The organism is Rhodoferax lacus (assembly GCF_003415675.1).
Lineage (GTDB): Bacteria > Pseudomonadota > Gammaproteobacteria > Burkholderiales > Burkholderiaceae_C > Allorhodoferax > Allorhodoferax lacus.
Map to the genome: position 1 here is coordinate 55,457 of NZ_QFZK01000002.1, position 57,671 is coordinate 113,127.

The following is a 57,671-nucleotide window of genomic DNA, read 5'->3' on the forward strand; positions in this document are numbered from 1 at the left end:
GCTGCCGCGCCTGGCCGGTACCCGTGAGCAACGCTGGGCGCACCTGCTATGCGGACCGGTGGATGTGAGCGAACTGGAGTCCGGGCGCGCTGCCCACACGCCGGGCGGCACGGCAGAGCGGGTGGAGCGGTTGGAACAGGAAGTAGCCGCCTTGCGCCTGGTGGTGAATCGGCTGTGTGCCGAGCTGGGCGTGTTGCCTGATTCGGATATTTCAAAAACGTCGCTGTAATTGCAGCCTGGAGAGGCTCTGCCTGGCGCATTTTTGGATAGTATTCATAAACGTGCCTGCACGCACTTAGTGTGCGCAGGACGCCACCTCCATAAAGGACGCCCCATGAAATTGCGTAGCCAAATACTCGGTTTGAGTCTTGTCGGGGTGCTGGCCTCGGTGGTGGTGGGGGGTATAGGCTTGTTCAGCACCTTCGATTTGGCGGCGAAGTTTGATGGCTCGGTCAGCATGGGTCTGGCACTGCAGAAAAGCCAGGAGGCCGACATGATGCATGACGCCATCCGTGGCGATGTGCTGTTGGCCTTGCTCAGCGCGCAGTCCAAGGACACAGAGGGCCTGGCTACATCGAAAAAAGACCTGGAAGACCATGCCCAGACCTTCAACGCGGCACTGGCTGAGATGCAAAAACTGCCGCTGTCCCCATTGGCGGTAGGCGAGGTCAACAAGACCGGGCCTGCGCTGCAGGCCTATGTGGATAGCGCCCACAACATCCAGAAACTCACCGCAAGCGATGCCACCGCGGCACTGGCCGCCATGCCGGAATTCCAAAAGGCCTTTACGGCACTCGAAGACGCCATGGAGCGGCAAAGTGCAGCCATAGCCACGGATGTGGAGGCCTACACCGCAGCCACCAGGGCCAGCGTGGCAAGCGCCAAGTTGCAGGTGGGTGGCCTGTTGCTGGTGGTGACGCTGGGCTTGGTGTTTTTGTCTGTGTGGCTGGGCAGAAGGCTTTCGCTCCCGCTGGTCAAAGCCGCAGAGGTGGCCGACAGCCTGGCCAAGGGCAATCTGAACACGTCCGTGCAGCCCAGCGGTTCGGATGAAACCGTGCAACTGCTGCAGTCCATGGCGCTGATGCAAACCGGCATCTCTGACATGGTGCGCAAGGTGCAGGCCAACGCGCAGGGTGTGGCCGGGTTCAGCGCCGAAATTGCCCAGGGCAACCAGGATTTATCCAACCGGACCGAGGGCCAGGCCAGTGCGCTGGAACAAGCCGCTGCCTCCATGGGCGAGCTTGGCTCGCGCGTACAACACAACGCCGAGAGCGCGGGCCAAGCCAACCAACTGGCCATGAATGCATCCCGCGTGGCCGTCCAGGGCGGCGAGGTGGTGGGCCAGGTGGTGGAGACTATGCGCGGCATCAACGACAGCTCGCGCAAGATTGGCGACATCATTGGCGTGATCGACGGCATTGCCTTTCAGACCAATATCCTGGCGCTGAACGCCGCCGTGGAAGCAGCCCGTGCGGGCGAGCAGGGCCGCGGCTTTGCGGTCGTGGCCTCTGAGGTGCGCAGCCTGGCCGGCAGGAGCGCCGATGCGGCCAAGGAAATCAAGGCCCTGATCAACGCCAGCGTCGAGCGGGTGGAGCAAGGCACCGCCCTGGCCGACCGTGCGGGGGCCACCATGGCCGAGGTGGTGGGCTCGATTCGCCGGGTGACCGACATCATGGGTGAGATCACCGCTGCCAGCAATGAGCAGGCCAATGGGGTGTCCCAAGTGGGTGCTGCCGTGGCACAGATTGACACCGCCACGCAGCAAAATGCCGCCCTGGTGGAGCAAATGGCCGCTGCCAGTGGCAGCCTGAAGGCGCAGGCCGAAGAGCTGGTGGATGCGGTGGCCGTGTTCACGCTGGAAGGACATCAGCAAGCTGGTCGACCCATGGCACGCGTGCAACAGGCCAGTGCTGCGCTGTCAGCGGCGCCGCGCCCGGCCCGCTTGGCGCCGCCTGCAGCGCGGCCACGCGTGATTGCGGCACCGCCGGTAAAAGCGCGCACCGCCTTGGCCGCCAAGCCCGCACCCGCAGGCATGCCTCCTCGTCTGGCCAAGCCGGCGCCTGCCGCGCCTGTGGCCAAGAGCGCGCCCGCTGCCAAGGATGAAGAATGGGAAACCTTTTAGGCCACGCAGCTGCGCAGCCGCGCAGCTGACCTGCTGCTCAGGACACCGGCCAGGTGTCTGACAGGCGGTAGCCCTGCGGATACGGGTCACTGGGGTCCAGCGTGTGCTGGTGCGTGCCGGTAATCCAGGCCGTGCCTGATATCACTGGCACGATGCCCGGCAAGGTGCCCACCTTCACCTCGGCCGCGATGTGGCAATCAAATTCACTGCCGATGATGGAGCGCGCCAGGTAGCGCTCGCCCACCTGTATCTGGCCTTTGGCATGCAGCACGGCCATGCGCGCCGAGCAACCCGTGCCCGTGGGGGAGCGGTCAATCTTGCCTGGGCGTATGGCCACCGCGTTGGCGCCGACCCAAGCACCATCCACGCGCTCCAGGGGACCTGCGAACTGGCAAAACGAGATGTGCTTCCAGTCCGGGTTCTCGGGGTGCACAAAGCCCAGTTGCTCGGTGGCGGCCTGGGTGATCTGCATGCCCAGCTGTGCCAGCTCGCGCGCCTCGTCCGGACGGATGGCAAAGCCCAGGGCTTGCGCATCCACGATCACAAAGCTGTCGCCGCCATAGGCTGTGTCCACCACCAGTGTGCCCAGGCCAGGTACTTCCAGATGGGCGCCCAGCTGGGCGGCAAAGGAGGGCACGTTGCGCACCGCAATGCGTTCGGCCTTGCCGTCCTTGCAGGTGGCGGTGACCTCGATCAGTCCGCCCGGCGGCTCCAGCACCATTTTGGTTACCGGCTCGGTCATGGGGATGATGCCGGTCTCCAGCAGCACGGTGGCCACGCAGATGGAGTTGGAGCCCGACATGGGTGGCGTGTCGCAGGGCTCCATGATGATCCACCCCATCTGCGCGGCCGGATTCTTCGGGGGCACCAGCAGATTGACATGGCGGAACACACCGCCGCGCGGCTCGTTGAGCATGAAGTTGCGAAGCGTCTGATCAGACGCAATAAAGCGCGACTGTTCCCAGATGCTGGCGCCCGGTGGTGGTGCAACACCACCCACAATCACATCGCCGACTTCACCGGCTGCGTGGCAGCTCACCACATGAATGACCTTGGTTGTTTTCATCGTGCGACCTTGTTTTGTATGCAGGCGATTGTGGCGGAGGACGTTGCCAAAAGCAGGCACCAAATAAATGCACGGCTTAAGGGTTTGTCCGCAACTTTGCTTTTCGGGAATGCGATATCTTGCTCCTATTCAGGCCCGCATCTTGCATAAGCAGGTCTGTGTGTTGTTCCCTTCTCAATAGAAAGTCAGTTTTATGAAATTCAAATCCAAGTTGTTGCCACTTTCCATTGCCGCTGCCGCCCTGTCCATGGCCGCGATGGGCTCTGCCCAAGCCGAAGACCTGGTGGTCAAGATCGGCCACACCGGGCCGCTGTCTGGCTCCAACGCCTTTGCCGGCAAGGACAATGAAAATGGTGTGCGCATGGGCGTGGAAGAAGTCAATGCCAAGAAGATGATGGTCGGCGGCAAGACACTCAAGTTTGAACTGGTGTCCGAGGATGACCAGTGCGACCCCAAAGCCGGTGTGGCCGTGGCGCAAAAATTCACCGATGCCGGCATCAAGTATGTGATGGGACCGTATTGCTCGGGTGTGGCAATCCCCGCGTCCAAGATTTACAACGACGGTGACGCCATCCTGTCCACCGTGGGCAGCAACCCCAAGGTCACCATGGGCGGCTACAAGAGCGTGTTCCGCGTGATTGCCGGCGACAACCTGATCGGCAGCAGCATGGCCCAGTACGCCTTTGGCACCCTCAAGGCCAAGACCGCCGCCGTGATCGATGACCGTACCGCCTTCGGTCAGGGTCTGGCCGAAGAGTTTGTGAAAGAAGCCAAGGTGCTGGGCCTGACCATCGTCGGCCAGGAATACACCACCGACAAGTCCACCGACTTCAACGCCATCCTGACTACCATCAAGTCCAAGGCGCCTGACGTGATCTTCTACGGCGGCTATGCCGGCCAGGCGGGCCCCATGGCCAAGCAAATGAAGGGTCTGGGCATCAAGGCCAAGATGCTGGGCGGCGATGCCATCTGCGTGGCTGAAACCGGCAAGCTCGCTGGCGACGCTGCCAACGACACCGTTTATTGCGCACAAGGTGGCGCCATTCTAGACAAGGTCGCTGCCGGCCCGGCCTTCAAGGAAGCCTACAAGAAGAAGTTCAACCAGGACCCCGATGCCTACGCCGCATCCTTCTTTGACCAGACCATGTTCATTGCAACCACCATGGCCAAACTGGGCACGGTGGACTCCACCAAGGTCAGCGCCGAACTGCACAAGGCCAGCTACAAAGGCATCGTGACCACCTACGCGTATGACGACAAGGGCAATCTGCAAAAGGCGCCCATCACCGTTTACACGTTCAAGGCTGGCATGCCCACGCCAGTGCAATAATGTGTTGACGCTCAGGCGTTAAGACTCAGGGCAGCAGTCATACAGGCTGCTGCCTTTTTTTTGGGGGGTGCTTGCCAGGCTGACCCATCGGTATCAATGGGCAAAGCCGCAACACCACGGGCACGAACGTACGATTGCGGGTACCATTCATCGACGCATATGGATCGAAGTGAAATATTGCGTCTATAGAATGAAGTGGGGGTTCAGCGGCTGAGGCCGCTTGCTTCAATTACATAAATCGATGCATTGGCACACATAACGTGAAATATGATCCAGCCTGATCAGGACATCCGCCACCGGCTTATGGTTGCGCGCTTGCCGACCATGCCTCAAATATTGCTCAAGTTGCTTGAGCTCTGCCAGGCTGACGGCGCCGGCATGGCGGAGATGGCAAAGCTCATTGCCAACGATCCGGGCATGACGATCAAGATCCTCAACGTAGCCAACAGTGCGGCCTACCAGCGCGGTGGCCAGAAGACGGGTCTGATGCAGGCGCTCAGCGCCATGGGCTCGGACATGATCAAGACCCTGGTCATCAATGAATCGGTGCTGCAGGCCTTCAATGGTTTTTCAGGCTCCGCCAGCAATGATTTGCGCAGGTTCTGGAAGCATGCCCTCAGCACGGCGGTCATGGCGCGTGAAATTGCCCGGGCCATGGATTACGCCCAGCCGGAAGAAGCCTATCTGGCGGGGCTCTTGCACGATGTTGGGCGATTGGCCCTGCTGGCTGCAGCGCCTGCCGAATATGCGGTGAATTTTCAGGCCGATGACAGTGATGGCTTGTGCGCCATCGAAATGCGGACCTTGCAGATATCGCACGTGGAGGCAGGCGCCTGGGTGGTGGAGCGCTGGAATCTGGATTCCTTCATGGCAGACGCCATCCTCTACCACCACGAACTGGCACTGCGCGTGGAAGGCGCGCACCCGCTGATACGCATGGTGAACCTGGCGCACCAACTCGCAAACCACGACCCGGCACTGCCGATAGCGGCCGAAGCGGGTGCACTGTGCAAGCTCTCGGGGGACAACCTGCTGGCCATCTCCCAGGGCGCTGCGGCGCAGGTTCTCAAGGCGGCAGGCTTTTTGGGCATTGATCTGGCGGGCGTGGATGATTTCGTGGCCCCGACGGCCGTTGCGCCGCCGGCTCCGAAGGTGGACCCGGCGCAGCAACGGCTGGGCGACGAGATCCGCAACATGACCTTGCTCAGCGAATTGGGGCAGGCCTTTGCCAGGCAAAAGGACGAGGTGCAGTTGCTCAAGGTGGTGCGTCAGAACGCACAGCTCCTGTTCGGGCTGACGGACCCGACGGTTTTCCTGATGGACAGCAACGGGCCTGCGCTCAGGGGCGCCTCGGTGTCCGAGCAGCATCAGCGCTTGGCGGGCTTCGCTATCCCCTTGGCGGTTGGGGGTGTAATCGCCGAAGCGGCCATACAGCAGCGTGTGGATTTTCTGGGACGCCAGGCGGGTTTGCAAAGCCTGGCCGACGAGCAACTGCTGCGCATTTTCAATGCCGACTTTGTGTTGTGTGTGCCGATGGTGGTGGGCTCACAGTGTGTGGGCGTTCTGGTGGGTGGTGTGGCTGCCTGGCAGGTGGCGGACCTGCAGGGTCGGCAGAAGTTTCTGCAGTCGTTTGCCGCGCAGGCAGCAACAGCCTGGCAAGCACTGACACGCGACCGCGGTGACATGGATCCGCGCCTGGATGCGGTCCGGCAGGAACATCGCGAGAGCTCGCGCCGGGTGGTACACGAGGTGAACAACCCGCTGGCCATCATCAAGAATTACCTGGAAGTGCTGGATGACAAGCTGACCCGCCAGGAGCCTGTTGGCGGCGAAATCAGCGTCCTGCACGAGGAGATAGACCGCATCGGCAACATCATGGGTGAGTTTGTGGGTGTGGCACCCAAAGCCCAGCGGGGCACAACCGACATCAATGAGGCCGTGAACAAACTGGTGCAGTTGTTTCGCGACAGCAAATTCCTGCCGCCATCGGTGGAGATTGCGGTGCGCCTGCCGCCTCAGGCGTGCGAGATCGAAGGTTCGGCCGACACGCTCAAGCAGATCCTGGTCAACCTGGTGAAGAACTCCGTCGAGGTGTTGCCAAAGGGTGGCCGCATCGACATCGTCAACAACGGGCAGGTGCAGCGCAATGGCCGCTTCTACTATGCGCTGTGCGTCAGTGACAACGGCCCCGGCATACCGTCCGAGCACCGCAGCAAGCTGTTTACCCCGGTGCAGAGCAGCAAGGCCGGTCCCAACCGGGGCATTGGCCTGAGCATTGTGCAGGGGCTGGTCAAAAAGCTGGGGGGCACGATTGCCTGCGTCAGCACCAGCACCAAGGGCACCATGTTTGAAATATGCCTGCCTCTTCCTGCGGCGCAGGCACAGGCGGCCATTGCGCCCTCGGTTCAAGACTTCGTTTGATGGGCCCGCGACACCATGTTCAACCTTGAAACATCCACACTGCACACCGCACCGCGGGTCCTGTTGGTGGATGATGATTTGCGCATGCTCACCAGCCTGCGCGATCTTCTCAAGGGACGCGGATACGACCTGGTGTGTGCACAGGGCGGCCGCGCTGCACTGGAGCTTCTGGACCAGGGCTCATTCGAACTGGTGATACTGGACCTGCATATGCCGGAAGTCAGCGGGCATGACGTCATGGACTTCATGAACATCCGCAACCTGGGCATGAATGTCATCGTCACCAGCGGCGCCAGCGAAATCGACGCGGCCATTGGCGCCATCCGACGTGGAGCCTTTGGCTACCTGCGCAAACCGTATACCCGTGAAGAGCTTCTCAAGACCGTTGGCAATGCGCTGCGGCAAAGTGAGTTGCAGGCGGAAAACAAACGCATCGCCTTGCGCCTGGAGAGCTCCGAGAAGATGTACCGCTCTCTGGTGGACAGCTCGCCCGACATCATCTACACGCTGGACCAGGAAGGCCGCTTCACCTTCGTCAATGACCGTGTTCAGCAACTCCTGGGCTTCACCCGCGACGAACTGATTGGCAAGCACTATTCGCTGCTGATTCATGACGCGGATATGGAGCGGGCCAACTATGTCTTCAACACGGGCCGAAAAGAATTCCGGCATTCCCGCAGCGTCGAGCTGCGCATGAACAGGAAGCGCGCCGAAGGCGATGCGCGTACCTTCAGCATCGAACTGGTCACGATCGATCTGGGAGTGGGTGAAAGCGCCGGTGCACAGGAAGCGGCAGCGCGCGGCCTGGTAGGAACCTATGGTGTGGCACGTGATATTACCGACCGCAAGCGGGCCGATGAACAGATTACCTACCAGGCCTATCACGACATCCTGACCGACCTGCCCAACCGTGCCCTGTTCCGCGACCGGCTTGGCTTGGCATTGTTGCAGGCCAAGCGCAACGAGAACTGCCTGGCAGTGATGTTCCTGGACCTGGACCGCTTCAAGGTGGTCAATGACACCTTTGGCCATGGGGTGGGCGACAGCCTGCTGCAACAGGTGTCGCTCAGGCTCAAGGCCTGCCTGCGCCGCTGCGACACGCTGTCGCGCATCGGTGGCGATGAATTCACGGCAGTCCTTCCCGAGCTCAATGACCGCCAGGATGCCGTGCTGATAGCCGAAAAGTTCGTCGAATGCCTGCGCCAGCCGTTTCAGCTTGCCGGGCAGGCGGTGCATGTTTCTGCAAGTATTGGCATTTCCCTCTATCCGCAGGACGGACGGGCACAGGAGGAGCTTGTGCGCCGCGCCGACATGGCGATGTACCACATGAAGTCCTCAGGCAAGAACGGCTATGCCTTCTTTGACCCGGCCCTGCTCGATACCTCCCTGCAGAAGATCACCCTGGAGCATGACCTGCATCTGGCACTGGAGCGCGGGGAGCTCGAGATGTTCTACCAGCCCCAGATCGATGTGGCCACCCACCGCATGGTGGGTGCCGAAGCCCTGATGCGCTGGAACCATCCCCAGCGCGGCTTCCTCGGGGCGGCCGAGTTTTTGCCCTTTGCCGAAGAGAGCGGGTTGATGATTCCCATCAGCGACTGGATGCTCGAGGCCATCTGTCGTGACCTGCTGGACTGGAACCTGGTGGGGGGTGAGCCCTTGCGGCTGTCACTCAATATTTCCCCGCAGTACCTGGACCGGGGCGACTTTTTTGACAAGCTCAAGGATGCGCTGCTGCGCCATCAGATTTCACCGCACCAGATCGAGGTGGAGGTGACGGAAAACATCTGCATCCGCAACCCGCAAAAGGCCATTGAACAGCTCGACAAACTCTGCCAGCTGGGCGTGAGCGTGGCCATTGACGACTTTGGCACCGGCTACTCTTCCCTGTCGTATCTGCACCGTTTTCCGATTCACACCATCAAGATCGACCGTTCATTTGTGATGGAAATCCGTGATCCGGGCATGCAGTTCCCCGTGGTGCTGGCCATTGTGGCCATTGCACAGGGGCTGGGGCTCAATCTGGTTGCGGAAGGGGTGGAAACGCCGTTGCAGGCGGGCTACCTGGCGGATGCCGGTTGCAGGGTCATGCAAGGGTTTCTGTACCACCAGCCCAAGTCGCAGGCCATGCTGTTGCGGCTGCTGCAAGACCAAATGGATGCGGCCACCAAATACCAGGAAGTGCATTCCCGCAGGGCCCGTCAGCCCAGTTTGTGGGACGTTTCCATGCACGGCGCACTGCGCTGAGTCGGGCATGCGCTAAGCTGGGTCCATGGCAAATGTTGCAGTTATTGGTGCGGGTTTTGTAGGCTTGTCTTCGGCCTGGTGGCTGGTGCGCGATGGCCACCAGGTCACGCTCTACGATCCGGCGGGGGCCGCGGGCGGTGCCTCGTTTGGCAATGCCGGCACCTTTGCCAACTACGCCTGCATTCCGGTCAACAACCCCACGGTGTTTCGGGACCTGCCGCACTATCTGCTGTCGGGCGATAGCCCGCTGCGCCTGCGCTGGGGCTATCTGCCACAGCTCATGCCCTGGCTGCTCGGGTTTTTGCGCAGCTCCACGACAGCGCGCTACACCCGCTCGGCCACTGCACTGGCCATGCTGCTGGGGCGGGCGCAACAGGGTTATGCCGAGATGTTGACACTGTCCTCACTGCAGGGCTTTGTGCGCCCGCGTGAGTGCCTGTACCTGTACTCCAGTGTCTCCACCTTTGAGGCCTCACTGCCCACACTGGAATTGCGTCGCTCACTGGGCGTGAAGACCCGCATCCTGGACCAGGAGGCCGTGCAAGCCCTGGAGCCATCGCTGCAGCCCCTGTTTGCGCGCGGTGCGCTGTTTGAGGGCTCGTGGCATCTGTCGGACCCATCCGCCTTTTTGCAAGCCCTGCAAAGCTGGCTGGTCGCACAGGGTATGCAGGTTCGGGCCACCGCGGCGCAGGCCCTGCAGCCGCAGGCCGAGGGTGTGGTCTTGCAGACGGCCGAAGGCTCAGCCCGCCATGACTACGTGGCCGTGTGCGCTGGCGCCCACTCCAAGGCATTGGCTGCGCAATGCGGCGACCACGTTCCCCTGGAAGCCGAGCGCGGCTATCACCTGATGTTCCCGGGGGCCTCGCACCTGGTCTCGCGCCCGGTGGGCTGGGCCGAGCGTGGCTTTTACATGACGCCCATGGCCGAGGGCCTGCGCGTGGCCGGCACGGTAGAGCTGGCCGGCATGGGCCCGCAGAAGCACCAGGGGCTGCTGGACCTGCTGCGTTTTTCTTCGCAGCGGGCCTTGCCGCAGTTGGGCCAACCCGTGGCTCCCTGGCTGGGCTTTCGGCCCACGCTGCCCGATGGACTGCCGGTGCTGGGGCGCTCCAGCGCCTCGGCGCGGGTGGTCTATGCCTTTGGGCACCAGCACATCGGTCTGACCCTGGGTGGCCTGAGCGGCATGGTGGTGGCGGACCAGGTGGCGGGGCGCGCCTGCGACCTGGACCTGAAGCCGTTTTCGGCCACGCGGTTTTAGCTGCGCACAGGCGCGCGAGCAGTCCGTATCCATCCCCAGCCACGGAAGGCCAGGCACCAGCAAGCCAGAAAGCCCAGGACGAGTGCTGCCGTGGTGAAGTGCGGATCTTTGCGGAACAGCCAGTACAACGCCAGGCCCTTGAGCACGGTCCACAGCAGGCGTGCCAGCAGGTCCAAAGCGGATTCACGTGGCACAGCCTCGTCGCATCCGGTCTTTGCCGCTGCACCATCCCCGCCGAAAGTGCGGTCCACGGCACCCATGCACAAGCCCGCCAGGCAGCCACAGGCCAGGCACACCCAAAGGGAATGTCCCCAGGTCCAGGCTACAAAAAACAGCAGCACGGCCAGCGCGGCGCACGCGGGGGCAACCCAGGCGCCCGGCTTTTTCGTGTGCTCCTCTTCTTGCCCGGCCTCCAGCACCGCTTCATGGGAGGACAGGAAGCTGTCGGCCGCTGCGGACAGCACCATGCCCGCCGCACCCAGCACCAGGCCCAGCTTGGCCAGATGGGCAGCAGCCGTGACCCACAGCAGCGGAAACCCGAAGGCCAGCAGGAAAAACAGCAGGTAGTAGGCCGATCGCATGGCGAAGTGTTCACGGTTGCCGGCAATGCCGCTCCATACCCAGGTGAAGATGGCACCCGCCACCAGGCCAATGACCAACTCCAGGATCAGGGCCGCCGATTCGGCCGGTTCATGGGGCGGGGCCAGCTCTGTGCCAGTCACCCAGGCATGCAGGGTCACCCCAAAGAGGGCGTCGGACTGGCCGCGCAGCCTGAACTGGTCATTGATACCCCACTTGCCGCCGATCACCACAATGCGGTCCGCCAGCCTGTCCGGTTGTGCCATGGCCTGGCTGAAGCTACTGGCGGCAACAGACACCGGGCGTATCAATTCCTTCTTTGTTTTCACGCCCGCCTGCAGGGCTGGGGCCTGGCATTTGGCGTGCCAGTCGATGGCGGCATGTTCAGGCGGCGTGTGCTCTTCCAGACTCTCGGCTGCTGCCTCGGCTGTGACCACGCCCAGGGTGGGCAGAGTTTGCGTCTTGTTGAAATACAGGCCGTCCACATGCAGGTCGGCCGAGGCAAACTGCACGCTGTTGTCAAAGCGCTGGACCCATGCCTTGTCCAAGGGGCCCGGCTCCGGTGTGGAGTAGCCCTGTGGGCACACCATCACCAGGCGGGTGACTTTGGCCAGTGACTGCAGACTTTGCAGCAAATGTTCGCGTGCGGGCCAGTCTTCGATGGACGCAGGGGAGAGGTCCAGGTCGACGGCCACCACGCGCGGAGGGGATTGCGTCATCGCCTCAAACAACTTGCGCAATGCATCCGGATTCAAGGGAGACTGTTGCTGGAACACACCGCGAAAATCGGCATCGTCAACGCCCACAACGGAAATGCAGTTGGCCAGCGCCCTGGGGTTGTCGTCTTTACAGGGCGGCGGCACAAAGTCCGGCTCAGACAGGCTGTTGAGCAAGGTGCTTTGCACATTCGTATCGACAAACTCACCGATGCTGTTTTGAAACAACTGCAGTGTCCAGGCCACCACGGCGGCCATGACCACCGTGTGAAATATGCGTCCACCCCACATGCCCCAGAAGGGTTCGCCCACCAGCCAGCGCGCTATGGCCTGGCGCTTTGATTCAGTCCAACGTATCACCACCGCTCCCCTTTTCATCCATTTGTTTTTTGCGCATGCCCACGGCTCCGCGTAAGCCATACTAAAGCACGGCGTGGGTTAATATATTCGCGGTATACAACAATTAATTTTTCAGGGAAACATGAATGGACCACTTTGAGCAGCCCCGCACTTGGGTACGCCGTGCGGGCAAATACGCCCTGGTATTGACGGGCATTGCGCTGCTATCGGGATGCCTGGCCGCAACGGTTACTTCGATCGGTCACTTCGTCTCGGACACGATGGCGCCCAATGTGACCTTCTTTGTGCCTGCCAAAAATGCGGAAGCCGGCGCCCTGAAATCGGTGCTGGTGGTCAGTGACAATTTCCCGGTTTCCCAGCAGGTCGCCATGGAGTTTGAGTCGCAGATGAGCAAGCTGCGCGTCAACGAACGCCCCGCCTACACGATCGCCAAGCTGGGCCCGCATTTCAACGGCCAGCCGGGTGATGCCCAATTGGCCGAGCTGGCCAAAAGCAATGGCGTCGAGGCCGTGTATGTGCTGACCGGTGGCGGCTCGGACGTCAAGACCGTCAACACCCAGGAAGACCGCATGGGCTGCTCGGCAGAAACCAAGCTCTTCGAGCCCTGCCCCAAGGGCCGGGAAACACACACCAAGGTGAACTGCACTACCACCACCGGATCGGTGGCAGTGCGGCTGCGGGTGTACCGTGCCGTCGATGGCCGCTATGTTTACGCCGACTCCATTGGCGGGGGCAGCAGCCTGGCCCGTTGTGACGACCAGAACACCGCGCGGCCCGACAACAACCAGTTGGCCTACAGCGCAATGCTCAACGCGTCGACCAATGCCATGCATATGGTGGCACCGAGCTATGAGCTGCGCCCTTTGGACATCATGAGCGCAGACGCTGCCGTGCCTGCCGCCCAGAAGAAGGACTTTGACGCCGCCTACGAGTTTGCCAAGGTCAAGCGCACCGACGAGGCCTGCCAACGCTTTGAGGAACTCTATCTGGACACCAAGGTGTCGCCGGCGCTGACTTTCAATGTGGCTTTCTGCAACGAGATGCGCGGCGACCTGTTGCGCGCTAACCAGGGTTACAAGCGCGCCTCGGAACTGGTCAATGCGCCCGAGTCACAAATTGACCGCCGCCTGGCCGTAACCGAAAAGGCGCTGCGCGAAAACCCCATGGCCTTTGTGCCCGTGGCGGCGGCGCCCGTTGGCGCCTTGCCAGTCGCGGGCCGTGGGCTGGGCGGTGGCAAACGTGTGGCACTGGTGATCGGCAACGGACGCTACCAGCGCAGCGCCCTGACCAACCCCACCGCCGATGCGCGGCTGGTGAGTGACCGCCTCAAACGCATTGGCTTCGATGTGTTGACCCTGGAGGATGTGCCTGCAGCCCGCTTTGAGGCAGCCACACGGGACTTTGCGGCCCGTGCCAAGGGCGCTGACATCGCCCTGTTCTATTACGCCGGCCACGCCCTGCAGGCCGATGGTGAAAACTACCTGATGCCGGTGGACAACGCCAAGATGCGCACCATGGAAGACGTGCGTGACGGTGGCGGTGTGCAATTGGCCAGCATCATAGCCAGGCTGGATGTGGCTGCACCCTTGGTCAAACTGGTGGTCATTGATGCCTGCCGTGACAACCCCTTGCCCGCCTCCAGCCGCAGCCTGGCCGGTGGTGGTCTGGCCGCCATACCCCGCGCGCCCCAGGGTGGGCTGATTGCCTTTGCCACCTCACCCGGCCGCACGGCCGAAGACGGCACCGGCAAGAACAGCGTGTTCAGCAAGAATTTTGCAGCCTTGGTGTCCACGCCCAATCTGGGCATTGAGCAGATGTTCAAGCGCGTGCGCGAAGCCGTGAAGAAGGAAACCAATGGCCGCCAGGAACCCATGGAAACCAGCAACCTCATTGGGGATGTGATGCTGGTCCAGGCCGCTGCCAAGTAAAAGGATTGCCATGTTTTCCCGCCTGAAGTCTGAGTGCCGCGCGATTCCCGCAGCGGGTGTGTTCGTGTTGCTGTCAACCCTGCAGCTCGCTGCTGCGGCTGCCACGCCCTGCCTGTACCGCGGTCTGGATGCCGACGCGCGTGTCATCAACCGTTCGGGTGAGATCAGCGCACCGTTTCCAGCATCCCTTTCGTCCAATGACTGCAGCCGCCTGCGTGTGGCCAACGGTGTTGTGGTGGTGTACGGCGTGGGCGCGGATGGGGCCCAGCTCACCTCCAGGCAGGTGAGCCGGGGCCCGCTGCTGCCCGCATCAGACGGTTCCAGTCCTGCAACGGCCGATACCGCGGGCATCCTCAAGCAGATCGTGGTCGTACTGGAAGGCGTAAGCCGCACCAAGACCGGATCCTCCCGCAGCGCGGAGGGGGACTACCTGGCCGCCAGTCTGCCCAGCGGAAGGTTGGCGCAACCGGTGGCAGACCTGAGCCTGCAACTGGGCCCAAGCCCGGATGCGAACCTGGGTTCCTTTGAAGTGCTGGTGGGAGGCAAGTCGGTGCAACGCCAGAATGGCCCGGCCCAGTGGATCAAGTTTCCCTTGTCTGTGCTCAAACCGGGTGCCAATGTGCGCTGGAAGCTGGAGTACTCCGGCACCAAATACGAGGGTACTTTTGCGGTGGAGCCTGCCGGCACGATGGAAGCGCTCAAGCAGCGTCTGCAAAATGACTCCCAGGGTGACACCGATGAAATTGTCACCCAGCTGCGTGTGGCCTCCGGACTCAGCGCCGAAGGCTATGCCTGGGATGCGCGTGAACTGATTCGCACGGCTCTGGTGCCCTGAGGCGCCGCTGCGCACCAAGCCGCAGGCCCGTCTGATCTAGCGCAAAGCCCGGCATTTCAGCCGGGCCACAATGCTTTGGCCCTGCCCGTGGCACACTCGCAGGCCCCGCGCACACGCCCGCGGGCAATGAATACCCTGAAAGATCTGAACCATGAAACGCGATCACGCCGCATCCCCCTCTAAAAACAGTGAAGTGCAAGCTATCAGCTTCGATGTGCTGAAAGAAAAATACCTCAAACCCGGCGAGACCGGCTTTGAAGATGTCTTCAAACGCGTCGCCCGCGCCCTGGCCAGCGTCGAAAAAGAAGAGCAGCGCGAACACTATGAAGCCGTGTTCCTGGAAAACCTGTACGCCGGTGCCATTGGCGCCGGGCGCATCATGAGCGCCGCGGGCACCGACATTCAGGCCACCCTGATCAACTGCTTTGTGCAGCCCGTGGGCGACTGCATCCAGGGCCTGGACGATGGCGGCTACCCCGGCATCTACGAAGCCCTGCGCGAGGCCGCCGAGACCATGCGCCGCGGCGGCGGAGTGGGCTATGACTTTTCGCGCATCCGCCCGCGTGGCGCCGAGGTCAAGGGCACGCACAGCATGGCGTCTGGCCCTTGCAGCTACATCAATGTGTTCGACCAGTCCTGCTCCACCGTGGAGAGCGCAGGCGCGCGCCGTGGCGCCCAGATGGGCGTGCTGCGCATCGACCACCCGGATGTGCTGGACTTTATTACCGCCAAGCGCACCCCCGGGCGCTGGAACAACTTCAATGTGTCGGTGGGCATGCCGGATGCCTTCATGCGCGCCCTGGACGAAAACCAGCCCTGGGAACTGGTGCACCGCGCCAAGCCCGGCGCTGAGTCAATAGCTAACGGCGCCTACCAGCGCGCCGACGGCCTGTGGGTCTACCAGACCCTGCAGGCGCGCGAGCTGTGGGACACGGTCATGAAGTCCACCTATGACTTTGCCGAGCCCGGCATCCTGTTCCTGGACCACATCAATGAGGACAACAACCTGTCCTACTGCGAAGACATTGCGGCTACGAATCCATGTGGCGAACAGCCACTTCCCCCTTATGGCTGCTGCGACCTCGGCCCCATCATCCTGACGCGCTTTGTGCGCCACGCCTTTGGCTTTGATGGTATTGCCGCCTTTGACTTCGAGGCCTTTGCCAAATCGGTGGCCACCCAGGTGCGCGCCCTGGACAACGTGCTGGATGTGACCTTCTGGCCCCTGCCCCAGCAGCGTGAAGAGTCGGCCGCCAAGCGCCGCATCGGCGTGGGCTTTACCGGCATGGGCAATGCGCTCACCATGCTGTGCCTGCGCTACGACTCGGCAGAAGGCCGCGAGATGGCCAAGAAAATTGCCACCTGCATGCGCGACGCCGCCTACAAGGCCTCGGTGGAGCTGGCGCAAGAAAAGGGCGCCTTCCCCAAGTTCGACGCCGCCGGTTACCTGGCCAAAGGCACCTTTGCCAGCCGCCTGCCGGCCGACATCCAGAAGTCCATCCGCAAGCACGGCATCCGCAACAGCCATTTGTTGTCGATTGCACCTACCGGCACCGTCAGCCTGGCCTTTGCCGACAACGCCTCCAACGGCATTGAGCCGGCCTTCTCCTGGATGTACCGCCGCAAGAAGCGTGAGTCCGATGGCAGCACCAGCGAATACCAGGTGGAAGACCATTCCTGGCGCCTGTACCGCGAGCTCGGTGGTGACGTCGCCAAACTGCCCGAGTACTTTGTCTCGGCCCTGGAAATGGCTGCCTCCGACCACATCGCCATGATGGAAGCCGTGCAACCCCTGGTGGACACTGCTATCTCCAAGACGGTGAATGTGCCCGCTGACTACCCTTATGACGACTTCAAGGGCCTATACCAGCAAGCCTGGCGCGCCCGCCTCAAGGGCCTGGCCACTTACCGTCCCAACGCCATTTTGGGCTCGGTGCTGGACACCGGCACGGCTGCTGCCAAGCCAGCTGCCCCGGTCGAGGCGCCCATCGACCCGATGCGCACCGTCATCGAAAAACGCCCCAAGGGCGCGCTCTCGGCCGTGGCCGAGAAGATCGAATACTGGACGCAGGAAGGCCACAAGACGTTGTACATCGTGGCCTCCTTCCTGCCGCTGCCCACCGCAGACGGCAAAGGCACGGTGCAGCGTGCCATCGAGTTCTTTATGCCCCTGGGTCAGAGCGGTGAGTCGCAGCAGTGGATCACCTCCACCATGCGCATGCTGTCGCTGGCCGCCCGTGGCGGTTTCCTGGAACGGGCCCTGCGCGACATGCGCAAAGTCGCCTGGGACCGTGGCCCGGTGCGCCTGGGCACGTATGAGAAGGCCGACGGCTCCCTGGTGCCGCTGTGGCACGACTCGGAAGTTGCAGCGATCGCCTATGCCCTCCAGCAAATCATCCAGCACCGCAACGAGGCGGCCGCCCACGTCGATGCAGCCGCCTCCGTGGCCCCGGCCCCGGTAGCGCAGAAACTGTCCGTGCCCGCATCGCCCCCGGCCATGGTCGGCAAAAAGTGCGGCGAATGCGGCGCCTATGCCGTGATCCGCAAGGACGGCTGCGACTACTGCACCCAGTGCGGTCATGTGGGAACGTGTGGATAGCATCCCCGATCTGCTGGCCGCGCTGATGCGCTCGCGGCAGACGATTCTGCCCAAGCGCCTGGCAGAACCGGGGCCGGATGCGGCGCAGCTGGAACACATTCTGGCAGCGGCCGCCTCGGCGCCTGACCACGGGCAGTTGCTGCCCTGGCGTTTTATCCGGGTGCCAGGCGAGGTGCGCGGCCTGCTGGCCGAGCAGTTTGCCGCAGCCCTGCTGGCGCGCGATGCCACAGCCCTGCCCGAACAGGTGGAGCAGGCGCGCGAAAAAGCCTTTCGCGCGCCCTGCCTGCTGTTGGTCGTGGTGGACGGCGTGCGGGGTGACCCGTCGATTGATCTGGGCGAGCGCCTGCTGTCGACCGGTTGCGCGGTGCAGAACCTCTTGCTCATGGCTACGGCCCTGGGCTTTGGCTCGGCGCTCACCAGCGGCAAGGCGCTCAAGGACGAGGGCCTGCGCCAGTTGTTTGCGCTGCAGGCGGGCGAACACGCCCTGTGCTTTGTCAGCCTGGGCACGGCCCAGGCCCGCAAGTCCGAGCGCCTGCGCCCGCAGGTGGCCGACTACGTCAGCCACCTCACGGCCGGGCAGGGCGTGGTGCGCGGCGTCTGAGGTCGGCTTTCTAGGCCCGTGTCTCTAATCTGCTGCAGCGCAGCAAAAAAGCCTTGCACGCCCGGCAAATCAACGTAAGATACGGTCCATGCTGCACTGCAACATCAATCAACCCGAGGCGGGTTTGTAGAGCAGAATTTTTTAAACCCTCTGGAGAAACCCATGACTGCTACTCTGACCGTTGAACAAATCCTCGCTGCCAACAAGACCGCTGCTGCTGAAGCCCAAGCCCTGGCTGCTACCGCTTTCGCTGGCTTTGAAAAGCTGGTTGCCCTGAACATTGCTGCTACCAAGTCTGCCCTGTTCGACACCACCGCTGACTTCACTTCCGCTTTCAGCGCCAAGAACCCCACCGACGCTCTGGCTGCCCAGGCTTCCCTGGTCAAGCCCCTGGCTGAGAAGACCCTGGCCTATGGCCGCTCGGTCTACGAAATCGCCAGCCAAACCAGTGCCGAACTGAGCGCTGCTGCCGAAGGCAAGTTCGCTGAAGCCCAAAAGACCCTGTCGTCCAACCTGGACAACATGGCCAAGAACGCACCCGCAGGTACCGAGTCCCTGGTGGCTGTGGTGAAGTCGGCTGTGGCCGCCAGCCAGAACGCTCTGGAGTCTGCCAAGGCTTCCGCCAAGCAAGCCGTGGCTACCGCTGAAAAGCAAGCCGCTGCCCTGGCTGACAACGCCCTGAGCGCTGTCAAGACCACCAGCAAGAAGAAGTAATTTCTTCCTGATGGACCCCGGGGCCTTGTGCCCAGGGGAACAAAAAAGCCGCCAGAGCAATCGGGCGGCTTTTTTTGTTTGGGGCGTTCAGGCTGCAGGCCGGGCCCGCAACTACAGCTTCAGGCTGGCGTCCACATCACGCTCAAACTGGGCGATGGCCGCGTCGGTGAGCGCGTCACCGGCCCAGGCAATCAGGCTGGCCGGGGGCAGGGTCACGGCGGCCGCGCCGCAGGCGATCAGCCGGGTCAGCACCTCGGGGGATTTGATGCTGGCAGCCAAGAGGTCTGGGCCACCATCCTGCAGGGCCACACAGGCTTGCATCAGCGGCCAGACATCGCGCCCGTCGGCTACCAGCCGGCCAATGTAGGGCGCCACATAGCGTGCGCCACAGGCCTTGGCCCACAGCAGCTGCACCGGGTTGGACAGGCCGGTGAGCAGAAAAGCCTGGCCCTGCGACTTCACGGCCTCTATGCAAGCCAGCCAGTCCGGGTGGCAGGGCAGCTTGATGGTGAGGGTGACACCTACATCGGCTGCGGTGCGCTGCAGCGGCTCCAGCCACTGCAGGGCTTCTGCAGCGTCAGGGCGGGGCAGTTGCAGCATCAGTTCGGCCAGGCCCGCGTCGGCCACGGCGCGCAGCAGGCCGGTGTAGGTGGAGAGGGTCACCGGCAGGCCGGCTTGCAGCACCAGCGTCGGGTTGGTGGTAACCCCTTGCACACTTGGGCAGCCAGCAGGTAGCGTCCAGGAAGAGGCGACTGCCGAATCCAGAAATACGTTCAAACCAATCCCCTTTGGGTGAAAAAAAGCGGTTACCAAATGTAGTGGCAAAATGCCCCAGCGCTGCGGGGAACTGGGTAGAAAACCCTGCGGCGGCGGTCTGGTTTTTCAACCCTCCAAGCCTTTTGGCACTAGCGCTATGACTCCCATTTTTGTACTCGGTGAAGCCTTGATGGACTGCGTTGCCAGGCCCGATGGCCTGCTGCACCCCCACGTAGGTGGTAGCCCCTTCAACCTGGCCCGCGCGGCCTCCCTGCGTGGCGCTGGCGTGCAGTTTTTGAACCGCTTCTCGCAAGACCAGTTTGGTGAGCAAATGCAGGCGCAACTGGCACAGGACCGGGTGCAGACCGTGCTGGGCAGCAGCCGCTTGCCCACCTCGCTGGCCGTGGTGCAGGTCAAGGACGGCCAGCCCAGCTACGGCTTTTACCGCGAAGGCATTGCCGACCGTGACTACAGCGTGGACGAGGTGCTGCAGGCCCTCTCGCAACAGGTGCCCGGCGTGCTGCACACCGGCTCGCTGATGCTGGTGCCGCCCGAACACCACAAGGTGCTCGCCGTGCTGCAAGGCGCCAAGGCCCAGGGCTGGACCATCAGCGTGGATGTGAATTTGCGCCCCAAGCTGGCCGCCGACCTGTCTGCCTATGTAGATGCCGTCAAGCAAGTGGCCGCCCTGGCCGACTGGATCAAGGCCAGCGACGAAGACCTGGAGCTGCTGGGCTTTGCCAACCCCGGCAAGCACAACGCCGCCGAGATGGCCCGCAGCTTTGCTGCCAATGGAGCCAGCCGCATTGCGCTGACCTTTGGCAGCCTGGGTGCCTGGCTGAGCGTGGACGGCCAGACGGCAGAGGCCGTGGCCCCATCGGTGCGCGTGGTGGATACCGTGGGCGCAGGCGACACCTTCTGGGGCAACTGCCTGGCCGACTGGACCCTGCAGCCCGAACACGCCGGTGCCCGTGTGGCCGAGTCGCTGCAGAACGCCATGCGCGCCGCCGCCATCAATTGCACCCGCGCCGGTTGCCAGCCGCCTACCCAGGCCGAGTTGTTCGGCCAACAACAGCAGCAACAGTAGAGTTTGCCTGGCCCGGGGTCTGTGGCTGTTGGGCCCTCAGGCCCAGCAGACCGCGTCCTCGCAGGCATACCAGCCCGGCATGCGCTCCTGCACTGCTGTCTCGATACGGCTGCGCCGGATTTTCATGGTGGGCGTGAGCAGGCCGTTTTCGATGGACCAAGGCTCATCGGCCACGACCAGCATGCGCAGTTGCTCGTAGTCGGCCAGTTGGCTGTTGACGTGTTGCAGTAGCTGTGAAAGTTCGTGCTCCACCCGGGCTTTGACAGGCGCCTCGCCGGTGCGGGCGCGCAAATGCTCGGCCAGCACCACCAAGCCATAGACTGCCGCCTGGCCCACGCCAGAGACCATGCTCAACTCGATCATCGGGTGGGCATTGAGCAAATTCTCGATGGGGGCGGGTGCGATGTACTTGCCCTTGGATGACTTGAACAACTCCTTGACGCGGCCGGTGATCTTGAGCAGGCCATGGGCATCGCGCTCGCCCTTGTCGCCAGTGCGAAAAAAACCGTCTGCGGTAAACACCTGGGCGTCCAGATCGGGCTGTCTGTAGTAGCCCAGCATCTGCCCGGGTGACTTGAGCAGCACTTCGCCTTCCTCGCTCAGCCGCACCTCGACACCGGGCATCGGGATGCCCACACAGCCAGGTGCATTGAAGTGCGGGGTGGAGGCATGCGAGTAGGCAAAGTCCTCGGTCATGGCATAGCCCTCCATGAGGTTCAAACCCAGGCGGCGGTACCAGACAATCAGTTCGGGTGGAATCGGCGCCGAGCCACTGGCGGCCAGCATGGCCTGGTCCAGCCCCAGGCCTTTGAGCACCTTGCGCCCGACCAGGCGCCCCAGCAGCGGAATGCGCAGCAGGCGCTCCAGCTTCTGGGCCCGCACCTTGTGAAACACACCCTGCTGGAACTTCAGCCACAGGCGCGGTACCGACGCAAACACATTGGGTCGCGCGCGGTTGAGGTCTTGCAGGAACGTGTCCAGCGACTCGGCGAAGTAGACGTGGGTGCGGCCGTTGACCAGCGCCGTGCATTCGATCCAGGCGCGCTCGTAGATATGCGCCAGCGGCAGGTAGGACAGCACGCGCATCTCGGCATCGGTGCCGATGTATTGCTGAATGTAGTGCTGCATGCCCACGCTGGATGCTGTGGCGGCGGCAAAGCTGTGCATCACGCCTTTGGGCTGGCCGGTGGAGCCCGAGGTGTACATCAGGATGGCCATGTCCGTGGCGGCCCGCATCACCCGTCCGGTGAGCGGCGCGGTGCGGCGGGTGATGGCATCCCAGCTCTCGTAAGGCGTGGCCGGGGCCAGGGGCAGGGCAATGCAGGGCAGGTCTGCCGGCACGGCCGAAGCCTGCTGCTCCCACTGGTCCAGCTTGCCGACAAACAGCAGGCTGGCACCGCTGTGCTGCAGCACATATCGGATGGTCTCTGCGGTCTCGGTAGGAAAGATGGCCACCGTGGTGCCACCGGCCAGCCAGATGGCCAGCTCGGCAATGAAAAAGTGGGCGCAGTTTTTGGACAGAATAGCAATGCGTGCACCCGGCTCCAGGCCCAGCGACCTGATGTGCGTGGCCATGCGCCGCGCCTGGTCCATGGTTTGGGACCAGGTGTAGTCCCGGACCTGTCCGCCGCCTATGGGCTGAGAGAGAAATACCTGGTCGGCAAGCGCCAGTTCGTGCGCGTACACGTAGTCCAGCATCAATTTTTCCGGGGTCTGGTTTGTGGATTCGGAATGCATGATTTGCATTGTGCGGATATACGTAAAAAGAGGTGCGGTGCTTACCCTATCGGTATTACCCCCAAGCTGGCCCATGTTCCAATGTCGGCATGAATCCTGATGCACACAAGCTCTGGGCAGCACCCCAGTGGGCCTTCTCCATTTTGCTGGCCCTGCTGGGCATGCTGGGGCCGTTTTCCATCGACACATACTTGCCCGCGTTTGCAGGCATTGCCACCGCACTGAACGCCACGCCGGTGCAGATGCAGCAGACCCTGTCTGCCTATCTGTTCGGCTTTGCCTTGATGAGCCTGTTCCATGGCTCCCTCTCGGACAGCCTGGGCCGCAGGCCGGTGGTGTTGTGGGGCCTTGCGGTGTTCATCCTGGCCTCCATGGGGTGTGCGCTGTCGCAGAGCATTGGCCAACTGATCTTCTTTCGCGCAATGCAAGGCTTGTGCACCGGTGCGGGCATTGTGGTGTCGCGCGCCATCGTGCGCGATATGTACCCGCCCTCGCAGGCGCAAAAGGTGATGAGCCAGGTCACCATCTTTTTCGGTGCCGCACCGGCGATTGCGCCCATGCTGGGCGGCTGGCTGCTGATCCATTCCAGCTGGCATGCCATCTTCTGGTTTCTGTGCGGCGTGGGGGTGGTGCTCTGGGTGGCCAACTACCGCTTGCTGCCCGAGACCCTGCACGTGGACCAGCGCCAGCCCTTCCACCCCAGGAACCTGCTGGCGGGCTACTGGAAGCTGGGCTCGGACCCGCGCTTCTTGCTGCTGGCTTTGGCCAGTGGGGTTCCCTTCAACGGCATGTTTCTCTATGTGCTGAGCGCGCCGGTGTTTCTGGGCGAAAGCCTGGGACTGCCTCCCGAGCACTTCTTCTGGTTCTTTCTGTTGACCATCGCCGGCATCATGGCCGGTGCCTGGGTCAGCGGCCGGGTGGCGGGCAAGTTGGCACCCAGGCACCAGATCCGCAACGGCTTTGCCGTCATGCTGGGCATTGGGCTGCTGAATCTGGCAGCCAATCTGCTGTTCAAGGCCGATGTGGCCTGGTCGCTGTTGCCCATCGCCATCTTCGCCTTCGGCTGGGCGCTGATGGTGCCGGTGGTCACGCTCCTGGTGCTGGACCTGCACCCCGAGCGCCGTGGCATGGCTTCGAGCCTGCAGATGTTCATAGGCTCCAGCGCCAATGGCCTGGTGGCCGGCGTGGTCTCGCCCCTGGTGATGCACTCGCCCGTGGCACTGGCCGCAACCTCGCTGCTGCTGATGGGCATAGGCCTGTGCTCCTGGACATTCATGCGCAGGCGTTGGCCAGAAATCGGCTAATATGTGTTAATCAGTGATCAGAGAGCGATGCCTGACCTGGTTCAAACATACATTCGGCATGCCCCGTAACGGCCCTGTAAAACAACAGATCCTGGCATAGCCACCTGCGCCCCACGTGCTGCTTCGCACGTGCCTCTGCGCAACCCCAAAAACAAGTCATTGGAAGACGGCAGCCCGCCGATGCGGATTCACGCCAGCACACAGCCGGTGTTGGACCCCGTATGGCGGGCAAGGGTTCAAACAATCTATCGGGAAAAAAATCATGAAGCTTCAATTAAAAAAGCGTTTGGTTTGCGTAGCGGCAGGAATGACGGCCTTGTTGGCAGCGTGTGGAGGAGGCGGCGGTGGCGGTAACGCGGGCGCTGCCAATGGCGGCGGTACCACCGCCCTCAGTACCACCACACCCGTCACCATCACGGTGGTGGATGGCCCGATTGCCGGTGCCATGGTCTGCCTGGACAAAAATGAAAACGGTGCCTGCGACACCGAAGATGCGCCCCGCACCACCGACACCAACGGTCAAGCCACCTTTACGGTCCCCAACGCAGAAGTTGGCAAGTATCCAGCCCTGGTGTGGGTAAACAAAGGAGCCACAGACCGGGACACTGGGGCTGTGCCGACGCGCTACACCATGAAAGCGCCCAAAGACGCAGTCCATCTGGTGACTCCGCTCACCACCCTGGTGCAGACCCTGGTGGAAACCACCGGGGCCAGCACCCAGGACGCCGCGGCTGCGGTTCAGTTGCAACTGGGCATGAAGAATTCCCCTCTGGATGATTTCACCCAAAACGGGGATGCCAATGCCCAGGCCATTGCCAATGCGGTTGTCGTCACCGCCCAGGCGCAGGCTGATTTGCTCAAGGATGCGGTGGGTGCAAGCACCAGTTCCGGCACTGTCATCACGCAGCTACAACTGGACCAATTGGTTGCGCAAAAAGTGCTCGACTTCGCAAGCTGGTTTGCGTTTGTGGCTGCCGACAAGCTTGTTACGGGTGCTACCAGTGCAACCGCCCGGGTCGCTGTGCTCAATGTCAAGGCACAGGAGATGCTGGGCAGCTCTGGCATACCGAATGCCCCCAGTGCCTTGTTGGCCCTGGCGCACATCAGGCAAAGCCGCCCGGGCAACGGCTTTTCGTCAGGCCTCGCAAGTGCCTGGCTGGCCTACCTCTCCTTCGATGCGCCCGATGATGTGTATGCCCGGTACATCACCAGCAGTGCCTCTGAAAACACACCGGCGGGCAACAACACGCGTTACCACAACCTGCGCTACCAGGCTTACCCCAACGGCGATGTGTCGACATGGGCCACGCAGGGCGGCCCCAAGTGGGGAGGCACACTGCACTGGAATGGCAGCAGCTGGAAAGTCTGCGGTATCCAGGACGCACATATCTCGTCTGTTCCGGATGCCAATGGCAACAGCAGCTACAACGAATGCGATGGCCTGGAGCGCGGTACCACCAACAGCAAAACGGTCGACATAGGTGGGCAGAAGATGCTGGAGGTGTACCAGTCCATCCTCAGCCAGGGCTATTTCAACCTGCGCGTGGGTGACTCGCGCGCCAGGGCCACCACACTTCTGGGTACGGCTGTGTTCCCCGCAGGATCCAAACTTGGCTTGAGAAAAACCCTCAACACCAGCAATGCCTTTGCCTATTACCCCGGTAGCGGCAATTACCTGGAACTGCCGGATGCGCAATTGGCAGCGGGCAATGCTGCGGCTTGCGATGCTTCGGTCGACCCGCAGTCCTCCAGCCAAGTTTCGCTGGATCAGACCATTGCGAGGTTGCGCGGCACACCCTGCGTCTACGCCTCATGGTCTGGCAACAGAGGCTTGAACGGTGCATTTCTGGACTCGGGCAGCAGGAACGAGGGCTGGGGAAACACCACACTCAGTCTGGGCAGCCTGGGCGATGCCAAGACGGTAGCCAACCTGAATGAGGCCACCGCTTTCTATACCGGCAACACGCTGGTGCGGGTGGCCTTTGGTGATGCTGGCCTTGCCAAATACTATGCCTGCCAGGAAAGCTGGTCGGGAAGCGTGCGCAACTGCACTGCAGCAGGTACGGGCACCTATGTGATTGAGACCCTGGGCGACGCCCGGGTGTTGTATTTCACCGGGCTGCCACAGATGCTGCGTGGTGCCCAAAGCTGGGAGCGTGTCTACATTGAACGCCAGGGGCAAGTGCGTTACGGCTACCGGGATTTGCCGTATCCGGCAACCAGTGCCTGGCTCAATTTGCCAGCCGCCAATGCCTTGTTGGTCCAACTGGGTACCGGCCGGAGCATTGATCCCGGCGTGGGTCTGGCCTTGACGGCTTCGTCCTACGAGGGCACCTACAAAGGTATCTTTTTCGGTGACGCAACTGCCCCTTCTGTTTCCGGCCTGTTCACGTTCAATCTGGCAGCCGGCAAGGTTCCGACATGTTCTGGAAGTTCCAATGCATTGGTGTCAGCAAGCAACCTCGGTGGCACCTTCACCTGTTCGAATGTCGTGTTGAATCCCGGAGCCGCGGGCAGCACGGAGGCAAACATCACGTTTGGTACCACCAGCAGCGGGGAAAGTTTCACTGGAAAAATCAATTTCTACACCGGTGCAGTTTCTGGCTCCTGGATCAGCACCAGCGGTGCAAAGGGGGCATTTAGAGGTTTGCGCCAATAGCCTTTGCAATACGGTGCGGCGCGCAGGTGCCGCCCTCAGCCCCTTGCAGACTCCCTGTCTCAAGGGGTTTTTTTTTGGGTAGAGCAAAGCGGTCTGGTGGCAACCAAGCAGCACAGGGTCAGGTGTCTTTCAAGGAGTTGTAAGTAAACCTTGCATCTTCAACGTACCCCTGCGCCCCCGTCTTAAACTGTCCCATTTGCCTTTCGGAGGTTTCGTGCCAATCCAACCCATTCCGTTTATCGCCACCATGCTGGCAGCCTTGTCGGTTGCGGCCAGTCCATCCTTCGCCGCCAAACCCGAATGGGCTGGTAAAGGAAACAAGCACCAGCAAGGCGAGCAGGTCGAGCAGGGCCAGGTGGAAATCCAGATTGGCGCCTACTTCGGTGAGCGCCAGCGACTGGAGGTCTCCAACTACTACGAGACCCAGGGGCGTGCTGGCAAATGCCCGCCAGGTCTGGCCAAAAAGCACAATGGTTGCCAGCCGCCCGGCCAGGCCAAGAAGTGGCAAATGGGCCGCCCCTTGGCACGCGATGTGGTGTTCTACCCGGTACCTGACGCGGTGGTCGTGCGCATTGGTCTGCCGCCAGCGGGCCACCGCTATGTGCGCGTGCTCAACGACGTTTTGCTGATAGCCATAGGCACGAACTTGGTGGTGGATGCCATCCAGGATTTGATGCGCTAGGAACAACATGGTTTGATTTCCAGCCGGGTAGCGTCTGCTCCAGATACCACCCGGCTGTTCTTTTGGCGGGCCTGTGTTTATACTGTTCAAATAAACAGTATCAAAGCCAAACCCTTGCCATGACTGCCCTGGCGCGTACCACGCCCTTTGTTTTGCACGACATCCATGCAGATGTCTGGCATGCGCACGCACTTTCGCAGGCGGTGCTGCCCGTGCTGGCCACGGGCGATGCGGCGCTGGATGCGCAGTTGCCTGGAGGTGGCTGGCCGATTGGGGCCCTGACCGAAGTCCTGCAGCCCCCGGGTGTGCACAGCGAGTGGCGTTTGCTCCTGCCCGCCCTGGCCCGCAGTGGTCTGGGCCCGGTGGTACTGGTGGGTGCGCCCCACTTGCCGTTTGCACCGGCCCTGGCGGCCCAGGGGTTGGCGGCGCAGCGCCTGCTGTGGGTCAAGGCTGTTGCACCAGCGGCGCGGCTTTGGGCATGTGAGCAGGCGTTGCGCTGTGCCGAGGTGAGCGCTGTGCTGGCCTGGCTGCCACAAGCCCGCAGTGACCAACTCCGACGCTTGCAAATGGCCGCGGCCGAGTACGGCAAGCTGCTGTTTGTGATGCGGCCGCAAGCGGCGCAGGACGAAGCCTCGCCGGCTGCTTTACGCCTGTATCTGCAGCCGCAATCGCAAACTGCCCATCCCAGTTCGCCTGCTGTACCCGCCCAGGCTGGGGCTGACAGCCTGCAAGTGCGGCTGCTCAAACGCCGTGGACCGCCACTGGGCCAGCCCCTGCAGTTGCAGGCTCGCGCAAGCCGCCTCACCCTGCTGCTGGCCAGCAGCCAAGCCCATGCACTGGATTGCCGTACAAGCCGCGCCTGAACCGTCGTCCACCCCGCTGCTCACCCTGCCACCCATCGACGCAGTGTCCGAACCGGCGAAAGAACCAAAGCCAGCGGCCTTGGTGGATGTGGACACGGCGCTGGTCTGGTGGGCCCTGCAGTTCACGCCGCTGGTGGCGCGCGTCGAGCATTCCCTGGTGCTGGAGGTATCGGGCAGCGAGCGGCTGTTTGGCGGACGCGCCGCGCTGCTGCAGCGTCTGTTTGCAGAGTGCCCACCCGCCGTCGCACTGGCGCATGCCCAGGGCGAGACATCCCTGCTGGCACTGGCCCGTCTGTGGGCCCAGGCGCCCGAGGCGCCTCTGCAGGCTTTGCCCCTGCACACACTGGCCGCCGCGCGGGCCCACCTGCCCACCCTGGAACGCCTGGGCTGCAGTACCTGGGGGCAGTTGCGCGCCTTGCCACGCGGCGGGTTGGCGCGGCGCTTTGGAGCAGGGCTGGTGGACGCGCTGGACAGCGCCTGGGGCACACGCCCCGAGCTCTACCCCTGGCTGAGCCTGCCGGAGGTGTTCGATGTGCCGCTGGAGCTGTCGGCTGCGGTGGAAACAGCGCCGGCCCTGTTGTTTGGCGCACGGCGTTTGCTGGCGCAGTTGCTGGTCTGGCTGCGGGCACGCCAGCGTGGCGTGCTGGCGCTGGAGCTGCTGTGGGAGCTCGACGCGCGGCGCTCCAATGCCCTGCATGTGGACGCCCACCACCAGGGCGGCGCACAGGGGCGTCTGGAGCTGCGCACGGCCGAGCCCACGCAGGACATGCAGCATCTGCAGCGCCTCTTGGGCGAACAGCTGGCCCGGGTGACCTTGCCCGCGCCGGTGCTGTACCTGCGCCTGCGCAGCCTGCAGACCCAGGCACTGGGGGGTGAGTCGCACAGCCTGCTGCCCGAAGACCAGCGCAAGGGCGACAGCCTGCACCAGATGCTGGAGCGCCTGGGCGCGCGCTTGGGGCCTGAGCAGGTGCTGTGCGTGCAGCCGCAGGCCCGCCACCTGCCCGAGCAGATGCAGGCCTGGGTGCCCTGGACACCTGGGCCCCTTAAAAAAACACCGTCGGATGCGCTGTCAGCCCAGGCCGCGCTCTTGCCCACCTGGCTGCTGGCAGAGCCGCAGTTGCTGCAGCTCAAACAGGACGGCCCGCACTACCAGGGCCCGCTGACCCTTCTGGCCGGACCGCAGCGCCTGGAGACTGGCTGGCTCGAAGGCGAGCCCGCCTTGCGCGACTACTTTGTGGCGCGCAGCGCAGAGGCCGGGCTGGTGTGGATTTACCGCGAGCGCCTGGCTGCGAGCGGACAAAAAAATACCAGCACAGAATTGCGTCTGCGCTGGTATTTGCATGGGCTGTTTGCTTAGAAAGCGCTCAGCCGTTGCAGCTGACTTAGAAGCGCCAGCCGAGGCCCACGCCGACCAGCAGGGGGTCCACCTTGAAGGTGCCCTTGTTCACGCCGCCCACATACACGTCAGTGCCGATCATGACTTTCTTCACGTCGAAGTTGAAGTACATATTGCCGGACAGGGGTACGTCCACGCCGACCTGCAAGGCGGTGCCGGTGCTGGAGTTGTTCAGCGTGGCGAGACCACCCAGGATATCGGTGGTGGTGAACTTGGTGTAGTTGATACCGGCGCCAACATAGGGCTTGAAGCCGGTGAAGTTGGTGAAGTGGTATTGCACCAGCAGGGTGGGTGGCAGCTGAGACAGGGTTCCGATATTGGCACCATTGGACTTCACGTCGTGCTGCTGGGGCACTGTCAAGATCAGTTCAGCCGCGATATTGGGGGTGAAGAAGTAGCTGATGTCCACTTCGGGCAGCACGATGTCGTTCACGGTCAGACCCAGACCGGTGGAGTCGGTGTTGGCGCTGGACAGGCTCACCGCACGTGCGCGAACCATCCAGGGACCTTCCTTGGCCTGTGCGAAGGCCTGGGTACTGATCAGGCTTGCTGCGGCGATGGCCAATGCGGTCAGGACGTGTTTTTTCATGTTGAATACCTTGTGTTGGTTGCTAGGGAAATCCCTGGTACCGATTTCACAATGGTTCAACATCCGCGCGTTTGCGACAGGTCAAAGCCGCAAGGGTGTGGCATGCAAAGCGCTGTCAATAAGCTGACAGCTGCCTGTTGCATGCCCGCACTGCAGAAGCCTACAGGCTGTGCGTCACCAGCTTGAAATCCGGGTCCTCTGCATAGCTCTTGACCTGGTAGCCCAGGCCGCGCATGAGCTTGAGCATGCCCGCGTTGTTGGCCAGCACCAGGCCCTCGATTTCGGCCAGACCCTTTTCGCGCGCCACGTCCATGATGCTTTCCATCAGGCGCGAGCCCAGGCCCTTGCCATTGAAGTCATCGGCCACCACCAGGGCGAACTCGCAGCTGCTCTGGTCGGGGTTGGTGACATAGCGCGACACGCCCACAATGCGCTCGGTCTCGCTGATGTCGCCCTCGGGCGTGGAGGTGCGTTCCTTCACGACGGCCACCAGGGCCATCTCGCGGTCGTAGTCGATCAAGGTGAAGCGCGCCAGCATGCTGGGCGGCAGCTCGGCCATGCTGGAGACAAAGCGGAAGTAGCGGCTCTCGGGCGAGAGCTCGCTCACCAGCTTCTTGAGCATGTTGGCGTCATCCGGGTGGATGGGGCGAATGGTGTATTCGCCGCCACCGCGCAGCGGCAGGGTCTTCTCGTAGCGCGCCGGGTAGGGCAGGATGGACAGGTGGTGGTAGTCGCTGGCGCGGCCGTTGCTGGTTTGCGGCGCGCTGTCAATGACGATGCGCGCATCCACGGCCACGGCGCCGGACTCGTCCACGATGATGGGGTTGATGTCCATCTCCCGCAGGTGTGGCAGCTCGCACACCATCTCCGACACACGCAGCAGCACCTGCTCCAGCGCATCCATGTCCACGGCGCTGGCACCGCGCCACTCGCCCAGGGTTTCTGCCACACGCGAGCGGTCAATCAGGCGGTGCGCCAGAAACTGGTTGAGCGGGGGCAGCTCCATGGCGCGGTCGTTGAGCAGCTCGATCATGGTGCCACCGGCGCCAAACACAATCACCGGGCCAAACGGATCGTCGGTGACCAGGCCGACATAGATTTCGCGGCCACGCCGTGCATGCGCCATCTTTTGTACCGTCACGCCATTGATGCGGGCCGAGGGCTGTATGCGTTTGACGCGCTCCACCATGTCGTTGTAGTTGTCGCGCGCGCTGGCCGCATTCATGATGTTCAGGGCCACGCCCTGCACATCTGATTTGTGGCTGATGTCGGGTGAGTCGATTTTGAGCGCCACCGGAAAGCCCAGCTGCGCCGAGATCATCATGGCTTCCGTCGCATTGCGCGCCAGGATGGTCTGCGTCACCGGGATATGGAAGCACGACAGCAGGGTCTTGGACTCCATCTCGGTAAGCACCTTGCGGCGCTCGGCCAGCACGCTCTCGATGATCAGGCGCGCGCCCTCGATGTCGGGCTTGCCCAGCGTGGACAGCGGCGGCGGGGTCTGCTGCAACAGGCGCTGGTTTTGGTAGAAGGTGGCGATGTTGCCAAAGGCGCCCACCGCTGCTTCGGGTGTGCGGAAGGTGGGGATGGCGGCCTCGTTGAGCAGCACGCGGGCTTCCACCACCGAAGCGTCCCCCATCCAGCAGGACAGCAGGGGCTTGCCCATGGAGCGCTTGATCTCGGCCAGGCCTTTGGCCACACCGGTAGAGTCGATGCCGGATTTGGGCGAGAAGATCACCAACACGCCGTCAATCGTGGCGTCATGGTTGGCCGCTTCAATGGCGGCCTTGTAGTGCGCGGCGGTGGCGTCTTCTGACAGGTCAATCAGGTCGCACAGTGAAGCCAGCTCAGGCACCAGGGGCTTGAGTTCGGCGACAGACTGCGCCGAGAGCTTGCCCAGGTGCAGGTGGATTTCGTTCACCCAGTCGGCTGCCAGCACGCCCGGGCCGCCGCCATTGGTGACGATGGCCAGACGCTTGCCCACCGGGCGGTAGCGCGAGGCCAGGCATTTGGCCGCGGAAAACAGTTCCACAAACGAGGTGACGCGCACGGCGCCAGCCCGGCGCAGGGCGGCATCAAACACATCGTCGCTGCCGACAATGGCGCCGCTGTGGGTTTGTGCGGCCTCGTTGCCCGCGGGCTTGCGCCCGGCCTTGAGCACGATCACCGGCTTGGCGTTGGCAGCTGAGCGCAGCGCGCTCATGAAGCGCCGGGCATTGGAGATGCCCTCCAGGTAGACGATGATGCTTTGCGTGCGCGCATCGTTGGCCAGGTAGTCCAACACCTGCGCAATGTCCACCGAGGTCTTGGGGCCCAGGGATACGACCGACGAGAAGCCCACCGCGTTCTGGCTGGCCCAGTCCAGCATGGAGGCCGTCAGTGCTCCGGACTGGGATACCAGCGCCAGGGAGCCGGGCTTGGCCAGCGGGCCGGCAATGCTGGCATTGAGTTGCAAGAGCGGGTTCTGGAAGCCCAGGCAGTTGGGGCCCAGCAGCTGCACGTTCTCACGTTTGGCCACCTTCTTCAGGGCCACTGCCAACTCACTGGTGATGCCGCTGGAGATGATCAGGGCCGAGCGGCAGGTCATGCGCCCGGCAATTTCCAGCGCTGCCAGCACGTCCTCGGGGGGCAGGGCGATGATGGCCAGATCGGCCCGGGTCTGCGCCAAGTCGGCCAGGGTGCCGCTGGTGTGAATGTCCAGAAAATGCAGCTCTCCCTTGAAGGTCTGGGCCTTGATGTTCTCGGCCAGTTGGCGGGCCTGTGCGGTGTGGCCTTCCTCACTGTCGGTGGGGCCGGCAAAAACCAGAATGGATTGGGGGGCGAAGAGGGGGGAGAGATAGTGTTTGTCCATACGTTCAATCAGCGCCTATAAGCACCTTGACGTGCGCCGTGGCGCTGCGTGCAAGAGGGCTCAAGACATAACCGCCTTCCAGGCAGGAAATCATGCGTCCCTGGCAGTGGCGCTTGGCCACTGCCATGAGCTGCTGGGTCACCCAGGCGTAGTCGGCTTCGACCAGACCCAGGTTGCCCATATCGTCTTCGCGGTGGCCGTCAAAACCGGCCGAGATGTAAATCAGCTGCGGCTTGAAGGCGTCGAGCGCCGGAATCCATTGGCTGGTGACGGCCTCGCGGAATTTGTCAGAGCCCGAGCGGGCTGGCAGACCCACGTTGACCATGTTGGTGGCTGTGCTGTTCTCGCCCGAGAAGGGGTACAGGCCGGTCTCGAAAATCGAGCACATCAGAATGCGCGGGTCGTTCTGCAGGATGTCTTCACTGCCATTGCCGTGGTGCACATCAAAGTCAATCAGCGCCACGCGCTGCAGACCATGGTGCTCCAGGGCATGCATCACGCCCACGGCCACGTTGTTGAAAAAGCAGAATCCCATGGCCGCATTGCGCTCGGCATGGTGGCCAGGCGGGCGCACGCTGCAAAAAGCGGCGGGCACGCCACCGGCAATCACCAGGTCGGTGGCCTGCACCGCAGCACCGGCAGCGCGCAGGGCAGCCAGCGCGGTGAAGGGGTTCATGCTGGTGTCGGGGTCCACACGGTGGTAGCCCTCTTCAGGCGCGGCGTTCAGGATGCTGTGGATGTACTCAAGGCCATGGGCGCGGGCCAGCTGTGCCTCGGTGGCCAGCGGCGCGTCATAGCTGCCCATGTAGTCCAGCAGACCCTTGGTCAACAACATGTCATTGATAGCGCCCAGACGCTCAGGGCATTCCGGATGGTCGGCACCCATTTCGTGGCGGCTGCAGTCAGGGTGCGTGATGTAGGCGGGTAGCAAGGGAGGTCTCCTGGTGACTGCTGGCGCTGTATGTGTGCTGGATCTGGGGCAAGCACAGTCTAGGCCAGTCTTGGTGTGTTGGGATTGACGCACATCATGTCGAAGTGCAGCCTCAAGCGTCGCGCCTTTCCATGACATCGTCCTGACAGGGCGTGACAGGATGGGCGATACTGTGTATAAATACAGTTATGGAAAATCCTCAACTGTCGCAAGCTACAAACTTCATTCTCTACACAGCAGCCAATGGTGACATACACCTTCAAGTGGCGGTGCGCGACGAGACTGTTTGGTTGACTCAAAAAGCAATGGCCGATCTCTTTGCCGTTGGAGTGCCCGCCATCAACAAACACCTGAAGAACATCTTTGATACCGGGGAGTTGCTGGCTCCGTCAGTTATTTCCATTTTGGAAACAACTGCTGCAGACGGCAAAAGGTACAAGACCAAGTACTACAACCTCGATGCCATTATTTCCGTTGGCTATCGGGTCAATTCCAGGGAGGCGACCCAGTTTCGCATTTGGGCGACCCGTACGCTGAAGGCTTACATCATCAAAGGCTTTGTGCTGGACGATGCACGCTTGAAGCAAGGACGGCAGGTGTTCGGCAAAGACTACTTCGATGAGTTGCTGGAACGCATCCGCGAGATACGCGCCAGCGAGCGCAGGTTCTACCAAAAGATCACTGATATCTATGCACTGTCGGTGGACTACGACAAACGGGCCACAGTGACCAAGGAGTTTTTCGCCACCGTGCAAAACAAGTTGCATTGGGCGATCACCGGAAAGACTTCGGCTGAAATCATTTACCAAACTGCAGACGCTGGCAAACCCCATATGGGCTTGATGGCATTCAAGAATGCACCGGATGGGAAAGTACTGAAGAGCGATGTGGTGGTTGCAAAAAATTATCTGCCTGAGCAACACATTCGGGAGTTGGAACGCATTGTGTCTGCCTATCTGGATTTGGCAGAGAACCGCGCCGAGCGAAAAATCCTGATGAAGATGTCTGATTGGGTGGCTTTTTTAAACAGCTTTTTGGAGCTTTCTAACTATTCGATTCTTCAGGATGCCGGTCAGGTCAGTTCCGAGTTGGCACGGATCAAAGCCGAGAAGGAATTCGAAAAATTCAGGGTGCAACAAGACCAGGAATATCTTTCAGACTTTGACAAAGCCGTTAAAGAGTTGGATAAGCCCGGCCGTAAATAGACGCTGCACGGATCCAGTGAACCCGATCATGGTGTGCATGTTTTTCCATGACCCTCCCCGCCTACGCCGAGCTGCACTGCCTCTCCAATTTCAGCTTCCAGCGTGCTGCCTCGCAGCCGGAAGAACTGGTGGAGCGCGCGCACAAGCTGGGCTATAGCGCGCTGGCCCTTACTGACGAGTGCTCGGTGGCCGGCGTGGTGCGCGCGCATGGCGAGGCCGAGCGTTTGAAGCTCAAGCTGCTGCTGGGCTCCGAATTTGTGGTGCGACTCGACGGTGGTGCCGTCTTCACGCTGGTGGCCCTGGCGCACAACCTGGCGGGCTGGGGCAATCTGTGCGAGTTCATCACGCGCGCGCGCCGGGCCGCACCCAAGGGCGAGTACCTGGTGCGCTGGGTTGATGTGCAGGAGCAGACTCTGGCGGACTGCGAAATCATTCTCTGTGGGCTGGACAGCCTGGGCATGGAGGCCGCCTGGGCGGTGGGAGTCCGCATACACGCCTTGTACCCCCAGCATGTCTGGCTGTCACTCACGCTGGGGCTGGCGGGCACGGACGCCCTGCGCCAGGAGCGCGCCCGGCAGCTGGCGCGCCTGACCGGTTTGCCCCTGGTGGCCACTGGCCAGGTGCAGATGCATGTGCGTTCGCGCAAGCCCCTGCACGATGTGCTGACTGCGGTGCGCATGGGCAAGCCGGTGGCGCAGTGCGGCTTCGCCCTGCAGGCCAATGCCGAGCTGCATTTGCGCACGCGCGCACGCCTGGCGGCCCTCTATCCGCCCGCACTGCTGGAGGCCACGCAAACCATTGCCGCGCGCTGCCACTTCAAGCTCCAGGAGCTGCGCTACCAGTACCCGCAGGAGGCCGTGCTGCCCGGCCAGACCCCTGCGCAGACCCTGCGGCAATACACAGAAGAGGGTGCGAGGGAGCGTTACCCCGCAGGCGTGGGTGCGACCGTGCAGGCGCAGATCGAACACGAGCTGACGCTGATCACCGAGCTGCGCTACGAGATGTATTTTCTGACCGTGCACGACCTGGTGCGCTTTGCGCGCGGCCGCGGCATTCTGTGCCAGGGGCGCGGCTCGGCGGCCAACTCGGCGGTGTGTTACTGCCTGGGCGTGACCGAGGTGAACCCGGCCCTGAGCAACCTTTTGTTCGAGCGCTTCATCAGCCGCGAACGCGACGAGCCGCCCGACATCGATGTGGACTTCGAGCACCAGCGCCGCGAGGAGGTGATCCAGTACATCTACACCAAGTACGGCCGCGCGCGTGCCGCCATCACCGCTGTGGTGGCCAGCTACCGTCCGCGCAGCGCCCTGCGCGATGTGGGGCGCGCCCTGGACATCCCGGAAGTGCTGATCACCGCCATGGCCAAGGAGCATCCCGGCATGTACAGCCGCGAAGTGTTGGTGGAGCGCTTGCAGTCGGCCATCGAGCGGGTGCAAGGGGAGGTAGTGTTCAAGCTGCCGCCACCGCGCCGCCTGGCCCAGTGGCTGGACCTGGCTTGCCAGTTGCAGCGCTTCCCACGCCACCTCAGCCAGCACGTAGGCGGCTTTGTGCTGACACAAGGGCCATTGACGCGCTTGGTGCCGGTGGAAAACGCCTCCATGAAAGACCGCAGCGTCATCCAGTGGGACAAGGACGATCTGGACGCAGTGGGCCTCCTGAAAGTGGATGTGCTGGCCCTGGGCATGCTCAGCGCCATACGCCGCTGCCTGATGCTGATCGAGCAGTGGCGCGGCAAGCCCATGCGCATGCAGGACATCCCCAGCGAAGACAGAGCCACCTACGCCATGATCTGCCGCGCCGACACGGTGGGTGTGTTCCAGATCGAGAGCCGCGCGCAGATGAGCATGCTGCCGCGCCTCAAGCCCCAGTGCTTTTACGACCTGGTGGTGGAGGTGGCCATCGTGCGGCCCGGGCCCATCCAGGGCGGCATGGTGCATCCGTATTTGCTGGCGCGCGCCAATCCGGAAGCGGTGGCGTACGCCAGCCCGCAGATCCGCGAGGCATTGAAACGCACCCACGGCGTGCCGATTTTTCAGGAGCAGGTGATGCAGGTGGCCATGGCTGCGGCCAACTTTTCTGCCGGCGAGTCCGACCAGCTGCGCCGCTCCATGGCGGCCTGGAAGCGCAAGGGCGGGGTGCACAAGTTCCACGACCGCTTGGTGGGCGGCATGCTCAAAAATGGCTACACGCAAGAATATGCCGACCAGCTCTTCAAGCAGATCGAAGGCTTTGGCGAATACGGTTTTCCCGAAAGCCACGCCGCCAGCTTTGCTTTGTTGGTGTATGCCAGTTGCTGGCTCAAGTGGCACGAGCCGGCCTGCTTTCTGGCCGCCATGCTCAACAGCCAGCCCCTGGGTTTCTATGGCCCGGCCCAACTGGTGCAGGATGCGCAGCGCCATGGCGTGCAGGTGCGCGCGGTGGATGTGGCGCACAGCGAATGGGACTGCACGCTGGAGGTGCCCGATGGCCCGGGGGCGCAGCTGCTGCCCGGCATGTCTGCGCAAGACCCTCAGCACCAGACCACGGGTCAGCCCCTTCCTTCACCTGAGCGCGCACTGCAGCCCGCCGTGCGCTTGGGACTGCGCATGGTCAGCGGCTTGTCGAGCGCGGTAGCCGAGCGCATCAGCCAGCAGCGCGCACTGTCCCCCTTTGCCAGCACGCAAGACCTGGCCCTGCGCTGCCAACTGGATGTGGGTGACCTGCGCGCCCTGGCCAGTGCCGACGCCCTGCAATCTTTAAGTGGACACCGCCGCCAGCAGGTCTGGGAGGCTTCCGCCTTGCGCCTGGCCCCGGCCCTGCTGGCCGGTGTGCCGATTGACGAAGAAGCTTTGGAACTGGAAGCGGCAGGCGAAGGCGAAGAGGTGGTGTTTGACTACGCTGCCTTGGGGCTTAGCCTGCGCCGCCATCCGTTGGCGCTGCTGCGCGCGCAGCTCACCCCCAAACGCTTGCTGACCGCCGAGCAGATGCGCCACTATCCCAGCGGCCGCCTGGTGCGCGCCTGCGGCATCGTCACCATGCGCCAGCAGCCGCAGACCGCCAAGGGCGTGGTGTTCGTGACCCTGGAGGACGAGACCGGTAGTGTGAATGTGATCATCTGGAAAGCCGTCAAGGAGCAGTTCCGTGAGGTGCTGTACCGCGCCCGCTTGATGGCCGTGTATGGCATCTGGCAAAGAGATGAAGTTGCCCCCAATCCTGGCTCCGCCAGGCCCCCCGATGGGGTGCAACCGTTCTTGGGGCGGCCCGGCGAACGGCTGAGCGGCGGCGAAGTGCGCCACGTGGTGGCCAAGCGCCTGGTGGATCTGACGCCGCTACTGGGCGAGCTCAGCACCGTGAGCCGGGACTTTCACTGAAGTGGCAGAGACGATGGGTGCCGCCATGCATACGGTGCCGTTCAGGCCAGTTCAGCCAGCAACTCGGGGTGGCGGCTGATTAGCTTGAGCAGGCTTTGTGCCGCACCGCTGGGAACCTTGCGGCCCTGTTCCCACTCCTGCAATGTGCGGACCGAAACGCCAGTGGCGCGGGCGAATTCGGATTGCGACATGCCCGATTGCGATCGTGCGGCCATCAGTTGCCACTTCGGGCCGGTCAGCACTTCCTGCTTTTGCACCACACCATCAGGGCCGGCAACCGTGCGGCGCACACTGCCATCGGGCAAGGGCTCGAACGTGGTGCTGCGGACCGTCTCCCCGGCCTTGAGCTGGCGCACGGACTCCAGCAACTCGGCACCTATGTCGCGCTTGGCGTCACGCGCCTTGAGTTGTGCATCAGTCATCATGGTCCAGTAACTCCTTGAGTTGTTTCAACACCCCGCCCGAGATCGAGTCGCGAACGCTTTTTGCATAAATCACCAGCAGCCATATCTGTCCTGCGGCATTGCGTGTGTAGTAGCACACCCGCACTCCACCCGACTTTCCGCTGCCGGATCGGGCCCAGCGCACCTTGCGGACACCGCCAGAGCCTTTGACCACATCACCCGCATCGGGTTGCTCCAGCAGGTACTGCTGAAACGCGGTGTAGTCGTCTTCGCTCAGGTAGTCGTAAACCGTTCGGGCAAACAAGCTGGACTCGATAAATTCATACCGCATGGGTTCAATCATACGCTTTAGGCGTATAGATGCAAGCCTAACGCCAGAGCGTCGCTGCATGCAGCCCTGACGCTGGACGGTGGCTGTCTGCGCTCAAGTCCTGGGCGACTCAGCCCGCAGCGACGTTGCAATCCCGCCGCAGCAGCGCCAGCGCGTCGTACAGCTTGTCGTCGTGGTCGCTCAGCAGCAGCGCCTCGGCCTCTTCCCAGAATTCCTGCCACAGCTCCAGATAGTCGTTTTGGTACTGCTCGGGGGCATTGGCCAGGATGTAGGGTGCCACCAGCTCGGGGCTCACGCCGGACTTGCGTACCTTGCGCACCAGGGCTGCGGCACCCTTGGCCGTGAGCAGGGTCTTGTGGGCGCTGCCGCTGGCGATGCACAGGAACAGGGTGAGCAGCGAGCTGTCATCGCTGTGGCCGCCGGTGGCCTTGTTCCAGGCGCTTGACGCGGCGCGGTCGAAGTCGTCCACCTCGCTTAAGCCGTCTTCCACCCAGAAGTAGCGGCCCATGAAGGCGGGTGTCTGGTCAAACAGCTTGCGTGCGGGCAGCGTGCTGTCCAGGATCTTGGGCAGGTCAGTCAGCACGGTCTTGCGCACGCCGTCCACCACGGCCTTGAATTCGGCGGGCAGATCGCGCGGCATGGGAATGGCGATGCTGGCTGCCTTGGAAGCTGCGGCCTTTTTGCGCAGGGCGGCGATGGTCTTCTGGAACGCCACCCAGTCTGGCAACTGGGTCTGTTTGGTGGCCAGCACCAGGAGCGCCGTTCGGATCACGGCCTCGGCGTCGCGGCCCGCGTCTTCCAGGTCGTCGGCATCGATACCCAATGAGTCTGCCAGCCACAGGGCCGCATCAATCACCTGCGCTACCTGCTGGCGCTTGGTTAGTTCGGCCTGGTAGTCGGCCAGGCTGCGCAGCGACCATTTGGCCAGCTGCGGAATGTGGTCGTCGCGGAAACCACCTTGTTCGTTCATGCCAAAGTGGCTGCTTTGCGGCATGGCAATCAGCGCCTTGAGCATGTCTGACGCGCCCTTGGAGCGCGACAGCAGCGAGTTGTCGCGCAAGGCCTCGGCGGCTTTGCGCAGGTCGCCGCGGCTGCTGTGCTCCAGATTCAGGCTGACCAGGTTGACGATGCGCGCGCGGGCTTTTTCCAGCTCGGGGCGCAGGAACTCGCTGCCGAAATAGCGCGCAATCTGCACCATGCCCTTGGGAGCCTCAAGCTGCATGGCGTCGAGCTTGGCCGCATCAATCAGGCCGTGCTGGATTCCGTAGGCCAGGGCCTTTTCAAAAAACGGGCGGGCATCAAACAGCGCAATACCTTGCGCGGCTTGGGGCGAGAGCTGTGCTTCGGACATGGGCAGTTTCAAATGACGCACTTCATGGCAAGCTTAGATGGCCGACTCTTCATCTGCGTCCAGCGCATCGAGTGCGGCCGGTGTGGCTTTGCCGCGGTCGGTGTCGCTGGTCTCCACCTTGCCGTCGTCCTCTTCCATGTCTTCGTCTTCACCCAGGCCGGCATCGTGGGCGCGGGCCTTGGCGCGCAGCACCAGCAGCATCTCAATGAACAGGTCCGGACATTCGTGGCGCAACAGCCAGGCCAGTTGCATCCAGTCCTGGTCGGCCACTTCGTCTTCTTCCACGCGCGGTTTCACATAGGCGCTGGCCAAGAGGGCCGTCTCGGACAAAATTTCGCCGTCGTCTTCCACCGCGTCGAAGGTGCCGCTGCGGGCAAAGGCCTCGATGCGGCTCCACTTCTCCGTGAAGTAGTCGGCCAGGGCTTCGGAGCCGCCTTCCAGATCGCCGATGGCGGTGAGGAATTCCACCGGGTCGGCATCTTCGCGGAAGATGATGCTGTTCATCATGCCGCGCAAGTGGGTGCGGCTCAGGTCCTTGTACTGCTTCTCGATGACCACGGCACGCGCGAACATCTGCGGTGTGACCAACAGGTTGATGACCGACTCCTTGGAGTTGTCGTACTCGCGGATCACGGCCAGGATGTCCTTCGGTGGCAACTGCTCCAGCACCACCATCAGTGCGTGGTCACCTTCGGCGTCGGCCAGTTCCACCAGCGCGGCCTCGGCCGCCACGATGTCGCCGGAGGCAATCAGGCTTTGGGTTTTGGCTATCAGGGCCAGTGCGTTCATTTACGTTCCTTTTTGAGTGATAAGCCAGCGCCGGGCCGCCCCAAGCTGGCTTGCGGCCCCCTCGGGGCTGAGGCCTGCGGCTCCCGGTCTGCCTGCGCAGACCAGGACAGGCCGAAGAGCCGCATGCCTATGGCATCGGCACGTTCAGGGAGCCACATCAGTCTTTCCTGTCGAAGCCTTGTTCCACCATCCAGTCGTTGCCCGCCTCTTCGCGCGCGCGGGCGTCAGCCTCGTCTTCTTCGTGGTCTTCGGTGTGGGTGTCGTCGTGGCGCTCGTTGCGCACCTCGTCCTGGTCTTCTTCGTCGTCATCGGCGCTGGCCAGTTGTGCACGCTCGGCGGCAGTCAGCGGCTTGTTGTGCATGTATTCCAGCGCGCTGGCAATGGTCATGAACCAGGCTCCCATGGGTTCTTCCAGAATGGTCTTCACCATATCGCGGGCCCACGGTGCAATCTCGATGCCGTCGCTGATGCTGTCCCATTCGGGCAGGTCGTCAGCGTCCTGCGCCAGCAGGTGGTCCATGGCGGCCGGGCTTGTGAAGCGAAAAGCCTGGTGCAGCACCACTGCCACCATCTCGGGGCTGAGTTCCATCATCTGCAGCAAAAAGCCCAGCTCCTTGCGTTTTTCGGCCAGGCGCTTGCGCAACACATCCTTACCCTCGGAGTCGGAGGTCAGGTCGTCGAGTTCGGCCTGGTAGGCCGAGCGCAGTTCAAGAAAGAAGGTGGAAATGCTCATGGGGGGTTCTCGGTTTTTATTGTGTCAGCGCTGCGCGCAGGGGATCGAAATAGGCCTGCCAGATCTCGCGTGCCGTCTCGGCCGGGTTGTCCAGCAGGTTGCGGCGGCGGTTGTCGTCGTAGGCCTGGCGTTTGGCGTCATCGCTCAGCACGTCATAGGCTTCCTGCACCGCGCGAAAGCGTGCTGCCGCATCCGAGGCGCTGTTGCGGTCCGGGTGGAATTGAGAAGCCTTCTGGCGAAAGGCCTTTTTGATATCGGCCAGCGTGGCGTCGCTGCCAAGGCCTAGGGCGGTGTAATGGTCGTTCATGCGGCCGACGGGCGTGGGTTGGGAGAATCGGTGGGCCGGGGTGGGATGTGCTGGGCCCAGTGTGCGCCCGAAGGGCTATTTTACTGTCAGTAATAATGCACCATGGAGTTCACCCGCATGCTCAAAAACGTTTGGATACGCCGTCTGCTATGGGCCGCAGGCGCTTGGCTGGCCTTGTGGGCGCTGGCCTGGTTGGCCCTGCCGCCCTTGCTCAAGAGCCAGGCCGAATCACGTGGTTCCGCAGCTTTGGGGCGCACGCTCACCATAGGCGCGATTGAGTTCAAGCCCTGGACGCTGGAGCTCACTGTCTCCGACATACGCATTGCTACGGCTGACGGCAAGTCCAGTCAGTTGGCCATACAGCGCCTGTATGCCGATGCCGAAATCCAGTCACTCCTGCGCCTTGCGCCGGTGGTGGATGCCATCACCATAGACCAGCCGCAGCTCGCACTCACGCACCTGGGCGACGGGCACTACGACATCGACGATGTGCTGCAGCGCCTGCAGTCCGCACCCGAAACACCGGCATCAGCACCCTTGCGCTTTGCGCTGTACAACCTGGTGCTCAAGGACGGTTCGCTCAGCTTTACCGATCACGTAGGTGGCGCCGAGCGCGTGCACAGCCTGCGCCAGCTCAACCTCGCGCTGCCCTTCTTGAGCAGCTTCGATTCCCAGCGAGAGGTGACAGTGCAGCCGCACCTGGCCTTCGAGCTCAATGGCAGCGCCTTCGATTCCGGCGCACAGGCCACACCCTTTGCCCCCGATGCCAAGGGCGAGGCCAGCCTGCAGGTCACGCATCTGGACATCGCGCCCTATTTGCCCTACTTGCCCGCCAGTCTGCCGGTGCGGCTGAAGGCAGCCGTGCTGGACAGTTCGCTCAAGCTGGCGTTTACCAAAGGGCCGGTGCAAAAACTGGTGTTGTCCGGCGCCATCAAGGCATCTGCCATCCGGGTGGATGACAAGGGTGGAGCGCCGCTGCTGTCGGTGGATGCGGTGCAGGCCGTGTTGACAGAATTGCGCCCGCTGGAACACATCGTCATGCTGTCCTCCCTGAGCGTCACTGCACCCGAACTGGCAGTGAGCCGCAACCCGGCAGGTGCCTGGAATGTGCTTGGCAGCCCGGCCAAGTCCGCGCCTGCTAATGCCTCTGCGGCGACCCCGGCCGCACAGGCGGCCTCAGCTCCTGGCGCCGAAGCCCAGCCCGCTGCCTGGCAAGTGGCGCTGGAACTTTTCACCTTGAAGGACGGGCGCGTGCGCCTGAGCGATGCCAGTGTGTCACCCGCTGTGCAACTGGCCCTGAACGATACCCAGCTGGAGGTGCGCGATGTGCATTGGCCGTTTGCCAAGCCTGCCACTTTTGAGGCCTCGGCCAATCTGCAGGCAGCGCCTGCCAAGGGCGCCAAGGCTGCCAAGCCCGCCCACATCGCGCTGCAGGGCGAAGGCACGGACGCAGCAGGCAGCGCCCGGGTCAAGCTCTCCGAACTGGATCTGGGGCTTGCCGCACCCTATCTGGCGGATGTATTGCTGCCGCACGCCGGCGGCATGCTGGAAGGCGAGCTGTCTGCCAACTGGAAGGGCAGCGATCTGCAATTGCAGGCGCCGCGTCTGGCCCTGCATGACTTTGCCCTGACGTTGCCAGCGGGCAAGACCGCGTTGCGTGCAAGAGACTTGCCTTCTTTCAAGTTGCTGGAAGTCAACGACCTGGGGGTTGACCTCACCAGGCATGCGGTGCGTCTGGGCAAGCTGGCCCTGCAAAAGCCCCAGGTGCGTGTGGCACGCGCGGCCGATGGGCAATGGATGTTTGCGAGCTGGCTGGCGCAGCCCAAGCCGGCCTCAGCCCCACAAGCAGCAAGCTCGAAGGCACCTGCCCCTCAAGCGCCAGCAGGCGGCGCCAAGCCCGCGCCCTGGACATTGACCCTGGCCGATGCAACCCTTGCCGATGGCACCCTGACCTGGGTGGACCGCGTGCCCGCCAAACCCGTGTTTCTGGAACTCTCCGCCCTGCAGGCGCACATCAAGCAGGTAACGCTGGACGGCAAGAAGCCCGTGCCGCTCAGCCTGTCCGCCCAGGTGCGTTCGGTGCGCACCGACCCTGGCAGCCTGCGCTTTGATGGCAGCCTGGCCTGGGACCCTGTGCTGGCCCAGGGCACGTTGGAGGCCAAACAGTTTCCGGCCCAGGCACTGGCACCTTATGGCGCCGGGCACTTGCGGCTGGACTTGCTGCGCGCGGACACCAGCTTCAAGGGCCAGGTGCGCTATGCCAGCCTGCCCGCCGGGCCGGACGTGCAAGTACAGGGGGATGCTGCGGTCGAAGAGCTCCGGCTTAACAGCGCCCTCAAGAGCGCCAGTGGCGAGGACCAGACCGAGGAGTTGCTGACCTGGAAGGCGCTGTCGCTGCCGGGCATTGATTTCACGATGTCGCCCGCCAAGCCGGTGCGCCTGAAGTTGCGCGAGGTGTCCCTGTCCGATTTCTATGCACGCCTGATCGTGAACCCCGAAGGGCGGCTGGTGCTGCAGGACCTTACACGTTTGGAAGACGGTGGCACGGCGTCCAGTGGCGCCGCGGCAGCGCAGGGCGCAGCATCGGCACCGCAGGCCGCCGCCTCAACACCTGCAGCAGCCCAGGTTGCCTCAGACAATGACCCGGTGATCGAGGTCGGCGCCATCCGTCTGGTGGGCGGCCATGTGGCGTTCTCGGACCGCTTCATCAAGCCCAATTACTCGGCCGACCTGACCGAGCTCAGCGGCAGCCTGGGCCGCTTCAGCTCGCAAGCCCCCAAGGGCGAAGTGCAGATGGCTGACCTGGACTTGCGTGGCCGCGCCGAGGGCACGGCCAGTCTGGAGATTGCCGGCAAGGTCAACCCCCTGGCCAAGCCGCTGGCGCTGGATGTGAATGCCCGGGTGCGCGACCTGGAGCTCTCGCCGCTGTCGTCCTATGCCATCAAGTACGCCGGTTACGGCATTGAGCGTGGCCGCCTGAGCGTGGACCTGCACTACACCGTCAACCCCGACGGGCAACTGCAGGCCAGCAACAAGATCATTCTCAACCAGCTGGTATTTGGCGATGAGGTGAAAGGCGCCTCCAGCCCCTTGCCGGTGAAGCTGGCCGTGGCCCTGCTGGCCGACAGCAATGGGGTGATTGACCTGGATGTGCCTCTGAGCGGCTCGCTCAATGACCCGCAGTTCCGCGTCTGGCCGCTGGTCTGGAAGGTGGTGGGCAACCTGATTGCCAAGGCGCTGACTGCGCCCTTCAGTCTGATCAGCGGCCTGGTCAGTGGCTCTGGCGCGGCTGATGAGCTCAGCTTCGTTGCCTTTGACAGCGGCACGGCCACCATCAGTGCCGCCGCTTTGCCCGGCCTGGACAAGGTGGCACAGGCCCTGCGTGACAAGACCAGCCTGCGCCTGACCCTGGAAGGCACGGCCAGCCTGGAGCGCGAGCAATCCGCCATGCAACGTGCGCGCCTGAATGCGCTGCTGCTGGCCGAGAAGCGCCGCCAGGCGGCAAGTGCCGGCAAGGACGTGACGGCAGTGGCCGCTGTTGCGCCCGAGGAATACCCGGCCCTGCTCAAGGCGGTGTACAAGCGCTCGGACATCAGGAAGCCACGCAATCTGGTGGGCCTGAGCAAGGACCTGCCGGAGGCCGAGATGGAGGCACTGCTGCTGGCCAGCCTGCCAGTGGACGAGGATGCCGTGCGCCAACTGGCCCTGAGCCGCAGCCTAGCCGTGCGTGAATACCTGGGCAGCCACCAGGTGCCCTCGGAGCGGGTGTTTCTGGGGGTGGTCAATACATCCCCGGCCCAGCCGGACTGGCAGCCCCGCGTTGAACTGAGCATTGAGCACCATTGAACATGCCCCGGTTCTGCCCTGCTCTTGAAGCCCCTCACGCCTGGCTGCGTGCCGGCCCCGCCCCTTTGCTTGCGGCGCTTGCGCCAGGCCGTGCATGACGGGTAAGGTCCAGCGCGCGCTGGCTGCCTTGCTCTTGCTGCCCGTGGCCCTGCTGCTGGACCTGTGGGCACGACCGGAGTTGCCACAGCCAGCCAGGGCCCGCTTTGCATTGGATGCCCCAAGCCCGTTGGCCGCAAACCCCAAGCCACTGGCCGCCGGAAACATCCCCATGCCTGACGGCGTTCCCGCCGCCCATGCCAGCAACCTGCTGGCCATGCCTGAAGGCCAGGCTGCGGTGCTCACTGCCTTCTGGTTTGCCGGCGACCGCGAGAGCGCGCCCAATGTGCAGATCGCCGCGTCCCAGTTTGACCGCGCCACCCGGCAGTGGCTGCCCGCGCGCTTCGTGGTGAACCGCCATGCCATGGCTGAACAGTTGGGCTTTGGCGTGCGTCGCCTGGGCAACCCGGTGGCCTGGCTGGATGCGTCCGGCCGCATGCACCTGTTCGTGGTGGCCACCGGCTGGGGCGGATGGGCGGCAGCGCGCATCCTGCATCTGGTGCAGGACAGCGACAGCAGCCGTCTGGCTGAGTTGTCGTTCAAACCGGTGCGCGTGTTGCCCCTGTCATGGTTGTGGAACACCAGCATGTTGGTGCGCAATGCGCCGCTGGCCTTGCAGGATGGCGGCATGCTGCTGCCAGCACATTTTGAAATCGGCATCAAGTACCCCGTGGCCCTGCGCTTTGACCGCAGTGGCGGGTTCCTGGGCATGGTGCGTGTGTCCCGGCAAGCCCACATGCTGCAGCCCACTTTTCTGGCGCAATCGGACACCCGGTGGCTGGCACTGATGCGCGATACACGGCCAGACGGTCACGTCACGGTGGCCCAGACACAGGACGGGGGCCTGCATTGGAGCGACTTGCCCGACCTGGCCCTGCTCAACCCGGACGCAGCCGTGGCTGGCATGGCATTGGCACCCGGCCAGATGGTGCTGGCGCATAACAGCTCGCCGCATTCGCGCGAGTTGCTGGACCTGAGCGCCTCGGCAGACGGCCTGCAATGGCAGCCGCAGTTGCCCCTGGTCCATGGCGGCGCGGGCGACGAATACTCCTACCCGGCCATGGCCTGGGCCGATGGTTCGCTGTGGGTGAGCTACACCGATCACCGGCGCAGCATTGCCTGGCAGCGCCTGGGCCCGGCCGAGGGGCAACCCTGATGCAAGCGTCTGACGTGTTTGCGCTGGCGCTGTCCACCAACGCCCCGGCATTGCCGCAGGCCGTGGCCATGCAAGCGGCTGTGACCGTGGGGTGGGCGCTGGTCCTGTCACTTCTGGGTACGCTGCTTTGCAGCCGTTTGCCACTGGCGGCACGCCGCCTGCTGGCCGCTGGCCTGGCGCTGTGGACGCTGCTGCTTGGCACCTGGTCGCCCGACTATTGGCTGGGACTGGCGTTTCATGCACCCAGCCTGTCGGCCATGCTGCTGTGTCTGGTGTGGTTGATGCGCAGCCTGTTTCCCTCGAAGGCAGGCTCTGTGGCAGCGCAGAAGGCTTTTGCCGGTATGGCTTGGCCGTGCGCGCCAGCCGAAACGGCCTTGCTGGGCGCAGCGGTGCTGCTGGGCTATGTGCTGCTGCTGGACACCTTTGCCGTGTTGCCAATGCAGATTTATGCCTGGGGATTCAGTCCGGCCCTGTTGTTGGGTTTGCTGGCCTTGGGTCTCGTGCCCTGGGTCTTGAGCGGGGCGCGTGCAGAAGCAAGGAATCCAGCGCTGTGGGTCGTACCCGCCGCCTTGCTGGTATTTGCTGCGACCCATCTGCCCACTGGCAATGTGTGGGACGCCGTGCTGGACCCGTGGCTGTGGCTGGTGTTGCAGCTGACCTGGCTGCGCAGGCGGTATCGGCGCCGCTCGGCTTGAGCGCCCAAGGGCTTCAGGGCGCCTTTTTTACCAGCAGCCACTCGCGGCTGAACAGCCAGTCCTGCGGGTCCCAGATGTTGTCCAGGGTGATCTCGCCCGATTTGTGGCGGCTCCTGATATGCCAGCGCTGCGCCAACAGCTCACAGTGCGGCAGGCAGGTGGGCTCTGCCTGCTCTTCGTTGTCCTGCAGCCAGACCACCGCGTCAAATTCGGTGAGCAGGCGCTGCAGGCGCTCGGGTGCGGGCATGTCAGGGTAACGTTCACCGGTGTTGCGGCTTTCCGCATCGAAAGGAAAAATGCCCGCGCCCGGCAATACGAAGCGGTAGCGCTCGAACTGGCCCGTAAAGCCGTTGGGCACTGCCACGCGCTGGCCCTGCATGCGGGCCTGGATGGCTGGCGAATAGTTGGCCTCAGGCCGGGACAGGGGCGCCACCATCAGGCCAAAGCAGGCATACACCGCCGCACAGGCCAGCAGGCTGGCGTTGCGCGTCCAGCGCGCATTGAACAGGCCCAGAAACACCGCCAACAAGCCCACCGCAGACACCAGAACTGCCAGTGCCGACAGCATGGGCACACCGACATCGAGTTCGCCAATGACCCAGGAAATGCGCGCCAGCATCACCAGCGCCGGAGCCAGCAGCAGCAGTGTGGCCACCGACCAGATGCGGCCAATGTGCTGCCACAGCATGGCCATGGCCATGGCCAGTGCGGGCACCGCCGGTATCACGTAGCGATCGGAACGCTGGCTGGGCAGCATGAAGACAATCAGCCAGACGAGCAGCCAGACCAGCAACACGCGCTGCGCCGGGTCCAGCTGCGCATAGTTGCGCCAGTGCAGGCCGCGCCGCACGGCCAGCCAGCACAGGCCCAGGCAGGTGAAGGCCAGCAATCCAGCGTTGACCGGGTAGGCCAGCAGCTGCGTCCACATCGGGTAGGGGCCACTCAGGGCCGCCTGCCAGTAGCCCATGGTGTTGGACATCTTGCCCGCGTTCTCGCCCACCACAAACTCTTGCCAGACCGCAGCCGGGTCCGGGTCGAGCACAAACCACAGCGCAAACAGGCCCACGCCGATCAAGGCACTCCAGGTCACGCCTGCGGTGGTGCGCAGCACCGTCTTCCAGTTGAGCGTCGGCCCGCTCCACAGCAGGGCGCACCAGAGGGCCGCACTGGCGGGTGCCACCAGCGCAAAGGATTTGTAGGCACAGCCCAGGCCCATGGCCACACCAAACAGGCTGTAGGCCAGCCAGCCCGGGTTGGCTGGCGTGGTGAGCACCGCAGAACCCGGCGCCGGGCCGTCCCAAGCCGGGTTAGCCCCCTGAGGGGGCAGAGAGCCACACGCAGTGGGCGAACGTGGGGGCTCAATTCTTCGCGTGCGCAGCCACAGCAGCCACCACATGGGCAGGGCCAGCCAGAAGGTTTCCGGGGCTGAGGTCAGGTACACCCGTCCATAGCGGAAGGTGGAAAAGTACAGCAGGTAGAGCGCGGCCGCCAGGCAGGCCGTGCGGCGCTTACCAGTCATGCGCCAGGTAAAAAATGCCAACAGGGCCGTGGTGGCAAAGGTGTAGCCCACGCTGGGCAGGCGCAGCCACAGCTGGCTCCAGTGCGATCCCCAGTTGCTGGCCACGATGGCCTGCCAGATCAGCAGCGGTGGCTTGGTGTTGCGCATGCCCGCCAGCTCGCTTTGCAGCGGCAACCAGTGGCCCGACTCGGTGGTGACGCGGGCGATGTGGATGTACACCATTTCATCGCCATTGGTGGGAGCGTAGGGGCTGCCCAGTCCCAGCAGGTACAGCAAGACAATCAGCAGCAGCAGGGCTGGCCACAGTATGGCGGGACGGAGCAGGGCGCGGGCTAAGGGCATGCAGTCAGAACCAGAGGGGTGCCCGAAGTGCCAGGTCGTGCCTGGCTAGGGGCGGCGCTTGAAGGTCCATTTGTCATTGGCCAGAAAGTTGCTCACGCTGGCAACGACGATGGCAATCACATTGGCCAGACGGTAGTCCATGGTGCCCGAGAGCAGCAGGGTCAGGATGTATTGCAGGGCGCTGCCGAAGCCGGAAGCCGCGGCGTATTTGCCAAACTCCCGCGTCAGCTGGCCCGTGCCCGGGTGTTCCGCATCCATGTGCTGTGCCAAAGCTTCGGCCTTCACACGGTCCGACCAGGTCCACAAGCGGTTCCAGGTGAAGTTGTTGAGGGTGGCCAGGGTAATGGCCAGTGCCAGCGAGGCATAGGGCTTGCTGCCCGCTGGTTCGATGGCGGTGAACAGGTATTCATGCCCCAGGTGCAGCACCACCAGATTGACCACCGTGCCGCTTGCACCGACGATGCCAAACTTGAGGTAGCGGAATTTTTCCAGCCAGCGCAGGCCATTGAGCACGCCGCGCCGCAGAAGGGATGTGTCGCTCATGAAGAAAGGGCGTTGCCCTGTAAAAAATGCAGGGCCTGGTCCAGCACCGGGTCAGGTGCGATGCGCTTGAGGCACTGGTTGTCCCCATCACAAAAGGTCAGGCGGTGGTTGTAGGCCGACAGGCAGGGCGAGCAGGCAATACCGCTTTCCAGCACCGTGTTGCGGCTGCCCAGGGGGCCATACAGTTTGCCGGTCTCGGGGCCAAAAAACACCATGGTCTGGATGGGTGTGACGGTGGCAAAGTGGCCGGGACCACCGTCATTGGTAATAAGCAGCTCGGCGGCATGGAACAGCATCAGCAGCTCGCGGATGCTGCGCGTGTAGCCGGTGAGGTCGATGCAGGAGCTGCTTTGGATTTGCGCCATCAGGTCCTTGGCCAGTTGCGCATCGTCCTTCAGGCCGATCAGGCCCACACAGTAGCCGGCGGCGCACAGCCCTTGGGCCACGCGTGCGTAGTGGGCGGCAGGCCAGGCGCGGACCGGCAGGATGCCGCCGCCCGCATACATGAGCACCAGTTTGCGCCCGGAGGTAACCGGGTGGTCGGCCTGCACCTTGGCGCGGTAGGCCTGCAGCTCCTGGGCGGAGAAATCCACGCGCAGTTCGGTGTCGGTGGGCAGGTCGCGGATGGGGGCGGCCTTGTCGCGCGGCATGCTGCCTGCGGACTCCAGCGCATCTACCAGTGACAAAAACTGTTTGCTGATGTGCTGGTAGGGGTTGTAGGGAATGGCGTGGTTGATGAAGCTGCCGCGGTACAGGCCTTCCTGCGTGTGCGGCGTAAAGCCCACGCGCACCGGGGCGCCGGTGGTAAACGAGAGCAGGGCGCTGACGCGCGAAAACAGTTCGCAGTCGATCACCGCATCCAGCCCCAGGTAGCGCATCTCGCGGCTCACGCGCAGGATGTCGCTGACCAGGGATCCGCCCGAACTGTCATCCAAGCTGTGCATGAACTCCGGGTTGGTGAGTTGCAGCAACTTGGAGACTTCCTGGTTTTTCTTGAGTTGCAAGATGTGCAGGTTCACGCCCGGGTACTGGCGGCGCAACTGGGCGAACATGGGGCCTGCCAGCACAATGCTGCCCATCTCGGACAGCAAGATCACCAGAATGTTTTTCGGCTTGTGCACCGGCTTCACCGGCCCACCCGTCAAGCGCACCCAGCCAGACACCACGCCGCATAGCAGTTGGCCTACCCAGCGGTCTATGAAGCGTTGTGTCTGGAGTTTCATGGGTACTTCTTACAGGCCTGCCGCTGCACGCAGCGCGGCAGCCTTGTCGGTCTTCTCCCACGAGAACTCGGGCTCTTCGCGGCCGAAGTGGCCGTAGGCCGCGGTCTTTTCGTAGATCGGGCGCAGCAGGTCCAGCATCTGGATGATGCCCTTGGGGCGCAGGTCAAAGTGGGCGTTCACCAGGGCGGCAATTTTCTCGTCGGAGATGACGCCGGTGCCTTCGGTATAGACCGTCACGTTCATGGGCTGGGCCACGCCTATGGCATAGGCCACCTGGATCTGGCACTGCTTGGCCAGACCGGCCGCCACAATGTTCTTGGCCACGTAGCGGGCAGCATAAGCGGCCGAGCGGTCCACCTTGGAGGGGTCCTTGCCAGAGAAGGCACCGCCACCATGCGGGCAGGCGCCGCCGTAGGTGTCCACAATGATCTTGCGTCCGGTCAGGCCGCAGTCGCCTTGCGGGCCGCCGATGACGAAACGCCCGGTGGGGTTGATCAGGTACTTGGTGTCCTGCAGCCATTCTTTGGGCAGCACCGGCTTGATGATTTCCTCGATGATGGCTTCCACAAAGCTGGCCTTCATCTTGGTGGAGGTCTCGGACTGGTCCGGGCTGTGCTGGGTGGACAGCACCACGGTGTCAATGCTGTGGGGCTTGCCGTCCACATAGCGCATGGTGACCTGGCTCTTGGCGTCCGGGCGTAAAAAGGGCAGGCGCCCGTCCTTGCGCAGTTGGGCCTGGCGCTCCATCAGGCGGTGGGCGTAGTAAATGGGCGCGGGCATCAGCTCGGGTGTCTCGTTGCAGGCGTAGCCGAACATCAGGCCCTGGTCACCGGCGCCGGTGTTGAGGTGGTCATCGGACGCATGGTCCACGCCCTGGGCGATATCGTTGGATTGCTTGTCATAGGCCACCAGAACGGCGCAGCCCTTGTAGTCGATGCCGTATTCGGTGTTGTCGTAGCCGATGCGCTTGATGGTGTCGCGCGCCACCTGGATGTAGTCCACATGCGCGTTGGTGGTGATCTCACCGGCCAGCACCACTAAGCCGGTGTTGGTCAGGGTCTCAGCCGCCACGCGGGACTTGGGGTCCTGCTTGAAGATCGCGTCAAGGATTGCGTCAGAAATCTGGTCAGCTACCTTGTCAGGGTGGCCTTCAGAAACAGACTCGGAAGTGAAGAGGAAGTCGTTCGCCATAAAAAGTTCTCCAAAAGTTCAACAAGTCGCGTTGCTTGGGCTTTTGGGCTTGCAGCGAACGCTTTAGCAGATTTGCCCGGAGGGGCAGGGCACAATGGCAGCCTTCCAACAGAAAAAAGCCTTTGTGCGTGTCGCCCTGCAAGTAGTTCCATAACTCAGCGACACGGCGTATTTTATCCCATCCATGACACTTTTATTTCGACTGCTTTCGCATCTGCCGCTGTGGGCATTGCAGGCTTTCGGCTGGCTGCTGGGCTGGTGTGCATTTCTGGCTTCTGGCGAATACCGCCACCGGTTTCTGGATAACGTGGCACAGGCCGGCGTGAAGCGCGGGCAATGGTTGCCCGCAGTCGGGGAGTCCGGCCGTCTGGTTGCCGAGTTGCCGCGACTGTGGATGGGCCGCGCGGTGCCCATTTTCTGGGACGGTGCGGAGTGCGTGGAGTCGGCACTTGCCGAGCAACGTGGCATTGTGTTTTTGACCCCCCACCTGGGCTGCTTTGAAGTGACGGCCCAGGCCTATGCCCAACGCTTTGGCGTCAGGGGTCAGCCCATGACGGTCCTCTTCAGGCCGGCGCGCAAGGCCTGGTTGCGTGACCTGGTCGCTGGCTCGCGCAGCCGCCCCGGCCTGGCCACCGCGCCCACCACGCTGGCGGGTGTCAAGCAGCTCATCAAGGCGCTCAAGGCCGGACACTGCGTAGGCTTGTTGCCCGACCAGGTTCCGCCAGAAGGCCTTGGTGTGTGGGCACCTTTCTTTGACAAACCGGCATACACCATGACCCTGTCTGCGCGCCTGGCACAGCAAACCGGTGCGGTGGTGCTGGTGGCTTGGGGCGAACGCCTGTCCTGGGGGAGGGGTTTTGTGGTTCATGTCGCGCCACTGCAGCAGCAGCTCTCCGGCGACATGTCCGAGGCGGCGGCGCAAATCAACCAGGCCATGGAGAAGCTGATTCTGGGCAAGCCGCAACAGTACCTGTGGGGTTATGCCCGTTACAAAACGCCCAAAGGAGCTGCGCCATGACGCGCTTGACTTTGCTGCTTTTGCGCTGGACGGCGGTCTTGCCTTTGCCCTTGGTGCGTGCGCTGGGTGTGGTATTGGGTTGGGCCTTGTACTGGCTGGTTGCCTCGCGCCGTCACGTGGTACACACCAATTTGCGGCTGTGTTTTCCCCAATGGGACGCGCGTCAACTCCGTGTAGCCACGCAGCAAACCTTTGTCTATTTCGCCAAAGCCTGGCTGGACCGGGGGTGGCTCTGGCATGGCGCTGACAGCACCCTCCGAAGTCGCCTGCACCTGAAGGGCGCGGTGCACGAACTACAAGGCCAACAAGCGACCGTGATCTTTGCTCCGCATTTTGTCGGGCTGGATGCGGGCTGGACGGCCATCACGCAGCAGCTGGACCGGCGCTTCACCACCATTTACACCAACCAGGCCAACGTGGTTGCCAATGCCTGGATCCTGCAGGGGCGGCAGCGTTTTGGCGCGGCACGGCTGTTCGGGCGCGTGGAAGGGGTCAAGCCCATCATCGCGGCACTCAAGGCGGGCGAGCCGCTGTACCTGTTGCCCGACATGAATTTCGGGCCGGAGGACTCGGTGTTTGTGCCGTTTTACGGCGTGCAGGCGTGTACCGTGCCTTCGTTGTCGCGCTTTGCCCGACTGGGGCGAGCCAAGGTGGTCCCGCTGGTGACGCGCATGACTGTGGATGGCTATGACGTCGAGATCCTGCCGGCTTGGCAAGACTTCCCAACGGCAGATGTGGTGGCCGATACGGCGCTCATGAACCAGCGCCTGCAGTCCTACATCGACACCATGCCCACGCAGTACTACTGGGTGCACAAGCGCTTCAAGGACCGGCCCAATGGGGAGGTGCCGCCTTACTGAGTGCGGCCATTGCGTGCCAGGGACTTGGTGGCCCTTGGGCGGCGAGTCCAATCAGGCGTCTGGAGCCTCGGGCACTTCTGCTTCATCCACTGAAGGTAATGCTTTGGCAGAGGCCTTGGCAGCATCGGGGTGCGCCCATTTCCACAGCAGTTGCGCCACGTCCTCAATGCCCTGGCGCTTGGGGGCCGAGAACAGCATCACATCACCACCACCGGCCTGCAGCTTGGTGATGGACAGAATCTTGGCGGCTTCGGTGCGGGTGAGCTTGTCGGACTTGGTCAGCACGATCAGGAACTTCAGACCTTCTTCCACGCGGGGGCGAATCACTTCCAGCAGGATCTCGTCGAGCTCGGTCATGCCGTGGCGCGGATCGCACATGAGCACAATGCCCATCAGGTTTTCGCGCGACACCAGGTAATTGGCCATGACCTGCTGCCAGCGGATCTTGTCCTGCTTGGGCACGGCCGCATAGCCGTAACCCGGCAAGTCGGTGAGCACCGCGTCCATCACACCCTGCTTGCCCAGGGAAAACAGGTTGATGTGCTGGGTGCGACCCGGCTTCTTGGAGGCAAAGGCCAGCTGCTTTTGCTGCGTCAGCGTGTTGATGCAGGTGGATTTGCCCGCGTTGGAGCGGCCCACAAAGGCAATTTCAGGCACGTTCAGCTCGGGCAAGAAGTGCAGCTGTGGCGCGGTGGTCAAAAACTTTGCAGTATGCAACCACCCCATTGCCACAGTAGCCGTGGACTTTTCAGGGACTGTTTTTGTGGGCTGGGTTGAAGCTGGGGTGCTTGGGTTTGAGGATGTTGACATGGATAGATACGGTAAACCCAAAGCGCCATTGTAGAATGGTGCAGTTTTGCTCCTCAGAAACCACTCCATATGAAGTTGATTGCCCCCCTGCTCATCGCTGGCTTTGTTGCCGCTTTCTCTTTCTCGGCCGTGGCCAATGAGGCTGCACCCGCCAAATTCAAACCCGATCTTGCCAAAGGCGAGGCCAGCTATGGCGCCGTGTGCGCCGCATGCCACGGACCGGATGGCAATTCCGCCGCGCCCGCTTATCCCAAGCTGGCACAGCAGCACCCTGAGTACCTGGTCAAGCAACTGCAAGAGTTCAAAGCCGACAAGCGTGCCAACGCCATCATGAAGGGCTTCGCCAGCGCCTTGTCCGAAGAAGACATGAAGAACATTGCCTACTGGGTCGGCTCCAAGCAGTCCAAGCCGGGCTTTGCCAAGGAAAAGGAGCTGGTGACCTTGGGTGAGCGCATTTACCGTGGTGGTATTGCCGATCGCCAGATCCCGGCCTGTGCGGGCTGCCACAGCCCCAACGGTGCGGGCATTCCTGCACAGTACCCGCGCCTGGCTGGTCAAAACACCGAATATGCGTCTGCCCAGCTGACTGCCTTCCGTGACGGCGTGCGCAAGAACAGCCTGCAAATGACCGGTGTTGCCGCCAAGTTGAATGACCGCGAAATCAAGGCGGTAAGCGACTACATCGCTGGATTGCGTTAAGCCATTGCGACCGGGGCCCTGCAAGGGAGCCCGCCATGGTCGGCAAGGTTTCAAAGAAGCGGGTTCCTCTCAAACGGAACCCGTTTTTTTTGCCCTTATGAACGTGCATATTTTGGGCACTATGGTAGCTTCTGGGCATCGCCGTTTCCCTGTTTGAGGTCATGCTTGTAAGAACGGGCGTGGTCATCGGACCAACGGTGAACAAAGGACGGTTTTATGCTCATCAAATCCACCCGCCAGGGTTCAGGCCAAGTGCTTCCCAGCGAAATCACTCCCCAGTCGGTCTACAACCGCAGGCGCGAACTGCTCAAAGGAATTGCCACATTGGCAGCAGGCGCCGGCATGGCTTCGTGGGCGGGGCGCGATGCTTGGGCTGATTCAGCCTGGGGCACGCGCCCAGGAAAGCTCGCCGCATTGAACGCCCAGGCCTCCAAAGTGGAGGGAGCGCTGACCATGGACAAGGTCACGCCCTACAAGGACGCCAGCAGCTACAACAATTTTTACGAATTCGGCACCGACAAATCCGATCCGGCCGCCAACGCCCACACCCTGAAGACCACACCCTGGACAGTGGAGATCGAGGGCATGGTGAAGAAGCCTGGCAAGTTTGCGCTGGACGATCTGCTCAAGCTCAGCCCCATGGAAGAACGCATTTACCGTCTGCGCTGTGTCGAGGGCTGGTCCATGGTCATCCCGTGGGTAGGCTATTCGCTGGCCGAGCTGATCCGCAAGGTGGAGCCTCTGGGCAGTGCCAAGTATGTGGAGTTTGTCAGCCTGGCCGACCCCAAGACTATGCCCTTTGTCGGTTCCCGCGTGCTGGACTGGCCTTATGTGGAAGGCCTGCGCCTGGATGAAGCCATGCATCCGCTCACGCTGCTGGGTTTTGGTATGTATGGAGAAGTCCTGCCCAACCAGAGCGGCGCGCCAGTGCGCGTGGTGGTGCCGTGGAAGTATGGCTTCAAGAGCGGCAAGAGCATCGTCAAGATTCGTTTTACCGACAAGCAGCCCGGTACGGCCTGGAACAAGGCGGCGGCAAATGAATATGGCTTCTATTCCAACGTCAATCCCAATGTGGACCACCCCCGCTGGAGCCAGGCGTCCGAGCGGCGCATCGGCGAAGACGGACTGTTTGCCAAGAAGCGCAAGACCCTGATGTTCAACGGCTACGAAGCGCAGGTGGGTCAGCTTTACGCCGGCATGGACCTGAAGAAGTTTTACTGAGGACTGGCGCCATGCGTTCCGCTGTCAATCGCTGCTTGTCCAGTGGCTGGGCCAAGCCTGCCTGGTTTGTGCTGTCTTGTCTGCCGGCAGCTTGGCTGGTGTTCGCAGCCCTTGGCGACCAACTCGGTGCCAATCCTGCCGAGGCTCTGGTGCGCTCTACTGGCGACTGGACCCTGCGCGCCCTGTGTCTGGTGTTGGCCATCACACCCGTGCGCACGGTGCTGGGCATTGCCGCGCTGGCGCGCCTGAGGCGCATGGCCGGGCTGTTCGTCTACTTCTATGCCGTGCTGCACCTGCTGGCCTACAGCTGGTTTGACATGGGCTTTGACGTGGCGGACATTGCAAAGGACATCG

The 57,671-nt window shown here is 62.9% G+C and carries 45 protein-coding genes (2 of these 45 running past the window's edge); 27 read left to right on the plus strand and 18 right to left on the minus strand.

The window, feature by feature from the left end; all coding sequences use genetic code 11:
* Together DIC66_RS03870 and DIC66_RS03875 are read left to right on the plus strand one after the other, a co-directional pair.
* Positions 1 to 229, plus strand: the 3' end of a protein-coding gene (locus DIC66_RS03870) for a YceH family protein (protein WP_117174271.1). It extends 458 nt beyond the left edge of the window; 229 of the gene's 687 nt are visible here — the last part of the coding sequence; its start codon lies off the left edge, out of view; it ends in the stop codon at positions 227 to 229.
* A gap of 105 nt (positions 230 to 334) precedes the next feature.
* Entirely contained in the window at positions 335 to 2,122 is a 1,788-nt protein-coding gene (locus tag DIC66_RS03875) for a methyl-accepting chemotaxis protein (RefSeq protein ID WP_117174273.1), read from the plus strand.
* Between the two features lie 37 nt (positions 2,123 to 2,159).
* Here the strand turns inward: DIC66_RS03875 and DIC66_RS03880 are convergent, their stop codons facing one another.
* The gene (locus DIC66_RS03880) at positions 2,160 to 3,188 is read right to left on the minus strand and encodes a trans-3-hydroxy-L-proline dehydratase (RefSeq protein ID WP_117174275.1); all 1,029 of its coding nucleotides are present in this window, start codon (positions 3,186 to 3,188) and stop codon (positions 2,160 to 2,162) included.
* 193 nt (positions 3,189 to 3,381) lie between these two features.
* Here DIC66_RS03880 and DIC66_RS03885 point away from each other — a divergent pair, with 193 nt between their 5' ends.
* From DIC66_RS03885 to DIC66_RS03900, 4 genes are all read left to right on the plus strand, one after another.
* Positions 3,382 to 4,518 carry a branched-chain amino acid ABC transporter substrate-binding protein gene (locus DIC66_RS03885; RefSeq protein WP_117174278.1) on the plus strand — a complete coding sequence of 379 codons (1,137 nt, stop codon included), beginning with the start codon at positions 3,382 to 3,384 and terminating at the stop codon, positions 4,516 to 4,518.
* A gap of 324 nt (positions 4,519 to 4,842) precedes the next feature.
* On the plus strand, positions 4,843 to 6,939 hold the full coding sequence (locus DIC66_RS03890) for an HDOD domain-containing protein (protein ID WP_233505775.1): 2,097 nt from the start codon (positions 4,843 to 4,845) through the stop codon (positions 6,937 to 6,939).
* Positions 6,940 to 6,954: 15 nt separating this feature from the next.
* A complete protein-coding gene (locus DIC66_RS03895; RefSeq protein WP_117174282.1) occupies positions 6,955 to 9,186 on the plus strand; it encodes an EAL domain-containing response regulator in 2,232 nt (743 codons plus the stop codon).
* 25 nt (positions 9,187 to 9,211) lie between these two features.
* Positions 9,212 to 10,441, plus strand: coding sequence for an NAD(P)/FAD-dependent oxidoreductase (locus DIC66_RS03900; RefSeq protein WP_117174284.1), 1,230 nt, complete (start codon positions 9,212 to 9,214; stop codon positions 10,439 to 10,441).
* On the opposite strand, the gene DIC66_RS03905 is transcribed toward DIC66_RS03900, so the two are convergent.
* Entirely contained in the window at positions 10,438 to 12,114 is a 1,677-nt protein-coding gene (locus tag DIC66_RS03905) for a CHASE2 domain-containing protein (protein WP_158558832.1), read from the minus strand. The two genes, DIC66_RS03900 and DIC66_RS03905, sit on opposite strands and share 4 nt — an antisense overlap.
* Positions 12,115 to 12,221: 107 nt before the next feature.
* Between DIC66_RS03905 and DIC66_RS03910 the strand changes: the two genes are divergently transcribed.
* From DIC66_RS03910 to phaP, 5 genes are all read left to right on the plus strand, one after another.
* Positions 12,222 to 14,024 (plus strand): caspase family protein, encoded by a 1,803-nt coding sequence (locus tag DIC66_RS03910; RefSeq protein WP_117174288.1) that lies wholly within the window; start codon positions 12,222 to 12,224, stop codon positions 14,022 to 14,024.
* A gap of 10 nt (positions 14,025 to 14,034) precedes the next feature.
* Positions 14,035 to 14,859 carry a hypothetical protein gene (locus DIC66_RS03915; RefSeq protein ID WP_117174290.1) on the plus strand — a complete coding sequence of 275 codons (825 nt, stop codon included), beginning with the start codon at positions 14,035 to 14,037 and terminating at the stop codon, positions 14,857 to 14,859.
* 151 nt (positions 14,860 to 15,010) lie between these two features.
* Positions 15,011 to 17,458, plus strand: a complete 2,448-nt coding sequence (locus DIC66_RS03920) for an adenosylcobalamin-dependent ribonucleoside-diphosphate reductase (RefSeq protein WP_117174292.1) — start codon at positions 15,011 to 15,013, stop codon at positions 17,456 to 17,458.
* Positions 17,439 to 18,059 carry a nitroreductase family protein gene (locus tag DIC66_RS03925; RefSeq protein ID WP_117174294.1) on the plus strand — a complete coding sequence of 207 codons (621 nt, stop codon included), beginning with the start codon at positions 17,439 to 17,441 and terminating at the stop codon, positions 18,057 to 18,059. Before DIC66_RS03920 ends, DIC66_RS03925 begins: the two co-directional genes overlap by 20 nt.
* A gap of 162 nt (positions 18,060 to 18,221) precedes the next feature.
* Positions 18,222 to 18,773, plus strand: a complete 552-nt coding sequence (gene phaP, locus DIC66_RS03930) for a TIGR01841 family phasin (RefSeq protein WP_117174296.1) — start codon at positions 18,222 to 18,224, stop codon at positions 18,771 to 18,773.
* 111 nt (positions 18,774 to 18,884) lie between these two features.
* On the opposite strand, the gene DIC66_RS03935 is transcribed toward phaP, so the two are convergent.
* Entirely contained in the window at positions 18,885 to 19,487 is a 603-nt protein-coding gene (locus DIC66_RS03935) for a transaldolase family protein (protein WP_117174298.1), read from the minus strand.
* Between the two features lie 199 nt (positions 19,488 to 19,686).
* On the opposite strand from DIC66_RS03935, the gene DIC66_RS03940 reads away from it, so the two are divergent.
* Positions 19,687 to 20,616, plus strand: coding sequence for a carbohydrate kinase family protein (locus tag DIC66_RS03940; protein ID WP_158558834.1), 930 nt, complete (start codon positions 19,687 to 19,689; stop codon positions 20,614 to 20,616).
* A gap of 36 nt (positions 20,617 to 20,652) precedes the next feature.
* Here DIC66_RS03940 and DIC66_RS03945 read toward each other — a convergent pair whose 3' ends face one another.
* Entirely contained in the window at positions 20,653 to 22,362 is a 1,710-nt protein-coding gene (locus tag DIC66_RS03945; RefSeq protein WP_233505776.1) for an AMP-binding protein, read from the minus strand.
* An 80-nt stretch (positions 22,363 to 22,442) separates the two neighbouring features.
* Here DIC66_RS03945 and DIC66_RS03950 point away from each other — a divergent pair, with 80 nt between their 5' ends.
* The 5 genes from DIC66_RS03950 (at position 22,443) to DIC66_RS03970 (ending at position 29,218) form a co-directional block, all read left to right on the plus strand.
* Positions 22,443 to 23,657: a multidrug effflux MFS transporter gene (locus DIC66_RS03950; RefSeq protein WP_117174302.1), complete on the plus strand. Its 1,215-nt coding sequence runs from the start codon at positions 22,443 to 22,445 to the stop codon at positions 23,655 to 23,657.
* 262 nt (positions 23,658 to 23,919) lie between these two features.
* Positions 23,920 to 26,316, plus strand: coding sequence for a hypothetical protein (locus DIC66_RS03955; protein ID WP_147321232.1), 2,397 nt, complete (start codon positions 23,920 to 23,922; stop codon positions 26,314 to 26,316).
* A 214-nt stretch (positions 26,317 to 26,530) separates the two neighbouring features.
* Positions 26,531 to 26,998, plus strand: coding sequence for an RcnB family protein (locus tag DIC66_RS03960; RefSeq protein ID WP_233505777.1), 468 nt, complete (start codon positions 26,531 to 26,533; stop codon positions 26,996 to 26,998).
* Positions 26,999 to 27,117: 119 nt separating this feature from the next.
* Positions 27,118 to 27,861 carry a translesion DNA synthesis-associated protein ImuA gene (gene imuA / locus DIC66_RS03965; RefSeq protein ID WP_117174308.1) on the plus strand — a complete coding sequence of 248 codons (744 nt, stop codon included), beginning with the start codon at positions 27,118 to 27,120 and terminating at the stop codon, positions 27,859 to 27,861.
* Entirely contained in the window at positions 27,830 to 29,218 is a 1,389-nt protein-coding gene (locus tag DIC66_RS03970) for a Y-family DNA polymerase (RefSeq protein WP_117174310.1), read from the plus strand. The genes imuA and DIC66_RS03970 overlap by 32 nt, the downstream gene beginning before the upstream one ends.
* Positions 29,219 to 29,243: 25 nt before the next feature.
* On the opposite strand, the gene DIC66_RS03975 is transcribed toward DIC66_RS03970, so the two are convergent.
* The 3 genes from DIC66_RS03975 to DIC66_RS03985 form a co-directional block, all read right to left on the minus strand.
* On the minus strand, positions 29,244 to 29,846 hold the full coding sequence (locus DIC66_RS03975) for an OmpW/AlkL family protein (protein ID WP_117174312.1): 603 nt from the start codon (positions 29,844 to 29,846) through the stop codon (positions 29,244 to 29,246).
* Between the two features lie 160 nt (positions 29,847 to 30,006).
* Positions 30,007 to 32,697 carry a bifunctional acetate--CoA ligase family protein/GNAT family N-acetyltransferase gene (locus tag DIC66_RS03980; protein WP_117174314.1) on the minus strand — a complete coding sequence of 897 codons (2,691 nt, stop codon included), beginning with the start codon at positions 32,695 to 32,697 and terminating at the stop codon, positions 30,007 to 30,009.
* A 4-nt stretch (positions 32,698 to 32,701) separates the two neighbouring features.
* Positions 32,702 to 33,628 carry a histone deacetylase family protein gene (locus DIC66_RS03985; RefSeq protein ID WP_117174316.1) on the minus strand — a complete coding sequence of 309 codons (927 nt, stop codon included), beginning with the start codon at positions 33,626 to 33,628 and terminating at the stop codon, positions 32,702 to 32,704.
* A gap of 188 nt (positions 33,629 to 33,816) precedes the next feature.
* Here DIC66_RS03985 and DIC66_RS03990 point away from each other — a divergent pair, with 188 nt between their 5' ends.
* Both DIC66_RS03990 and DIC66_RS03995 read left to right on the plus strand, forming a co-directional pair.
* Positions 33,817 to 34,833: a virulence RhuM family protein gene (locus DIC66_RS03990; RefSeq protein ID WP_117174318.1), complete on the plus strand. Its 1,017-nt coding sequence runs from the start codon at positions 33,817 to 33,819 to the stop codon at positions 34,831 to 34,833.
* 47 nt (positions 34,834 to 34,880) lie between these two features.
* Positions 34,881 to 38,183 (plus strand): error-prone DNA polymerase, encoded by a 3,303-nt coding sequence (locus DIC66_RS03995; RefSeq protein ID WP_117174320.1) that lies wholly within the window; start codon positions 34,881 to 34,883, stop codon positions 38,181 to 38,183.
* Between the two features lie 41 nt (positions 38,184 to 38,224).
* Here DIC66_RS03995 and DIC66_RS04000 read toward each other — a convergent pair whose 3' ends face one another.
* From DIC66_RS04000 to DIC66_RS04025, 6 genes are all read right to left on the minus strand, one after another.
* On the minus strand, positions 38,225 to 38,608 hold the full coding sequence (locus DIC66_RS04000; protein ID WP_117174322.1) for a helix-turn-helix domain-containing protein: 384 nt from the start codon (positions 38,606 to 38,608) through the stop codon (positions 38,225 to 38,227).
* On the minus strand, positions 38,598 to 38,918 hold the full coding sequence (locus tag DIC66_RS04005) for a type II toxin-antitoxin system RelE/ParE family toxin (RefSeq protein ID WP_199534673.1): 321 nt from the start codon (positions 38,916 to 38,918) through the stop codon (positions 38,598 to 38,600). Before DIC66_RS04005 ends, DIC66_RS04000 begins: the two co-directional genes overlap by 11 nt.
* A 109-nt stretch (positions 38,919 to 39,027) precedes the next feature.
* Positions 39,028 to 40,269 carry a hypothetical protein gene (locus tag DIC66_RS04010; RefSeq protein WP_117174326.1) on the minus strand — a complete coding sequence of 414 codons (1,242 nt, stop codon included), beginning with the start codon at positions 40,267 to 40,269 and terminating at the stop codon, positions 39,028 to 39,030.
* Between the two features lie 33 nt (positions 40,270 to 40,302).
* Entirely contained in the window at positions 40,303 to 41,058 is a 756-nt protein-coding gene (locus tag DIC66_RS04015; RefSeq protein WP_117174328.1) for a hypothetical protein, read from the minus strand.
* A gap of 157 nt (positions 41,059 to 41,215) precedes the next feature.
* A complete protein-coding gene (locus tag DIC66_RS04020) occupies positions 41,216 to 41,791 on the minus strand; it encodes a hypothetical protein (RefSeq protein WP_117174329.1) in 576 nt (191 codons plus the stop codon).
* A gap of 16 nt (positions 41,792 to 41,807) precedes the next feature.
* Positions 41,808 to 42,098: a DnaJ domain-containing protein gene (locus tag DIC66_RS04025; RefSeq protein WP_117174331.1), complete on the minus strand. Its 291-nt coding sequence runs from the start codon at positions 42,096 to 42,098 to the stop codon at positions 41,808 to 41,810.
* A 117-nt stretch (positions 42,099 to 42,215) separates the two neighbouring features.
* Here DIC66_RS04025 and DIC66_RS04030 point away from each other — a divergent pair, with 117 nt between their 5' ends.
* From DIC66_RS04030 to DIC66_RS04040, 3 genes are all read left to right on the plus strand, one after another.
* Positions 42,216 to 45,944, plus strand: a complete 3,729-nt coding sequence (locus DIC66_RS04030; RefSeq protein ID WP_158558835.1) for a DUF748 domain-containing protein — start codon at positions 42,216 to 42,218, stop codon at positions 45,942 to 45,944.
* A gap of 94 nt (positions 45,945 to 46,038) precedes the next feature.
* Positions 46,039 to 47,196, plus strand: a complete 1,158-nt coding sequence (locus tag DIC66_RS04035) for an exo-alpha-sialidase (RefSeq protein ID WP_117174335.1) — start codon at positions 46,039 to 46,041, stop codon at positions 47,194 to 47,196.
* Entirely contained in the window at positions 47,196 to 47,891 is a 696-nt protein-coding gene (locus DIC66_RS04040) for a hypothetical protein (protein ID WP_117174337.1), read from the plus strand. Before DIC66_RS04035 ends, DIC66_RS04040 begins: the two co-directional genes overlap by 1 nt.
* A gap of 13 nt (positions 47,892 to 47,904) precedes the next feature.
* Here DIC66_RS04040 and DIC66_RS04045 read toward each other — a convergent pair whose 3' ends face one another.
* The 4 genes from DIC66_RS04045 to metK are packed head-to-tail and all read right to left on the minus strand — an operon-like array spanning position 47,905 to position 52,709.
* Positions 47,905 to 49,752, minus strand: coding sequence for an ArnT family glycosyltransferase (locus tag DIC66_RS04045; protein ID WP_117174339.1), 1,848 nt, complete (start codon positions 49,750 to 49,752; stop codon positions 47,905 to 47,907).
* Between the two features lie 45 nt (positions 49,753 to 49,797).
* Positions 49,798 to 50,295, minus strand: a complete 498-nt coding sequence (locus tag DIC66_RS04050; protein WP_117174341.1) for a GtrA family protein — start codon at positions 50,293 to 50,295, stop codon at positions 49,798 to 49,800.
* Entirely contained in the window at positions 50,292 to 51,518 is a 1,227-nt protein-coding gene (locus DIC66_RS04055; RefSeq protein WP_117174343.1) for a glycosyltransferase family 9 protein, read from the minus strand. The genes DIC66_RS04050 and DIC66_RS04055 overlap by 4 nt, the downstream gene beginning before the upstream one ends.
* A 9-nt stretch (positions 51,519 to 51,527) precedes the next feature.
* Positions 51,528 to 52,709 carry a methionine adenosyltransferase gene (gene metK / locus DIC66_RS04060; RefSeq protein WP_117174345.1) on the minus strand — a complete coding sequence of 394 codons (1,182 nt, stop codon included), beginning with the start codon at positions 52,707 to 52,709 and terminating at the stop codon, positions 51,528 to 51,530.
* Positions 52,710 to 52,893: 184 nt separating this feature from the next.
* Between metK and DIC66_RS04065 the strand changes: the two genes are divergently transcribed.
* Together DIC66_RS04065 and DIC66_RS04070 are read left to right on the plus strand one after the other, a co-directional pair.
* Entirely contained in the window at positions 52,894 to 53,727 is an 834-nt protein-coding gene (locus tag DIC66_RS04065; protein WP_117174347.1) for a lysophospholipid acyltransferase family protein, read from the plus strand.
* Positions 53,724 to 54,587: an LpxL/LpxP family acyltransferase gene (locus DIC66_RS04070; RefSeq protein WP_117174349.1), complete on the plus strand. Its 864-nt coding sequence runs from the start codon at positions 53,724 to 53,726 to the stop codon at positions 54,585 to 54,587. Before DIC66_RS04065 ends, DIC66_RS04070 begins: the two co-directional genes overlap by 4 nt.
* Before the next feature lie 51 nt (positions 54,588 to 54,638).
* Here the strand turns inward: DIC66_RS04070 and yihA are convergent, their stop codons facing one another.
* Positions 54,639 to 55,313, minus strand: coding sequence for a ribosome biogenesis GTP-binding protein YihA/YsxC (yihA, locus tag DIC66_RS04075; protein ID WP_233505778.1), 675 nt, complete (start codon positions 55,311 to 55,313; stop codon positions 54,639 to 54,641).
* A gap of 153 nt (positions 55,314 to 55,466) precedes the next feature.
* Here yihA and DIC66_RS04080 point away from each other — a divergent pair, with 153 nt between their 5' ends.
* The 3 genes from DIC66_RS04080 to DIC66_RS04090 form a co-directional block, all read left to right on the plus strand.
* The gene (locus DIC66_RS04080; RefSeq protein WP_117174353.1) at positions 55,467 to 56,096 is read left to right on the plus strand and encodes a c-type cytochrome; all 630 of its coding nucleotides are present in this window, start codon (positions 55,467 to 55,469) and stop codon (positions 56,094 to 56,096) included.
* 216 nt (positions 56,097 to 56,312) lie between these two features.
* Complete coding sequence (gene msrP, locus DIC66_RS04085; RefSeq protein ID WP_117174355.1) at positions 56,313 to 57,317, plus strand: protein-methionine-sulfoxide reductase catalytic subunit MsrP; 1,005 nt, start codon at positions 56,313 to 56,315, stop codon at positions 57,315 to 57,317.
* Positions 57,318 to 57,328: 11 nt separating this feature from the next.
* Positions 57,329 to 57,671: the 5' portion of a protein-methionine-sulfoxide reductase heme-binding subunit MsrQ gene (locus tag DIC66_RS04090; protein WP_117174357.1), read on the plus strand. The gene runs 314 nt beyond the window's last position; the window shows 343 of its 657 coding nt (coding positions 1-343); its start codon is at positions 57,329 to 57,331; the stop codon falls past the right edge of the window.

Bases quoted from the DNA above. Each gene is read 5' to 3' on its own strand.
- DIC66_RS03905 (WP_158558832.1), bottom strand. From the start codon at position 12,114: ATGAAAAGGGGAGCGGTGGTGATACGTTGGACTGAATCAAAGCGCCAG.
- DIC66_RS03970 (WP_117174310.1), top strand. From the start codon at position 27,830: ATGCACTGGATTGCCGTACAAGCCGCGCCTGAACCGTCGTCCACCCCG.
- DIC66_RS03995 (WP_117174320.1), top strand. From the start codon at position 34,881: ATGACCCTCCCCGCCTACGCCGAGCTGCACTGCCTCTCCAATTTCAGC.
- metK (WP_117174345.1), bottom strand. From the start codon at position 52,709: ATGGCGAACGACTTCCTCTTCACTTCCGAGTCTGTTTCTGAAGGCCAC.
- DIC66_RS03955 (WP_147321232.1), top strand. From the start codon at position 23,920: ATGAAGCTTCAATTAAAAAAGCGTTTGGTTTGCGTAGCGGCAGGAATG.
- DIC66_RS03885 (WP_117174278.1), top strand. From the start codon at position 3,382: ATGAAATTCAAATCCAAGTTGTTGCCACTTTCCATTGCCGCTGCCGCC.
- yihA (WP_233505778.1), bottom strand. From the start codon at position 55,313: ATGGGGTGGTTGCATACTGCAAAGTTTTTGACCACCGCGCCACAGCTG.
- DIC66_RS04010 (WP_117174326.1), bottom strand. From the start codon at position 40,269: ATGTCCGAAGCACAGCTCTCGCCCCAAGCCGCGCAAGGTATTGCGCTG.
- DIC66_RS03945 (WP_233505776.1), bottom strand. From the start codon at position 22,362: ATGCAAATCATGCATTCCGAATCCACAAACCAGACCCCGGAAAAATTG.
- DIC66_RS03910 (WP_117174288.1), top strand. From the start codon at position 12,222: ATGGACCACTTTGAGCAGCCCCGCACTTGGGTACGCCGTGCGGGCAAA.
- DIC66_RS03920 (WP_117174292.1), top strand. From the start codon at position 15,011: ATGAAACGCGATCACGCCGCATCCCCCTCTAAAAACAGTGAAGTGCAA.
- DIC66_RS03950 (WP_117174302.1), top strand. From the start codon at position 22,443: ATGAATCCTGATGCACACAAGCTCTGGGCAGCACCCCAGTGGGCCTTC.
- DIC66_RS04030 (WP_158558835.1), top strand. From the start codon at position 42,216: ATGCTCAAAAACGTTTGGATACGCCGTCTGCTATGGGCCGCAGGCGCT.
- DIC66_RS03890 (WP_233505775.1), top strand. From the start codon at position 4,843: ATGCCTCAAATATTGCTCAAGTTGCTTGAGCTCTGCCAGGCTGACGGC.
- DIC66_RS04080 (WP_117174353.1), top strand. From the start codon at position 55,467: ATGAAGTTGATTGCCCCCCTGCTCATCGCTGGCTTTGTTGCCGCTTTC.
- DIC66_RS04045 (WP_117174339.1), bottom strand. From the start codon at position 49,752: ATGCCCTTAGCCCGCGCCCTGCTCCGTCCCGCCATACTGTGGCCAGCC.
- DIC66_RS03875 (WP_117174273.1), top strand. From the start codon at position 335: ATGAAATTGCGTAGCCAAATACTCGGTTTGAGTCTTGTCGGGGTGCTG.
- DIC66_RS03980 (WP_117174314.1), bottom strand. From the start codon at position 32,697: ATGGACAAACACTATCTCTCCCCCCTCTTCGCCCCCCAATCCATTCTG.
- DIC66_RS04055 (WP_117174343.1), bottom strand. From the start codon at position 51,518: ATGAAACTCCAGACACAACGCTTCATAGACCGCTGGGTAGGCCAACTG.
- DIC66_RS03880 (WP_117174275.1), bottom strand. From the start codon at position 3,188: ATGAAAACAACCAAGGTCATTCATGTGGTGAGCTGCCACGCAGCCGGT.
- DIC66_RS03940 (WP_158558834.1), top strand. From the start codon at position 19,687: ATGACTCCCATTTTTGTACTCGGTGAAGCCTTGATGGACTGCGTTGCC.
- imuA (WP_117174308.1), top strand. From the start codon at position 27,118: ATGACTGCCCTGGCGCGTACCACGCCCTTTGTTTTGCACGACATCCAT.
- DIC66_RS03925 (WP_117174294.1), top strand. From the start codon at position 17,439: ATGTGGGAACGTGTGGATAGCATCCCCGATCTGCTGGCCGCGCTGATG.
- DIC66_RS04000 (WP_117174322.1), bottom strand. From the start codon at position 38,608: ATGATGACTGATGCACAACTCAAGGCGCGTGACGCCAAGCGCGACATA.
- DIC66_RS04015 (WP_117174328.1), bottom strand. From the start codon at position 41,058: ATGAACGCACTGGCCCTGATAGCCAAAACCCAAAGCCTGATTGCCTCC.
- DIC66_RS03900 (WP_117174284.1), top strand. From the start codon at position 9,212: ATGGCAAATGTTGCAGTTATTGGTGCGGGTTTTGTAGGCTTGTCTTCG.
- DIC66_RS04050 (WP_117174341.1), bottom strand. From the start codon at position 50,295: ATGAGCGACACATCCCTTCTGCGGCGCGGCGTGCTCAATGGCCTGCGC.
- DIC66_RS03895 (WP_117174282.1), top strand. From the start codon at position 6,955: ATGTTCAACCTTGAAACATCCACACTGCACACCGCACCGCGGGTCCTG.
- DIC66_RS03975 (WP_117174312.1), bottom strand. From the start codon at position 29,846: ATGAAAAAACACGTCCTGACCGCATTGGCCATCGCCGCAGCAAGCCTG.
- DIC66_RS04070 (WP_117174349.1), top strand. From the start codon at position 53,724: ATGACGCGCTTGACTTTGCTGCTTTTGCGCTGGACGGCGGTCTTGCCT.
- DIC66_RS04005 (WP_199534673.1), bottom strand. From the start codon at position 38,918: ATGCGGTATGAATTTATCGAGTCCAGCTTGTTTGCCCGAACGGTTTAC.
- DIC66_RS03915 (WP_117174290.1), top strand. From the start codon at position 14,035: ATGTTTTCCCGCCTGAAGTCTGAGTGCCGCGCGATTCCCGCAGCGGGT.
- DIC66_RS03990 (WP_117174318.1), top strand. From the start codon at position 33,817: ATGGAAAATCCTCAACTGTCGCAAGCTACAAACTTCATTCTCTACACA.
- msrP (WP_117174355.1), top strand. From the start codon at position 56,313: ATGCTCATCAAATCCACCCGCCAGGGTTCAGGCCAAGTGCTTCCCAGC.
- DIC66_RS04020 (WP_117174329.1), bottom strand. From the start codon at position 41,791: ATGAGCATTTCCACCTTCTTTCTTGAACTGCGCTCGGCCTACCAGGCC.
- DIC66_RS04040 (WP_117174337.1), top strand. From the start codon at position 47,196: ATGCAAGCGTCTGACGTGTTTGCGCTGGCGCTGTCCACCAACGCCCCG.
- DIC66_RS04065 (WP_117174347.1), top strand. From the start codon at position 52,894: ATGACACTTTTATTTCGACTGCTTTCGCATCTGCCGCTGTGGGCATTG.
- phaP (WP_117174296.1), top strand. From the start codon at position 18,222: ATGACTGCTACTCTGACCGTTGAACAAATCCTCGCTGCCAACAAGACC.
- DIC66_RS04035 (WP_117174335.1), top strand. From the start codon at position 46,039: ATGACGGGTAAGGTCCAGCGCGCGCTGGCTGCCTTGCTCTTGCTGCCC.
- DIC66_RS04025 (WP_117174331.1), bottom strand. From the start codon at position 42,098: ATGAACGACCATTACACCGCCCTAGGCCTTGGCAGCGACGCCACGCTG.